Raw genomic sequence first — 57126 nt, 5'->3', positions numbered from 1 at the left:
CCGCGTCCGTCGAGTTCATGCATACCGCGACCCTGCTCCATGACGACGTCGTCGACGAGAGCGAGATGCGCCGCGGCAAGCTGTCGGCCCGCATGCTCTGGGGCAATGAGGCGAGCGTGCTGGTCGGCGACTTCCTGCTCGGCCAGGCCTTCCGCATGATGGTCGAGGTCGGCTCGCTGCGCGCGCTCGACATCCTCTCCGCAGCGGCCGCGACAATCGCCGAGGGCGAGGTGATGCAGCTTGCCGCCGCCAAGAACACGGCGACCACCGAGGACGAATATCTCGCCGTGATCCGCGGCAAGACCGCCGAGCTGTTCGCGGCGGCCTGCGAGGTCGGCCCCGTCATCGCCAACCGCCCAAAGGCCGAGCAGACCGCCTGCCGCTCCGTCGGCATGAATCTCGGCATCGCCTTCCAGCTGGTCGACGACGTGCTCGACTATGGCGGCAAGAGCGCCAAACTCGGCAAGAACACCGGCGACGATTTCCGCGAGGGCAAGATCACTCTGCCCGTCGTGCTCGCGTTCCGCCGCGGCAACGACTCCGAGCGCGCTTTCTGGATCAAGGCGCTGGAGCGCGGCGAGATCGGCGATGCCGATCTCGACCACGCCATCGGCCTGATGAACAAGCACCGCGCGCTCGAGGACACGCTGAGCCGCGCCCAGCACTACGGCGCCATGGCGGTCGATGCGCTGGCGCTGTTCCCGTCCTCGCCGATGAAGAGCGCGCTAGAGCAGGTGGTGGCGTTCTGCCTGGCACGGTCGCATTGAGCGCGGCGAGCTCTATCGATCTGCACTGCTCTTAGCACCGTCGTCCTGAGGCGCGAGGCACGGGACGCAATGCGTCCCATGAGGAGCCTCGAAGGATGTACGGCCCGGATGCAGCCGGGCCGTCGCTCTTCGAGGCTCGCCGAAGAGGGGAGCACCTCAGGGTGACGGTGATGGATATGTGCGCTCGCAATGACGGAGTACGGCGCACAGCCGTCGCTCAACTCCCGTGTCCCGGACGACGCTACAGCGCCGTTTGCGTTGGTGCGCAGAGCCGGGACCTACGCGACATCCAGTGATCAGCAACATGGACCCCGGCTCTGCAGCGCACCGCTGAAAACGCGATGCGCTGCGTCCGGAGCAGGAGCGCGTATAGTTACTTGCATTTCGCAAGTTACTCTCCTACCTTCCCCGCCATGCAGCCCAAATTGCCTTCCATCCAGGAATGTCCGGTCGGCCGCGCCGTCGAGACGGTCGGGGAATGGTGGAGCATCCTGATCCTGCGGGACGCCTTGCAGGGCTCGACGCGGTTCGACGAGTTCGAGCGCAATCTCGGCATCGCGCCGAACATCCTGTCGCGGCGCCTCGCCCATCTCACCAAGACCGGCATGTTCGTCCGCCGCCGCTATCAGGAGCGGCCGCCGCGTTGCGAATATGTGCTGACGGACAAGGCGCGGGATTTCTTTCCCGTGATCGCAACGCTGCTCGCCTGGGGCAACAAGCATCTCGCGCCGAAGGGTGAATCCATCCTGCTGGCCGACAGGAACGATCTTCGGCCACTCGATCCGGTCGTGGTCGACGCCGCCGAGCGACAGCCGATCACGCTCGCCAATGCGGTGGTGGTTGCCGGTCCTGCCGCGAGCCGCCTGATGCGGCGACGGCTCACCTTGCTCAAAGCTATGAACCCGGACCTCGCACCGGCTGGAGACTGACATGCGTCGTATCGTCGTGACTGGAATGGGCGCGGTATCGCCGCTCGGCTGTGGTGTCGAGATATCCTGGCGCCGGCTGCTCGCGGGTCAAAGCGGGCTGCGCCCGCTGCCTCAATGGTCGCAGGCATTGCCCGCGCGCATTGCCGGTCTCGTACCCGACAAAGCCGATGATGCCGACGGCGGCTTCGATCCGGCCGACGCCGCTGCGCCAAAGGATCAGCGCAAGATGGACCGCTTCATCCTGTTCGCGCTGCTCGCCACCGCGGAAGCCGTCGCGCAGGCCAAATGGACGCCACAGGATGCATCTGCACAGGAGCGCACCGCGACGATCATCGGCTCCGGCGTAGGCGGTTTTCCCGCGATGGCGGAGGCCGTGCGCATCACCGAGCAACGCGGCCCGCGCCGGCTGTCGCCGTTCACGATCCCCTCGTTCCTCGCCAACCTCGCCGCCGGCCACGTCTCGATCAAATACGGCTACAAGGGCGCGCTGGGCACGCCGGTCACCGCGTGCGCCGCCGGCGCGCAGGCGATCGGCGATGCCGCACGCATCATCCGCGCGGGCGAAGCCGATGTCGCAATCTGCGGCGGCGCGGAGGCCTGCATCGACATCGTCAGCCTCGGCGGCTTTGCGGCGGCCCGCGCGCTGTCGAGCTCCTTCAACGACGAGCCCATGCGTGCCTCACGCCCGTTCGATCGCGACCGCGACGGTTTCGTCATGGGCGAAGGCTCCGGCATACTGGTGATCGAGGAGCTGGAACATGCGCTGGCGCGCGGCGCCACACCGATCGCCGAGCTTGTGGGATATGGCACCACTGCCGACGCCTATCACATGACGTCGGGGCCGCCCGATGGCGACGGCGCCCGCCGCGCCATGGAGATCGCGCTCCGGCAGGCGAAGCTTGCGCCCGCCGATGTGCAGCATCTCAACGCCCATGCGACCTCAACGCCTGCCGGCGACGAGAGCGAGCTTGGCGCGATCGGCGCGCTGTTCGGCCGCAACAAATCCATCGCGGTCAGTGCGACCAAATCGGCCACCGGCCATCTGCTCGGCGCCGCCGGCGGACTGGAGGCGATCTTCACCGTGCTTGCCCTGCGCGACCAGATCACGCCGCCGACCCTCAATCTCGAAAATCCGGATGCGGGTGCGGAAGGGATCGATATCGTTGCCGGTGCTGCACGTCCCATGCCGATGCAGCACGCGATCTCCAACGGCTTCGGCTTCGGCGGGGTCAACGCCAGCGCGATCTTCCGCCGCATAGGCTAGCGGACCGGGCTTGCAATCGCGCACGGCATCGCTACCAAGGCAGGATGAGCGAAACGAATTTTTGGCTATTCCTCGCTGCCGCCCTCGTCATTGCCGCCATTCCGGGCCCCGGCATCTTCTACGTCGCGGCGCGAACATTGTCGGAGGGGCGCGCCGGCGGCTTTGCCTCGACCGCCGGCACGGCGCTGGGCGGACTGGTTCATGTCATCGCCGGCGGCCTCGGCATCTCCGCGGTCATCCTGGCCAGCGCCGAGTTGTTCGCCGCCGTCAAATTCGTCGGTGCGCTCTATCTGATCTGGCTCGGCATCAAGACATTTCGTGGTGCAAGCCGGATGCTGTCGCTTGAGAGCGAGCCTGTCGGCGACAAGCGCGCATTCCGTGACGGCGTGCTGATCGAGGCGTTCAATCCGAAGACCGCGGCATTCTTCCTCGCCTTCATTCCGCAATTCATCGATCCGGCGGGTACGAGCCCCACGCTGCAGTTCATCCTGCTCGGCGCCATCTCGGTGGCGCTGAACACGCTCGCCGACATCGTCGTGGTGCTGATGGCATCCGCGACCCGCACACAACTGATCGGGCGGCCGCGTCTGATGCGGCGCCTAACGCAGGGGTCTGGCATCTTCATCGCCGGCCTCGGTCTCTCGCTCGCGCTGGCACGGCGGCCGGCAAATGGCTAGCGCCCCGCAAAGCCGCTTCTATGAATCGCACGGCCTGCAACTGCATTATGCCGATTGGAGCAACGCGGGCGCGCCGCCGCTCATCCTGGTGCATGGCGGCCGCGATCATTGCCGGAGCTGGGACGCCATCGCCGGCTCGCTGCAGCCGCACTTCCATGTGATCGCGCCCGATCTGCGCGGCCACGGCGATTCCGACTGGACCAGAGGCGGCAGCTACGCGCTGACCGAATATGTCTACGATCTCGTCCAGCTCGTCCGCAGCATTGCAGCGCCGCGCGTGACGCTGATCGGCCATTCGATGGGCGGCATGGTGAGCCTGATTTTCTCGGGGGCGTTCCCCGAACTGGTCGACAAGCTCGTCGTGCTCGATGGCGTGACGATGCTACCCGATTCACCCAAGCCGCCGACGCATGAACGCATCGGTAAATGGGTCAGCCAGCTCGACAGGCTGCACGACCGAACGGCGCGCCGCTATGCGACGCTCGAGGATGCCGCGGCGCAGATGGTGCTTCACAACAAGCGCCTCACCCGCGACCTCGCGCTGCATCTTGCCACGCATGGCGCGCGACGGAACGAGGACGGCACCTATAGCTGGAAGTTCGATCCCTACCAGCGCGTTTCGGCGCCGCACCGGCTCTGGCCGGACGATCACATCGCGCTGTGGTCGCGCATCACGTGCCCGACGCTGCTGTTGAACGCTGGCGAAAGCTTTCTCGCCGGCGCGCGCTCAGCGGGCCTGGAGCGCTATTTCCAGCAGGCGCGCATCGCAACCATCGCCGGTGCCGGGCACTGGTTGCAACACGACAAGCCGGAAGAAGTGCTGGGTGAGATCAGGCAGTTTCTAGGGCTTGGCGAGCTACCGTAGGGTGAGCAAAGGCGCCCTTGCGCCGTGCCCCCGCCTCTCTCAATCGCAAAAAAATGCGTGGGCACGCTTCCGCCTTCGCTCTTCGAGCTACGGCGGACAAGTCGCTTTGCCCACCCTACGAGACCGTCGCCGGGGAAATACTTAGCTCAGCGTCCCCGCATGCACCCACCAGCCGGGGTGGTCGCGCCGAATCTTCTCTGCGGCGGCATGCGCGTCAGCGGGCGCACCGTATATCGCAAAGCACGTCGCTCCGGAGCCGGACATCCGCGCCAGCTTGACGCCGGTCGAGTCGCGCAAGGCGCTCAGCACGTCGCCGATCACGGGCTCGATGCGCATCGCAGGCGCTTCGAGATCGTTGGCCACCGTTTCGAGAACGTCGACCCAGTCAGCAATGGTGGCGCCCTCTTCCGGCCAGGCCGGAGCTCCGAGGACCGAGGTGGCCCCGACCAGGAGTTCGCCATTGCGCAGGCCAAGGGCCTTGAACACGTCCTTTGTCGCAACCGGCACGCGCGGATTGACCATCACGCAGGGCATGCTCGGCAACGCCAGCGGCAACAGCTGCTCGCCGACGCCAGTCATGTCACAGGCGCGCGAGAGCAGGCATACCGGCACGTCGGCACCGGTTGCCAGCGCGACCTTCTGAAGGCGGGGATCGTCGAGCGGCAAATTGTTGAGACGCGCGAGCAGGCGCAGCGCCGCGGCCGCGTCGGCCGAGCCGCCGCCGATACCGGCCGCGACCGGCAAGACCTTATCGAGCGCGAAGGCACCGAGCTTCAGATTCGGCACCGCGTCCGCCAGCAGCTTGGCGGCCTTGAACACGAGATTGTCTGAGGTCTCGCCGCAGGCCGCCGCGAGCGGCCCTGTGGTGGCGAGCTTGAGCTCACCGCCCGGCTCCAGCGTCAGTCGGTCGGCACAATCGGCAAACGCAACCACGCTTTCGAGATCATGATAGCCGTCGGCACGACGGCCGACCACGCGAAGGCTCAAATTGACCTTCGCGCGCCCTTCTTCAATCAACGCCGGCATCGGCGATACGCCCCCAGAACTTAACGAGATTAGCCGCCCTTGCCGTCGTCTTTCTTCTTGTCCGCCTGCGCGGCGGAAGAATTCGAACTGTCATCCGTCATGCCGTTGGCGATCTTGGCTTCGATCTTCGGCAGATCGTCCGGCTCGGGCTTGAGGTCGCGGGCATGCGCCCACTGGAATTTGGCTTCCAGCGTGCGGCCGACGCGCCAATAGGCATCGCCGAGATGGTCGTTGATGGTGGGATCCTCGGGCTTCAGGTCGATCGCGCGCTCGAGGTTCTTCACCGCCTCTTCGTAGTTGCCGATGCGGTAATAGGCCCAGCCGAGAGAGTCGACGATGTAGCCGTCGTCGGGACGCTGCTCGACGGCACGCTTGATCATCTTCATGCCTTCGTCGAGGTTCACGCCCTGGTCGATCCAGGAATAGCCGAGATAGTTGAGGACATGCGGCTGGTCGGGCTGCAGCTCGAGCGCCTTCTTCATGTCGGCCTCGGCCTTGCCCCACTGCTTGGAGCGCTCCTCACAGATGCCGCGATAATAGTACCAGACGCTGTTGGCCTTGTCGTTGCCTGCAGGCAGCACGTCGATGCCCTGCGAATAGGTCGCACCGCAGTCGCCGAACTTCTTGCGGCCGCGCTCGAGATTGCCGAGCGCCATAATCGCTTCGATGTCCTTGGAGTCCTCCGAGATCACGCCCTTGAGGATCTTGATCGCCTCGTCGCTGCGGTCGGCGGAATCCAGATCAATAGCAAGCTGGATCTGCGCGTTGCGCTTCAACGGCGAGGATGAGGGGACGCGCTCGTAGATCTTGATCGCCATCTGCGGCCGCTTCACCGATTCGTAGAGGTCGGCGAGCGAGAGCAGGGCCAGCGGATGGCTGGGCTGCAGATAGAGCGCAAGCTGGAGATAGACCAGCGCCAGATCCTCACCGCCTCGGCGGGTCAGGGTGGCGCCGATGCCGTAAAGCGCCTCGGCCGCACCGGCCTGCGCAGAATCGACCAGCGAGGGCATCTTCTTGCCGGCCTTGGTCTCGCGCAGACCCTCCACGATCAGCGGATGGCGGGCGAGCTTCTTGTCGAAGGCTTCGTAGACCGCGGTCGCCGAGGCCGCGTCCTTGTTGCGCGACAGCCAGCGCGCATAGGCTTCCGTCACGCGCAGCATGGAATCGTCGAGCTTGTAGGCGCGCTCGAAGCGGACGCCCGCGTCCTTCTCCTTGCCGGCGTTCTCGAGGATCATGCCGGCGTGCAAATCCTTGAACAGCGGGTACCATTCCGGGCCCGCCAGCTTGTCGATGGTCGCAACCGCGCCCTTGGCATCGCCGGCGCCATAGGCGGCCCAGCCGGACAGCAGCGTCGCGACGAGATCGGTGATGGGTCCGCGAATCGACTGGTTGATGTTGCTTTGCGCGCTCGGATATTTCTTCAGCTTCAGATCATGCACACCGACCACCAGGCGCGCGACGCGATTGGTCTTGTCGATGGTAAGGATGCGCTCGGCGAGCTTGACCGCTTCTTCGATGTCGCCGTCGTCGACCGAGGAGATGAAGGCACGGTCGAGCAGCTCGTTGTTCTTGGGGTCGGTCCGCAGCGCGGAGCGGTAGAAAGCGGCGGCGGAGGTCGCATCGCGCTCGACGCTGGCGTGGCGGGCGGCGAGATAGCTGCCGGCGGTGGTGAGCGACTTCAGATCGTTTCGGGTCGGAAACTGCGCCGCCGTGTCGGCCGGGTGGTCCGGCGTCTGCGCCAGCACCGCACCGGGGACCGCCACGATCGCAGAACCGGCAAGGGCGATGGCAGCAGCAGTCCAGCGGGTGAAACGATTTGAAAACATCAGGGCTCGCCTTGAGTTGGTAGTGCCTGGGTTTGAAGCAAAAGGCCGTCTCGCACGCGCGGCCGGCAACATGTGACCCGGAACCGTCGGGTCCGGACAATGCCGCTTTTGGCGCTTCACCGCAAGGATTCGGACCGGGCGATCCCCCTCCGCACGCCCCAAATCGGCCAAGTGACCGCCAAGAGAGCCCCAAGACGACGGTACTATGGCCTTATCGTGGCCGGGAGCCCCGGTGATGCTCCCGGGGGCACCCATGGTGTGCCCGTTCTCACGCGAACGTGCGCCAGGTCACGTTTTGTAACCCGAGGTCCCTTTACATCGCCTCGTAGTTCGGCCCGCCGCCGCCCTCCGGGGGAACCCAGGTGATGTTGCCGTTGGGGTCCTTCACGTCGCAGGTTTTGCAGTGGACACAGTTCTGCGCGTTGATCTGGTAGCGCGGCGCCGCACCCTCCTCGACCCACTCATAGACGCCGGCCGGGCAATAGCGGTTCGATGGACCGGCGAAGATGTCATGCTCGGAGGTCTTCTGCAGGTTCATGTCGGCGACCCGGAGATGGACCGGCTGGTCTTCCTCATGGTTGGTGTTGGACAGGAACACCGAGGACAGCTTGTCGAAGGAGATCTTGCCATCCGGCTTCGGGTAGTTCTTCGGCGCGTGCTGCTCGGCCGGATCGAGCGTCGAGCGATCGGGCTTGGCATGCGACTGCGTGCCGAACAGCGAGGTGCCGAACAGCGTGTTGAACCACATGTCGAAGCCGCCGAGCGCGACGCCGAGCACGGTGCCGAACTTCGACCACAGCGGCTTGACGTTGCGGACCAGGAACAGGTCCTTGCCAACCGACGAGGACCGCCAGGCATTCTCGTAGTCGACGACCTCGTCATTGGCACGATCGGCGGCGAGCGCGGCCGCGACATGCTCGGCCGCCAGCATGCCGGTGCCCATCGCATTGTGCACGCCCTTGATGCGCGGCACGTTGACGAAGCCGGCAGCGCAACCGACCAGCGCGCCACCGGGGAAGGTCAACCTCGGCACCGATTGATAGCCGCCCTCGGTGATGGCACGCGCGCCATAGGCAAGACGCTTGGCACCTTCGAAGGTGCCGCGGATCGACGGATGCGTCTTGAATCGCTGGAACTCATCGAACGGCGACAGATACGGATCGTCGTAGTTGAGATGCACGACGAAGCCGACCGCGACGAGGTTGTCGTCGTAATGATAGAGGAACGATCCGCCGCCAGTCTTCAGATCGAGCGGCCAGCCGAACGAATGCTGGATCATGCCCTTCTGATGCTTGGCGGGATCGATCTGCCAGACTTCCTTGAGGCCGATGCCGAACTTCGACGGCTCGCTCTTGGCATCAAGCGCGAACTTTGCGATCAGCTGCTTGGTCAGGCTGCCCCGCGCGCCCTCGGCGAACAGCGTGTACTTGCCGAGCAGCTCCATGCCGCGGGTGAAGGAGTCCTTGGGCTTGCCGTCGCGGCCGATGCCCATGTCGCCGGTGGCGATGCCCTTCACCGCGCCTTTGTCGTCATAGAGCACTTCCGCGGCGGCAAAGCCCGGATAGATCTCGACGCCGAGCGCCTCGGCCTTGCGCGCCAGCCAGCGGCAGACATTGCCGAGCGAGCCGATATAGCAGTGATGATTGTTCATCAGCGGCGGCATCATGAAGTTCGGCAGCTTGATCGCGCCGCCGGTCGTCATCCAGTAGAAGCGGTCGTCCTTGACCTGCGTCTTCAGCGGACAATCCGCATCCTCACGCCAGTCCGGAATCAGCTTGTCGAGCCCGGCCGGATCGATCACGGCGCCGGAGAGAATGTGCGCACCGACCTCGGAGCCCTTCTCCACCACGACGACGTTGAGATCGGCATTGATCTGCTTCAGCCGGATCGCCGCGGCCAGACCCGAGGGGCCGGCGCCGACGATGACGACGTCGAATTCCATGGATTCGCGCGGGGGAAGTTCTTCGGTGCTCATCTGATCTCAGCCCTTGAGACGGTTCCTTGTCATTTGCGCCCCCTTGTTTCCGATTTTTCCGGGTAGGACAACCACGGAAATGCGTTCCGCTGGGATGCAAGGCGCCTTAAGATGAACTAATAGTCAGACTTTCCCAATGATCACCGAGCCCGCACCCACCGTTCGAGAGCTTCTCGCCTTCTATCTGGAGGCCGGTGTCGATTGCGCGCTCGCGGAGGAACCGGTCGACCGCCTGGCGGAATTAGACGCCCCGCCGCCGGCCCCGCGCGTAGCGGCGGTTCAAGCGCCGCGGCCTGTCGCCGCGCCTGCGGTGATACGCGGCGAGGCCGCACCGGCGCCCGACGTTGCGATCGCCTCGGCGCGCGAGGCCGCGCGCACTGCGCCGACGCTCGAGGCGCTGCGCGAGCTGATGCAAAATTTCGAAGGCTGCGCGCTAAAACACACCGCGACGCGGCTGGTGTTCGCCGATGGCAATCCGCAGGCGCGCATCATGTTCGTCGGCGAAGCGCCGGGCCGCGACGAGGACATCGAAGGACTGCCGTTCGTGGGACGCAGCGGCAAGCTGCTCGATCTGATGATCGGCGCGATCGGGCTCAACCGCACCACCGCCTACATCACCAACGTCATCCCCTGGCGCCCGCCCGGCAATCGCACGCCGACGCCGCAGGAGACGCAGATCTGCCTGCCCTTCATCCAGCGTCATATCGAGTTGGTGAACCCCGACATGCTGGTGACGCTCGGCAATCCCTCGACGCAGACGCTGCTCTCGACGCGCGAAGGCATCATGCGCACGCGCGGGCGCTGGTTTGATTACGACACCGGCCAGCGCACCATCCGCGCGCTGCCGACCTTCCACCCGGCCTATCTGTTGCGCTCGCCGTCGTACAAGCGGCTGGCCTGGCAGGATCTGCGGGCGATTGCGAAGGTGTTGGCGCAAGGCTCGTGAGAGGCAGAACGGCCTATCCCCGTCGTTGCGAGCGCAGCGAGGCAATCCAGAGTCTTTCCGCGGAGACAGTCCGGATTGCTTCGTTGCGCTCGCAATGACGAATGGAGAGAGCGACCTACGCCCCCTTCGGCCGCACGATCGCCCAGCCGATGCGCAACAATCCCTGACGGCCATTGACCAGCCATTCGAAGGCCCGCGGCACTTCGGGCACGATGCCCGGGAAGCGCGCGAGGATTTCGGGCGGCGGGGTGCCGGCGGTGTCGGACGCGCGCCAGACCACGACGCCGCCGCTCTCGCTGAATTTCGCCTGTGACATCCAGGGTGTGCGCCCCGGATCAGCATCGATGAAGAGGTGTGGCCGGCCGGAATGCAGCGTGATCAGGCTTGCAAGCTGCGTCTCGCCGGCGACCGCGCGCAGGCGATGGTTGGTGCGGCGGGCAAAGCTCTCGTCGAAGAAATCCGAGATCGCGTGCGCCGGCATCGAGGTCGCAATCTCGCCGGTGCCGGTCCAGGGCATGAACAATACCGCCAGGACGACGCCGGCGGCAGGGGCGATGACGGCCGCCGCCCATACCGTGCGCAACATCCGCGCGCGGCGCATGGCGATGAGATCGCCCGCCATTACGACCATGGCGAGGCCCGACATGACCAGCACGACGCCGGCACCGCCGACCACAGTCTCGAGCCAAAACAGGCCGGAGATCAGGACCGCACCGAGCGCCGGCGCGAGCGCAAAGAAATAGACGAAGTTGCGTGCGAGCGGCTCGACCGGCGGCCGGTAGATGATCGGCGCCTCCTCACTCTTGCCGGCGAACAGGGGTGTGTTGAGGAAGCTCAGCACCGGGACCGCGATGGCGCCGAACACCAGCCCGCCGAGCAGCCAGACGGCGTGGATCGCACGGGCACTGAGGTCGGCCAGTTGCGGCAAGGCCGGCAGCACAAGAGTTTGGGCGCGCATCAGCCAGACCGCATAGGGCAGCGCCAGCACGGCCACGACGACGAGCGCGAACAACGGATCGAGCGCGCGCAAGGTCCGGCGGCCGCCGGCGGTCGACAGCGCGAAGATGACGAGCAGCGCGAGCAGGAAGATCGCAGCCGGCGTGGTCAGGAGCAGAAGGCCCGCCTCGATCGACCAGGCGAACCAGGCATTACCGCGGCGCTGGCCGATGATCTGCCAGGAATGCAGCAGCAGCAACGCCCAGAGCGGCCGGGCGAGGACCAGGGGGCCGAAGTCGAGCGCGGACGAGGAGAAGGCCAGCACCGTCATGGTCAGGAGCACGGCGAGAACCGCCTGCTGGGTACCCACCACGGCCCGCGACAGATGATAGAGCGTGATGAAGGTCGCGATCTCGCAGAGCTCGGCAAGGACGTAGACGCCGAACACATGGCCGCCTGCCACGCGATAGGCAATGTCCGCGAGCCAGATCGACAGCGGCGGGCCGAGATCAGTGCCGACCCGATATTCGCGGCCATAGGCCAGCAGGGTCGCCAGGCTGCCGGGCGGACTGCGATAGAACAGCAGCGCCACCAGCAGCCACATCGCGGCCTGCAGCAGCACGGCAATCCAGACGATCAACCGCGGCCGGGCGCGAATGAGCTCGATGACCAGGGAGGTAAACCGCATGCAACGCCCGAAAGATGCAGCCAACCCGTCCAGCCGGCCCTATTCGCTCACACCCGTTTTGATAAAGGGCGCCACGCGCCGTGGCAACGGCGGTCTGCTCTAGAGGCCCGCTGAAGCCTCGATTTCAACTGAGGTCTCGACCTCGGTGACGGAGAACAGATCCTGCACCGGCTCGACGGTCCAGGGCATGTGCTTGGCACGGGCAGCGGCGACCGGGGCGAAGAAGCTGCGGTGGTGGACGGTCGGGCCGAGGCGATCGAGCGCGTCGAGATGCTCGGGCACGCCATAGCCCTTGTGCTGCTCGAAGCCGTAGCCGGGGCAATCCTGCGCCAGCGCGCACATCAGCCGGTCGCGCGTCACCTTGGCGACGATGGAGGCGGCCGCGATCGAGAGCACGATGCCGTCGCCGCCGATCACGGCCTCGCAGTCGCAAGACGTATCGAGCCGGTCGCGGCCGTCGACGAAGACGTGCCTGGGCGCCTCGGGCAGCGCGACCACCGCGCGCTTCAGCGCCCAGAGCGAGGCCCGCAAAATGTTGTCGCGGTCGATCCGCGCGGGCGAGGCGACGGCGACCGAGACTTGCGCGGTGGCGCAGATCTTCTCGAACAGTTTTTCGCGCTCTTCGCCGGTCAACCGCTTGGAATCGTCGATGCCGCGCGGGATGCGGTCGGGGTCGAGAATCACGGCGGCGGCCACCACGGGGCCGGCGAGCGGCCCGCGGCCGGCCTCGTCGCAGCCCGCGACCGGCCAGATGCCGCGCTTGATCAGCGCGCGCTCGCGGCGGAAGCTCGCCTTGGCAGGCGCAGCCTTCTTCTCAGCGGCCTTCTCTGGCGCATCTTTGGCCGGCTTCTTGGCGGACTTGTCCCGAATCATGGCCGGGATCGTGCGCAAGCCGGCTCGCCCGCGCAACCGGGAACCCCGCGCAATTCCCGTTATTCAGACGGACCGCTCTACTCCGCCAGATGCACCCGCCGGTCGTCGCCGACCTCGATGCCGGGCGCGACAACGACCTCCCAGGGATGGCCGTCGGGGTCGGCGAAATAGCCGGAATAGCCGCCGTAATCGGTCTCATGTGCGGCCTTCAGCAGCGTGGCGCCCTTACAAAGCGCAAACGCCAGCACGGTATCGACCTCCTCCCGCGAAGCGCAGTTCCAGGCAAGCGTGACACCGCGGAAGGTTGTCGGCCTCGGCTGGTCCGGCAGCCTGGTGTCGTCAGCGAGCTGATCCCAGGGAAACAGGCCAAGCACGGGACCACCGGTATCGAAGAACGCAACGGCTTCACCCGTAACCTTGAGCCGGCGCGAAAAGCCGAGCGCATCGTAGAAGGCGATGCTGGCGCGGATGTCGCGCACACCAAGCGTGATCACCGTGAGCCGCGGTATCGGGGCCGGCAGATCCTTACTCATCACATACCTCGTTCGCTCCGCGCCTCAGAACAGGCTGAGCTGCTCGCCGTTCGGCTTCGGCTTGGCAAAATGATCCGTCGTCAGCTTCGAGCGGCGCTTGTTCAGCCCAAGCCGGTCGCAGGCGATCTCGAAGCGACGGCCGATGGTCCAGGCCATGGGACCGGTTCCTTTCATACGTTCGCCCCATTTCGAATCGTAGTCGCGCCCCCCGCGCATGTCGCGGATCAGGGTGAAGACGTGGCGATACCGGTCCGGATAATTTGCCATCAGCCATTCGCGAAAGAGATCGCGCACCTCCAGCGGCAACCGCAGCAGGACATAGGAGGCTTCCTTGACGCCGGCATGGGCGGCGGCATCGAGGATGCGCTCGATCTCGGAATCGTTCAGCGCGGGGATCACGGGCGCCACCATCACGGTGGTGGGGATGCCGGCGTCAGAGAGCTGCTTCAGCGCCTCCAGCCGTTTTGGCGGCGTCGAGGCCCGCGGCTCCATGGTGCGCGCGAGTTTTGGGTCGAGCGAGGTCACTGATATCGCGACCTTGGCAAGGTTGCGCTTGGCCATGCGCTGGAGAATGTCGATGTCGCGCACGACCAGCGCCGACTTGGTGACGATGCCGACGGGATGGCCGGTGCGCTCCAGCACCTCGAGAATGCCGCGCATGATTTTGCGCTCGCGCTCGATCGGCTGATAGGGATCGGTGTTGGTGCCGATCGCAATCATCCGCGGCTCGTAGCCTGAGGCCGCGAGCTCCTTCTCGAGCAGAACAGGCGCCTCGGGCTTTGCGAACAGCTTTGACTCGAAGTCGAGCCCCGGCGACAGGCCGAGATACGCGTGGGTCGGCCGCGCGAAGCAGTAGACGCAACCATGCTCGCAGCCGCGATAGGGATTGATCGAGCGGTCGAAGCCGATGTCGGGAGAGTCGTTGCGGGTGATCACCTTGCGTGAGGTGTCCACCCCGACCGTCGTCTTGAACGGCGGCAGGTCTTCCAGGCTCTGCCAGCCATCGTCGAAGGCGACGCGCGCCTCGGCTTCAAAGCGGCCGCTGGCGTTGGACTGGGCACCCCGCCCTCGCCTGCGCTGGCGGTCGATGGCGACAGCCAGTTCAGGAAAGTCGGCAGGAATATCTGAGAGCGCACCCGCCGGCTCGGAGGGCGCCGTGACCGGCGGGTGCTTGAGAGCAGAAGAGGCTGGACTCATGCAATCAAGATAACACGCCGAAGGAACAAATCAAGAACAAGAATCGAAAACGCGAAAACAACCCCATGCACAGTAGCGCTGCCCAAACTTCGCGCGCGGCCCTTTGACCTCACGCAACACCGCGTGAGCCCGCTTCCGTTTGATGCCGCGGAAGGATCGATCTCGCCGGAACCCGGTTGGTGACGATCCCGGGTGAAGGTCAGCAGGATTATGACAAATCAACAACAATCGGCCGCTGCAAGCAGCGACCTCGATCTCCTCGATCGTTACTGGCGCGCTGCGAACTATCTCTCCGTCGGGCAAATCTACTTGCTCGACAACCCGCTGTTGCGCGAGCCCTTGCGGCCCGAGCACATCAAGCCGCGTCTGCTCGGCCATTGGGGCACGACGCCGGGACTGAATTTCATCTACGCCCACCTCAACCGCGTCATCCGCGCGCTGGACCTGAGCGTGCTGTATGTCTGCGGTCCCGGCCATGGCGGTCCGGGCATGGTCGCCAACACTTATCTCGAAGGCAGCTACAGCGAGATCTATCCTAACATCCCCCGCGATGCGGACGGATTGCGAAGACTTTTCAGGCAGTTCTCTTTCCCGGGCGGCATCCCGAGCCACGCGGCGCCGGAAACGCCGGGCTCGATCCACGAAGGCGGCGAGCTCGGCTACGCGCTGGTGCACGCCTACGGCGCGGCCTTCGATAATCCTGACCTCATTGTCGCCTGCGTCGTCGGCGACGGCGAGGCGGAGACGGGCCCGCTGGCAGCGTCCTGGCACTCCAACAAGTTCCTCAATCCCACGCATGACGGCGCGGTGCTGCCGATCCTGCATCTCAACGGCTACAAGATTGCCAACCCGACCGTGCTCGGGCGGATGCCTGATAGCGAGATCCGCGATCTGTTCCGCGGGTTCGGCCATGAGCCGCTGTTCGTCGAAGGCGACGATCCAAAATTTATGCACCGGACGATGGCCGATGCGCTCGACGTCGCGATTGCCAGCATCCACTCCATCCAGCAGCACGCCCGCGACGGACGCAAGACGATCGAGCGGCCGCGCTGGCCGATGATCGTGTTGCGCAGCCCGAAGGGGTGGACCGGCCCGAAGGAGGTCGACGGCAAGAAGGTCGAAGGCTTTTGGCGCGCACATCAGGTGCCCGTTGCGAACTGCCGCGAGAACCCGGCGCACTTAGAGATTCTCGAGGACTGGATGCGCAGCTACGAGCCGGACAAGCTGTTCGACAGGAACGGTGCGCTCATTCCCGAGCTTCAGGCGCTCGCGCCGCAAGGCGAAAGACGGATGGGCGCCAACCCGCATGCCAATGGCGGGCTGCTGAAGAAGGAGTTGAAGCTGCCCGACTTCCGCGGTTTTGCCGTCGAGGTGCCCAAGCCCGGCGGCGTGACTGGAGAAGCCACGCGCGAGCTCGGCAAATTCCTGCGCGATGTCATCCGCCTCAACGCCGTGGAGCGCAATTTCCGCATCATGGGTCCTGACGAGACCGCGTCAAACCGGCTCGATGCCGTGTTCGATGCGACCGAACGCGTCTGGATGGAGCCGATCGAATCTTACGACGTGCATCTCGCACAGGACGGCCGCGTGATGGAGGTCTTGAGCGAGCATCTCTGCCAAGGCTGGCTGGAGGGCTATCTGCTCACCGGACGGCATGGCTTCTTCTCCTGCTACGAGGCCTTCATCCACATCGTGGATTCCATGTTCAATCAGCACGCCAAATGGCTGAAGGTGACGCGGCACCTGCCTTGGCGACGGCCGATCGCCTCGCTCAACTATCTCCTGACCTCGCATGTGTGGCGGCAGGACCATAACGGCTTCAGCCATCAGGACCCCGGCTTCGTCGATCTCGTCGCCAACAAGAAGGCCGACATCGTCCGCATCTATTTTCCGCCCGATGCCAACACGCTGCTGTGGATCGCCGATCACTGCCTGCGCACCTATAACCGCATCAACGTCATCGTCGCCGGCAAGCAGCCGGCGCCGCAATGGCTATCGATGCAGGAGGCGGCGACGCATTGCGATGCCGGCATCGGCATCTGGGCCTGGGCCGGAAATGAGGACGCCGGCGGCGAGCCCGACGTGGTGATGGCCTGCGCTGGCGACGTCCCGACGCTGGAGACGCTCGCAGCCGTTGATCTTCTCCGCAAGGCGCTGCCGGACCTGAAGATACGCGTCGTCAACGTCGTCGATCTCATGACGCTGCAACCGAAGGAGCAGCATCCGCACGGCCTGTCCGATCGCGACTTCGACAGCCTGTTCACGACAGACAAGCCCGTGATCTTCGCCTATCACGGCTATCCCTATCTCATCCACCGCCTCACCTATAACCGCACCAACCATGCCGGCCTGCATGTGCGCGGCTTTGCCGAGGAAGGTACCACGACGACGCCGTTCGACATGGTCGTGCTCAACGAGCTCGATCGCTACCATCTCGCGATCGAGGCGATCGAACGCGTGCCGGGTCTTGCAACTAAAGCCGCGCAGGTGAAGCAGCGGTTCCGCGACGCGCTGATCGAGCATTCGCGCTACGTGCGTGAGCACGGCGAGGACATGCCCGTGATCCGCGACTGGGTCTGGCCGGGCAAGGCGGCATGACAGCGTCGGTTCTCGTCCTCAACGCAGGCTCGTCGAGCATCAAGTTCGGTCTGTTCGATATTTCGGCGGGCGAGCCCGCCCTGCTCTGCAAGGGTCTGCTCGACGAGCACGAGGCGAAGCCGCGGCTGGTGGCGAGGAGCCCGTCGGGCGACACTCTGTTCGAGACGCAGCGGGAGGCATCCGATGCGGACGGCGGCCATCTGTTCGCCGAGGTGCTCGCTTTCGTCGAGGACCGTTTCGGTGATCACCGCCTGCGGGCCGTCGGTCACCGCATCGTTCATGGTGGTCCCGAATATTCACGCCCGGTCGAACTGACCGACGAGGTCTTCACCAGGCTCGAGGCACTGACGCCGCTGGCGCCGCTGCATCAGCCGCGGTGTCTCGCACCGGTCCACCCGGTCAGGACGATCAAGCCTGAGCTGACACAGATCGCCTGTTTCGACACCGCATTTCATCACAGTATGGCACCGCCGGCGAACCGCTTCGCGATCCCGAAGCGCTTCGAGGCACGCGGCCTGCGGCGCTACGGCTTCCACGGCCTGTCGTTCGAATATGTTGCGACCCGTTTGGCGGCGATCGCGCCCGAGCTTGCAGCCAGGCGCGTTGTCATCGCCCATCTCGGCAATGGCGCGAGCCTCTGCGCCTTGCGCGACGGCCGAAGCATCGACACCACAATGGGACTGACACCGCTCGACGGTCTGGTCATGGGCACGCGTTGCGGCATGATCGATCCAGGCGTGCTGCTCTATTTGCTACAGCAAGAGAGGATGACGACCGAGGATCTGCAGCATCTGCTTTATCACGAGTCAGGGTTGCTGGGCGTCTCCGGCCTCTCCGCGGACATGCGTACGCTGCTTGCGAGCAGCGAAGCTTCCGCGCGCGAGGCCGTCGATCTCTTCACCTTCCGCGGGGCGCAGGAGATTGCGGTCATGGCCAACACGCTGGGAGGGCTGGACGGCCTGGTGTTCACCGGCGGCATTGGCGAGCATGCGAATGAGATCCGCAGCGCAATCGGCGAGCGCCTCGCCTGGCTCGGCGTGCGCATCGATGCAGCGGCGAATGACGAAGGCCGCGAAAGCATCGGCGCTTCGGACAGCAGCGTTGCCTTGTTCGTCATTCCCACCAATGAAGAGAGCATGATCGCGCGCCACTGCGCCGATCTGCTGCGCAAGCCCGGTCGCTTATGACGGATTCATGAATGATCTAGCGCAACAGCTGTGCCGCCACCGCGCGGCATGATGTCGGGCGTCAAACGTTGCGCGGACGGATCATGAAAACCCAGATCATCGAAGAACTCGGACAGGGCGACATTCTGTTGCCGACCTTGGTGGCAGAAGGCCTCGCCGCCAACGACCGCATCAAGGTGCGCATGAGCGCACTCCAGGCGGCCGCTCAACATGCGCGGGACCCAAACCGGCCCGCGAGCGACCTCGGCATCGAGAGCCGGACCGCGGGCATTGCTCCCGCCGCAATCGCGACGCTGATCGGCGGCGCGCATATGATCGGACGGGACCGGCTTGCAGCCCCTGCTCTCGCGAAGTTGATGAAGGAGATTGAGGACGACGCCGCGACCATGATCCGCGCCGTCAAAGCCGGAACTCCCGACGAAGGCACGAAGGCGGATGCGCGGCTCGAAGCCATCCGCAGCGCCGGCCTGCTCGATCCCGCAAGCGAAATCGAGATCGCCCGTATCGCGCGACTGACCGGCGTGACCGACGCGGCCGGCGACAGCCTGCACCGGCTGGTCATGGACCTGCACAAGCAGCTCAACAAGCTTGCGGCAAGCTGCTCGGAAGAAGCGCTCGACGGCGCCCATGTCTTCGGCCTGCATGGCGAAGACCGCGCCGCGGTTGCGGCCTTCATGACGGGGCTGAACGCAACGCGCGGCCTCAAGTTCAATCATCCCGGCCTCGACACCATGGCGACGCGGGCGGGCGGACGGCTCCTGATCCAGAATGACATCGGCACCACCGATGCGCATGTCGTCGTGATCGCGGTGAAGAAGAATGCGGTCACCGTCACCTACACCGACGTGCACCTGGCGCGCGCGAAATTCTTCATGTCGCTGTTCGACAGGTTCGAAGCAACATGGAGCGGCCTCGATCGACATACGGCTGCTGGTCTTGGTGACGAGAATTCGTTCTATCTCGTCACCGGTCAATACCAGGCGGATCATGCTGCGAAGCGCAACGAATTCCTGTCGGCGATCGGCGCTGCGCTGGTTTTCCTGATCGACTGGAACAAAGCCCGCAAATTGCTGCGGAGCTGGGTCGCGAAGGACGACGCGGCGCGCATCCTGGAATGGGCCGCGCGCAACCTGATCGGCCATCGCGGTTTTCTCGAGCTCGGCGGTAACGAATTGCTGGGCTCGGCGGTCCGGAACGCCGCCCCCTCGCGGATTGGCTTCGGCGAGCGGCTCGACCAGGCGCTGGGCCGCGCCGCCGCGATCGACTTTCTCAAGGCGGCACTGCGCGCCTCGACCGAGGCGCTGCTGGCCGGCCGCTCGGTGAGGACGGTCCGCGACCAGATCGAGGCTGACCTGGTGCGGCACCTCGACCGCGTCGACGGGACGCTGCTCGCGGCCGTGCTGCGCCAGACCGGCTTGGCGCACGATCTCGTCATCGCGATCACACGCCATATCGCGGCGGTCAGAGCTGGGCTGCCTGCCGACGGCAAGTTGCTGGCGGCGCGCTGTGCTGCGATCGAACAGAAAGCTGACCGCATCGCGCTGGAGAGCCGCAAGGAGGTCGACCGCCTCGATGCCCGCCCTGTGATCGGGCAATTGATCGACCGCATCGAGGATGCCATCGACGAGCTGGAGCAGGCAGCCTTTGTCGCCTCGCTGCTCCCCGAGCGGGCCGATCCGACCCTGCTGGCTTCGCTGGCCGAGCTTTGCGTGGTGGCCGCGACAGCGGCCGAAACGGCTTCAAAGGGCATTGCGGCAGCAATGGACGTGCCGGAAGGACGGCGGGTCGATTCCGAGGATGCGCTGGCCGCCGTAACCCGCCTGATCGACGCCGAACATGCGGCGGACACCAGGGAGCGAGCCACCACCACGCTGGTCTTCGGCGGAGGCTTCGACGTTGCGACTTCGCTATCGGTGATCGAGTTGGCGCGGGCCATCGAACGCGCCACCGATCGCTTCGCCGCTTTCGGCCATCTGCTCCGCCGTCACATCATGATTGATCTCGCAGCCTGAGGAAGCCACCATGCATATCGTGCGTATCGGCGCTGAGGCGGCCGAACTGCGGCCCGCCAAGGAGATCGGCGCCAAGGCCGCGAACCTCGCTCGGATGGCAGCGCTTGGCCTGCCGGTACCGCCCGCCTTCGTGCTGCCTGTCAGGCTCTGCGCCGACGTGATTGCCGGCCATGCCCATGCTGTGCAGCACCTGCGTGACGGGCTGAAGGATGGGATCGCGTTCCTGGAGAACGCAACCGGAAAACGCTTCGGCGACCGCCGGCAGCCGCTGCTGGTCTCCGTGCGCTCCGGCGCGGCGCGATCAATGCCGGGCATGCTCGACACCGTGCTTGACGTCGGCTGCACACTGGACGCCGTGCACGGGCTGATCCGCGCGACCGGCCGTCCCCGGCTCGCGTGGGATTGCCGGCGGCGTTTCCTCGAGAGCTTTGGCGAGACAGTGCTCGGGCTCGATCCCGCTCCGTTCGCCGCGCGCATCTCCGAGCTGGTCGACGCCGAAGGCGTGGCCAGCGACCGGGAGCTGGATGGCGAAGCGCTGGAGCGGCTGGCCGCCGCGGAACAAGCGCTGATCGGAGATCACGCCGATGGCTGCCTCGACGATGCGGCGGCCCAGCTCGAGGCGGCGGCACGGGCCGTCTACCAATCCTGGACCAGCGAGCGGGCGCAGACCTACCGCAAGCTCCAGCAGCTCGACGATCTCGAGGGCACCGCCGTCACCATCCAGGCCATGGTATTCGGCAATGGCGGGCTCGCCTCGGGCGCCGGCGTCGCGTTCTCGCGCGATCCGTCGACCGGCGCCTCTCACACCATGATCGATCTCGTGCTTGATGCGCAGGGCGAAGACGTCGTGTCGGGCCGGCGCACGCCGGACCCCGACGACGCGATCGCCCGTGCGTTGCCGGGGATCCGGGCGGAGTTGAGCAATGTGCTGAAGCGGCTCGAGCGCGAATTTGGCGACGTGCAGGATGTCGAGTTCACGGTCGAGGACGGCAAGCTGTGGATGCTGCAGACCCGCTCGGCCAAGCGGACGCCGCGCGCTGCGGTCAGGATCGCGATCGATCTCGTGCATGAAGGATTGATCGCGAAGGACGAGGCGCTGACGCGCCTCGCCGGCATCGACGTTGCGTCGCTGGTCGATATCTCGCTGGTTGGCGCCGGCAAGCCGGCGGCCTCCGGCACCGGCGCCTCCGGCGGAATCGCCGTTGGCCGCGCGTCGTTCGATTCGGAAGGCGCCAAGCGCCTTGCGGCCACGGGCGAGCCGGTCATTCTGCTGCGCCCCGACACGAGAACGGCCGACATCGCGGGATTTGCGGTGGCAGCCGGCATCGTCACCGCGGTCGGCGCGCGGACCTCGCATGCGGCACTGGTGGCTCGGCAGATGGGCAAGCCATGCGTGGTCGGCTGCGGTGAGCTGAAGATCGATCCGGACTCACGGCGCGCCCGGCTTGCCGATGCGACGCTCTCGGAGGGCGACTGGATCACGATCGAGGGCGACGCCGGGCAGATTTATCTCGGGCGCTGCCAAACGTCGGAGACGCGACCGGAGGCCGAGCTCGCCGAGATCGTCGCTTGGCAGTCGCAGAGTTGCGATCAACGGCGGGCAGGTGTGGAGACGTCTCAGTGAAGCCCCGCAAAGATCTGGATGCAGCCGATCACGACCTCGATCACGATCAGCACCACCACCGCGATTTCGAGCCGCAGTGAGCGTTGGGTGTCGATGATGTCGGTGAGCGCGTCGGCGGTGTCCGCGACGACCTTGAGCTTCCGCTCAAGCGTGTCCAGGCGCTCCTTCAGCTCGTACTCGTCTTCGAGACGCGCATAGAGCCGGTCGAGCTGCGGCTTTTCCCAGAGCGCATCGGGCTTTTCGGCGACGGCGACGCGGCCGGCGACGCGCTGCTGCACCAGCAGCGCATTGCCGATCAGTTGCAGGATGCCCTTGCGTCGCCGCGACGTCCGGCCCTTCTCGGCAAGCTCCCGCGCGAACGGCTCGATGACATCGAAGACCGCAGCGACACGCCGCTCGTCGCGCGCCAGCGACGTGCTCTTGGCAAGTGCGTCGGCGATCAGCAGCAGCCGCTCGTCGGAGAATTTCGAGAGGTTGATCGGCCCGCCCGGCTGGATCGCCTCTGCGTTTTCGTCCTTGCAGAGCTGCGCCTGGGCGGTCTCCTCCTCATGCGGGCTCAGCTCGCCGGTCACGCGCGACTTCAGGCTGTCGAGCAGCACCTTCTCCTCCGAAGGGAGGAGGCCGATCAGCACCACGACGCCGTAGCGGAAGATCACAGCGAGGCCGGCATGGACGCGAAAAGCCGCCGGCGTCGAGGAGACGGGAGCACCGATCTCGAGCCCCGACGGATTGATGCGTTCGCCGAGCATCACGGCGCGGATCCGCAAGGTCGGCGCGGGGTCCGGCTTCGGCGATGTTGACAGCGCGCCAACGGGAAGTTGATCGGCGTTCATTGGACACATCTCACTCAGCGCGTCAGCGATTGCAGTTTTTCCCATTAGCAAGGATATCGATGCAGCCAGGCGGAGGAATAAGGCCCTCGCCCGACATCAGCCGAGAAAAACCCCATTGGAGCTCACGCCCCTGCAACTCGCCGAAACATTCGGCAACATGACCACCCTGCGCGCAACACATTCGGCTGCGATGGACCGGCGGTGGTTTACCATCGCACGACCGAACGCCGCCGGAAAGTTGCACTCGGCATCGCCGCGTGTTTATGACAATATCATAACCAGCTACGCTTCTCCCGAAGTGCTGATATCGAAGCCTCAATCATGCTGAGCGTCATCATACCGACTGAAGGCGTCGAGCAGACGGCAGTCGCAACTCTGGCCGCGCTGGTACCCGGCGCCGCGGCGGGCATCATCAAGGAAGTTTTGCTGGTCGACGGCACCCGCAACGGCGTCATCGAGCGCGTTGCCGACGTCGCCGGCTGCCGTTTCATCGGCTACGAAGGAACTTCGCAGGGCGCGGCGCTGGCCGCCGGTGCGCTCCAGGCCCGCTCACCGTGGCTGATGTTCCTGCCGGCCGGCGCGGTGTTGGACACCGGCTGGATCGAGGAGACGACCCAATTCATTCAGGCGGTCGCGGCCAGCGGCCGGGACCGCGCGGCCGTGTTCCGCTACGCGCGCTCGCCTTACGCCGATACGGGATTTCGCGACTTTGTGAGGTCTGTGGCGCGCAAGCTGGTCGGCCCGCTCGGCGATCAGGGGCTTTTGATCGCGCGCGACCATTACGACCGGATCGGGGGCCATCCGCCCCAAGCTCGCCGCTCCGAGGCCCGGCTGCTGCGGCGGCTCGGCCGTTCCTCCCGGACGCTGCTGCGCAGCCGGATCGTCATGGTCGGGTAGGCCACCAAATACTTGCCAAAGTCAAATAATTATTTGACAATGGCAATTATTGAGGTGTCCCATGCCAGTCAACGGTGCTGACGACCAGATCGCAGCGGTTCGCGCCTTCAACCGCTTCTATACCCGCAAGCTCGGTGTGCTCGACCAGCATTTGGGCCAGAGTCCGTTTTCGCTGAGCGAGGCCCGCGTGCTCTATGAGCTCGCGCATCGCGACGCGCTCGCGGCGAAGGAGATCGGCAATGAGCTCGGTCTCGACCCCGGCTATCTCAGCCGTATCGTTCAAAGCTTCGACGAAAAGGGGCTGATCACGCGCACACCCCTGCCCACGGATCGCAGGCAATACCAGCTCAGCCTTACCGCCAAGGGCCGCCAGACATTCGCCAAGCTGAACCTGGGCTCGCAGAACGAGGTCGCCGCGATGCTGGCCCGGCTATCGGCCGGCGATGCAACGCGGCTCACGCAGGCGATGGCGACCATCGAGGCCGTGCTGGAGCAACGCCAGAGCCAGCCCGCGTCGGTCGTGCTGCGCAGCCATCGCGTCGGTGACATGGGCTGGGTCATCTCCAAGCAGGCGGCGGCCTATGCCGCGGACTATGGCTGGGACATCAGCTACGAGGCGCTGGTCGCGGAGATCTGCGCACAGTTCATCAAGAGCTACGACGCCGCGCGCGAGCATTGCTGGATCGCGGAAGTCGGTGGCGAGCCGGTCGGCTCGATCTTCCTGGTCAAGGCCACCGACGAGCTCGCCAAACTCCGCCTGTTGCAGGTGGAGAAGAAGGCACGCGGCCTCGGCGTCGGCCGCGCGCTGGTCGAGCAATGCATTCAGGGCGCGCGCGAACGGGGCTACAAGAGGATGACGCTGTGGACGCAGAGCATCCTGGTCGCCGCACGCGGCATCTACAAGAGCGCCGGCTTCGAGCTGGTCGCAACCAAGCCGCATCACAGTTTTGGGCACGATCTGGTGGGTGAGACGTGGGAGATGGATCTGTAGCTGCGCGATGCGAGATGATTATTCTGGGAAAGGATATCTCTCCGGCGTGTCTGATCTCGTAGGATGCGCAAAGGCGCACTTGCGCCGTGCCCACGATCTTTCTCAATCAACAGAAGTCGTGGGCACGCTGTCGCTTTGCCCACCCTGCGATACCTTGTGGCTTGGCTTGCGAACGGTGCTTGCGCACCGACGCGCATCTACACCGTCGCGCCCTGCGCTTTCGGCCGGCGCAGATGCTCGTCCAGCCGCGGCATGATCTCGACGAAATTGCAGGGGCGCGTGCGGTAGTCGAGTTGCGCCGCCAGGATGCCGTCCCAGCCGTCGCGGCAGGCGCCGGGCGAACCCGGCAGGCAGAAGATGTAGGTGGCTCCGGCAACGCCTGCAGTGGCGCGGCTCTGGATCGTCGACGTGCCGATCTTGGCATGGCTCAGCATGTGGAAGGCGATCGAGAACCCGTCCATGCGCTTCTCGAACAGCGGCTCGATCGCCTCCGGCGTGACGTCGCGCCCGGTGAAGCCGGTGCCGCCGGTGGTGATGACGACGTCGACGCCGGCATCCGCGATCCAGCGGCGGATCACGGTGCGGATGGCCTCGACATCGTCGGTGACGATCTCGCGGGCGGCGAGATGATGGCCGGCCGCCGTGAGGCGATCGACCAGCGTCTGGCCGGATTTGTCGTCCGCAAGCGCGCGCGTGTCGGAGACGGTGAGCACCGCGATGTTGAGCGGGATGAACTGCTTGGATTCGTCGATGGAGGCCACGATTTCGCTCCTGCTTCCCCAATCACCGCCGTCATCCCGGGGCGAACGCACTTGCGTTCGCCCTTGAGGTGCGAACCTTGCGATGCAGCGCATCGCAAGGTGAAGCCTCGAAGGATGGGCCACGGGCTCCGCCATCCTTCGAGGCTCGCCGAAGGGGCGAGCACCTCAGGATGACGCCACTGATATCGTACTATGGCCCGCCGCCGCCGAACGTGTTGCAGGCTTGCAGCGTGCCCTGCTGATAGCCGGTCATGAACCACTGCTTGCGCTGCGCGGCGGAGCCGTGGGTGAAGGAGTCGGGCACCACGCGTCCCGTCGCCTGGCGCTGCAGTGTGTCGTCGCCGATCGCGCTCGCCGTGGTCAGCGCGGCGTCGATATCGCCGGCCTCGAGGAAGTTCGGACGCTTTTTCGCTTCGCGATTGACCCAGATACCGGAGAGGCAATCGGCCTGGAGCTCGACCTTCACCTGGAGCGCGTTCGACTCCGCCTTGCTGCTGGCCTGCTGCTGCAGCCGCGTCACCTTGGGGATGATGCCAAGCAGGTTCTGGATGTGATGGCCGGCCTCATGCGCAATGATGTAGGCGGAGGTGAAATTGCACGCCGATTTGCCGGAGCAACCGCGGAAGCGCGTCTCGACCTCGCGGAAGAAGCCCGTGTCGAGGAAGATGGTGCGGTCCGGCGGGCAGTAGAACGGCCCCATCGCCGACTCGGCCCGGCCACAGCGGCCGCCATTGGTGGCGTTGCGGAACAGCACGACCTTCGGGCCGGTGTAGGACTGGCCGGAGGCCTGGAAGATCTCGGTCCAGCGATCGTCGATCTCGCCGAGGATGCCCGAGATCATGCTGCCCATCTCGTCGGTCGGCGCACCGCGCTTGGCCTGACTGGACGGACGGTCGCTCTGGTAGCTCGGCGCCTGGCCGCCGCCGGTGAGGATCTCGGCGCCGCCGATCAGGATGCGCGGGTCGATGCCGAAGGCATAGCCGACCAGGCCCAGCACGATGATGGTGCCGATGCCGAGGCCGCCGCCGCCCATCGGCAGCCCGAACCCGCCGCCTCCGCCGCCGCCAAATCCTCCTCCACCGTCATCGCGACGATCCTCGATGTCGTCGCTGCGGCGGAAATCATCGTAGCGCATGGCGGGCTTCCCTCAGGTCGGCAATTGTTCGGCGTGGGCACGCGGAAACGCGAAAACCTTAACGCGCCACATAGCTAAAATTTCCATTGCGTTAATCAATATCCCGCTCGGCAATTATTGCCTAGTGCGACAGCGTGCAACGCCAGCAATTTTTTCCGAGGGCCAAGCATTTTTTTCCGAGAGAAACTTGAGAGTCTTTTGCAGATCCAGCCACCCTCGCAACGCGAAGAAACGCGAAACACACTGTAAAACACGGCAAATGCTCGCAGCTTCACGCGCGCGACACGCGATGCGGGGCCTGCTCACGAAAGCGGCGGGTTAAGTCGATTTTTACTTTGCCGCTTCATTGTAACGGTCAGTCGGTTGTTTGGTCCCGCGTCGCCGACAGCGTCGCCTGAGTCAGAGTTCTTGAGTCATGGTAGTGTCGCGTCGCGGGGCGTCTGCAAAGGCGCCCCGCACAAATTTTGAGTCTCCGTCGCACAGCATCATTCTCGGTGATTGCGTCGCCGAGATGTCGAAGCTTCAGGCCGGCTCGGTCGATCTCGTGTTCGCCGATCCGCCCTACAATCTGCAGCTCAAGGGCGATCTCAAGCGCCCCGACGAATCCCATGTCGATGCCGTCAACGACGACTGGGACAAGTTCGATTCATTCTCCGCCTATGACGATTTCACCCGCGCCTGGCTCCTGGCCGCGCGGGCTGCGATGAAGCCGTCGGCGACGATCTGGGTGATCGGCTCCTATCACAACATCTTCCGCGTCGGCGCGATCATGCAGGACCTCGGCTTCTGGCTCCTGAACGACATCGTCTGGCGCAAGACCAACCCGATGCCGAATTTCCGCGGCCGCCGTTTCACCAACGCGCACGAGACCATGATCTGGGCCGCGCGTGACGAAAAGGCCAAGGGCTACACGTTCAACTACGAAGCGCTGAAGGCGGCCAACGAGGACGTGCAGGCACGCTCCGACTGGCTGATCCCGCTCTGCACCGGCGAGGAACGTCTCAAGGGCGCCGACGGCAAGAAAGTGCACCCGACGCAGAAGCCGGAAGGCCTGCTCGCGCGCGTGCTGCTGTCGTCATCCAAGCCTGGCGATCTCGTCATCGATCCCTTCAACGGCACCGGCACCACCGGCGCCGTCGCCAAGCGTCTCGGCCGCTCCTATATCGGCTTCGAGCGCGACAAGACCTATGCCAAGGCCGCCGAAGCGCGCATCGCCGCGATCGAACCGCTGCCGGAAGCGAGCCTCGCTCCTTTCATGACCGCGCGCGAAGCGCCGCGCGTGGCGTTCTCCGAGCTGATCGAGCGCGGCATGATCATGCCGGGCACAAAACTGTTCGATGCCAAGAAGAAGCTGGGTGCACTGGTGCGTGCCGACGGCGCCATCATGTTCGGCGACAAGGTCGGCTCGATCCATCGCATCGGCGCGGTGGCGCAAGGCGCGCAGGCCTGCAACGGCTGGACCTTCTGGCACGTCGAGACCAAGAAGGGCCTCAAGCTGATCGACGAGCTCCGCGCCGAGATCCGCGCCGGCATGGGGGCGGAGTAGCCCAGCACACCCGGCACCTTGAACACCGCCACAGCCAGGACTAGATTCGCTGGATCAGCCCCGTCCTGACCGGCCGGCTCCCATGCGACGACAGTCCGAGACATTGCTACTGGTGCCGCTGCTGCCGATCTTCCTGGTCGGCATGTTTCCGATGTTCCTGATCGCCCTGCTCGGCTTTTTCGGTCTCGCTTTGTTTGGCGTGCTCGTGATCTGCGTCGGGCTCGCGAGCAGCAACGAGGCGCACGACAATTTCAATCACGATGTCATCGTGCATGGCTACGCGCGTGGCTCGGAGCGCAAGGCGCAGGCCTCCGACATGCATCTCGCCAGCCGGCTCGGGTTGCGGTTGGAAGCGGTCGGCGCGGCGATGATCCTTACGGCCGCCATCGGCCTTTGTTACGCCGGTTGATCTGCGCGGCGCGCAGATACCGCCCCGCAAACTCGCCGGTTGCTCTCCCCGGCCATGTTCAGGCACAGAAAGCCGCGAGGCCGCATTCATGCTCCAAATGGGGAAATGGGGAGAGAAACATGCTCAAATTCTATTTCAACGGATCGCCGAACCCGACCAAGGTCGCGCTCTTCCTCGAGGAGGCAGGCCTGGCTTACGAGCCGGTGAAGATCGACACCCGCAAGGGCGAACAGTTCGCGCCGGAATACTTGAAGATCAATCCGAACGGCAAGGTGCCGGCGATCGACGATGGCGGCACCATCGTGTTCGACTCGAACGCCATCCTGCTCTATCTCGCCGAGAAGACCGGACAATTCCTCCCCGCGAACCGCGCCGAACTGCTGTCATGGCTGATGTTCGTGGCAACAGGCGTCGGGCCCTATTCGGGTCAGGCCGTGCATTTCAAGCACTTTGCGCCGAAGGACCAGAACCACGACTACGCCCATAATCGCTACCAGTACGAGACCGATCGCCATTACAAAATCCTCGACGCGCATCTTGCCGGCCGCCGCTACATGGTCGGCGATGCCTATTCGATTCTGGACATGGCAGTGTGGGGCTGGGCGCGGATGGTGCCGTTCAAGCTCGGCGACGATGCCTTTGCGCGCTACCCGAACGTCAAGCGGCTGATCGACGAGATCTCAGGCCGGCCGGCCGCCGCCCGCGCGCTCGCGCTGAAAGACAAGTTCATCTTCAAGGCCGAGATGGACGACGAGGCGCGCGCCAACATGTTCAAGCACATGGCGACGAAAGTGGCCTGACCATATTGCCATGCGATGAAAGGCCACGCGTTCACGCATGGCCTTTTGTTTTTTAGGCGGCGTTCACCGACGCGAGGAACTTTGCGACCTCGGTCTTCAACCGGTTGCTGTCTGACGACAGTGAGCGCGCCGCCGACAGAACTTGCGACGAGGCCGAGCCGGTGTCGGCCGCGCCGCGCTGGACGTCGCCGATATTGGTCGAGACACGCTGGGTTCCGTGCGCGGCCTGCTGGACGTTGCGGGAGATCTCCTGCGTCGCGGCGCCCTGCTCTTCCACGGCAGCGGCAACGGTCGAGGAGATTTCCGACAGCCGCTCGATGGTGCCGCTGATCTCCCTGATGGAGCCGACCGACTCTTCCGTCGCGGCCTGGATGCCGGAGACCTGCTGGGCGATCTCGCCGGTCGCCTTTGCGGTCTGCTCGGCCAGCGCCTTGACCTCGGAGGCGACCACGGCAAAGCCGCGGCCGGCCTCGCCCGCGCGCGCGGCCTCGATGGTGGCGTTGAGCGCCAGCAGATTGGTCTGGCCGGCGATGGTGCTGATCAGCTCGACGACGTCGCCGATGCGGGCAGCCGCCCTGGAGAGCTCGCTGACGCGGGCGTTGGTCTTGCTCGCCTGCTCCACGGCTTCGCCGGCGATGCGGGCCGATTCCTGGACCTGGCGAGCGATCTCGCTCACCGAGGACGACAGCTCTTCGGTCGCCGACGCGACGGCTTGCACGTTGGCCGAGGCTTCCTGTGATGCGGAGGCGACTTCCGTCGACAGATCCTGGGCGCGCGTTGCCGTCGTCGTCAGCGTGCCGGCGGAGGCCTCGAGCTCGCCGGAGGCCGACGACACGGTCTCGACGATTTCGCCGATCGCCTGCTCGAACTGGTCGGCGAGCCGGACCATGTCCTTCTTGCGGTCCTCGGCCTGCCGCGCCTCGCTCTCGGTCTGCTCGTGACGCATGCGCTCGGTGTCGATCATGTTGTCCTTGAACACCTGGATCGCCTTGGCCATGTCGCCGATCTCGTCCGCCTTGCCCCGTGAGGGGATCTCGACCGCGAGATCCCCACCAGCGAGCCGGCCCATCGCGCGCGTCATCGAGGCCAGCGGACCGACGATGCTGCGGGCGATCAGGAAGGCGACGATGACGCTGAACACGACTGCAAGACCGCCTGCGGCCTCCTGAATCCAGGTCGTGCTGGCGATGACGCCTGCGGCGACCGTGCGCGTTCTCTGGGAGTCAGCCGCAAGTTGCGTGTCCGCGACCTTGAGCTTGTCGATGCTTCCGGCGATCAGGGGCGCAATGTTGCTGCGGTAAATCTCCTCGGCCGCGAGGATCGCGGCGGAGGTCGCCTCGAACGCTGCCTGGTAGGACGAAAGCGAGGTCTTGACCGGGGCGAGCGCAGACTTGACCTGCTCCGGCAGGGTGGCCTCCTGGAGCGCCGTGATCCGTTGCTGCGCCCTCTCGGTATTGGCTCTGAAGGTCGAGGATGCCTTGGAGTCGCGCATGGCGAGGAAGCGCCAGCTCGCCAGACGTGCCTGGAGGATCTTGGATTCGAGGTCGGCGACGGGCGCCGTGATCTCGGCATCGTGGGTGCCATGCGCCGCGATGACCAGCTTGCCGGCATTGGCATTCAGTTCCTCGCCACCCGGCAGGAGAGCGGCCTTGCCTTTCGTCGTCTCCTTGACCGCGGCGCCCATGCGCTCGCGCAGCGACTGCAGCTTGCCAATATCGGCAACGAGGCCGTCGTAGATCTTGCGCCGCTCCTCGGAGGCCGTCCCTGCCGAAGCGACTTTCAGCAACTCGATCGTCGCCGCCTCCCGTTCCGCGGCCTCCTTGAAGGCGGGCTCGTTGGCATCATAGATGTAGCGCAGATTGGCCCGCTGCAGCGCCTGGAGATGGACCGATATCTCTCGAATGCGGGCTGTACTGTCCGAGAAGGCAGACATTTTCGCGACCTGGTCCTGGACCGCCCACAGGTTCCAGACGGCAACTACGGTCATGATCAGGCCAACCGCGGCCAGAGCCGTAAACCCGGCGTAAAGACGTCCCCGGATTCTCAAACGAATGCCCCGCATGGTGATGCCGCCCCCAAGAATTCGGGCAGCCGAACGCCCTCATGGCGGCTCCGGCTGCGCGGCATCACCATGAAGCACACTTGTTAATTGTGTCCTTCTTGATCGGACCGAGGCGACGGCGGGGTAAGCGCCCGCCAAGGGTTCGGTACAAGCGGATCAGCCGGCGCGGCTTGCGGGAACTGCTCTCGGTCAGAACCGAGCGCAGCATGTCCGGACCCACGATATCAGGCGGTCGCCTGCTGCAATTTGCCGAGCGCGTTCTCGACCACTTCCAGCGTGTACGGCTTCTGCACCACCGGCGCCGAGGCGAGGTCGACGGGGATCGGCGCACGCTCGCCGTAGCCGGTCGCGAAGATGAAGGGCACGCCGATCTCCTTCAGCCTCAAGGCCACCTTGATGCTGCTCTCACTGCCGAGATTGAGGTCTAGCAGCGCAAAGCTCGGGCGCGTGCGCTCGATCGCGCGCATCGCCTGGTCGACGCTCGCCGCCGTATCGACATGCCGCGCCCCGAGATCGAGCAGGATCACCTCCGCCGCCATGGCGATGATGAGATTGTCCTCGACGATCAGGGCGGTGTCGGAGATGCGGGGACGGGCGGGCTGCTGTTCCTCGATGCGCATGGCGGCTCCTGCGATTGACGGCACCAGCTCGACGAAGTTCGGCGGGATCACGAACCTCGCCTGCACGCCGAGCAGGTCGAAGCGGATTTCGGCTTCGCCCTTGAGGTCGAACGGGACGGAACGCTCGATGATGGTGGTGCCGAAACCGCGGCGCGACGGCGGCTGCACCGGCGGACCGCCGCTCTCCTTCCACTCGATCTCGAGGCTCGAATTCGGGTCGACCCGCCAGATCACCTCGACCTGGCCGGTGGAATCGGCGAGCGCGCCGTATTTGGCGGAGTTCGTCATCATCTCGTGGACGACGAGCGCCAGCGTCGCGAACGCCTTGGGATCGAGCGCAACGTCGGGTCCGTCGATCTTCACGCGATCGGCGCGGGAGCCGAGATAGGCCCCGGCCTCGGATTCCAGCAGCGTCCGCAGCGCCACCGGCGCCCAGTTCAGATTGGTGATCTGGTCGTGTGCGCGCGCGAGCGCCTGGATGCGACCGCCGAGCACGCTGGCGAACTCGTCCACATTTCTTGCGGTGTCCTTGCTCTGCGCCACCAGCGCACGCACCAGGCTCAGGATGTTGCGGACGCGATGATTGAGCTCGGCAATCATCAGCTCCTGCCGCTCCTGCGCGCCGCGGCGCTCGCGCGCCGCAAGGTCGGACAGTTGCAGGATCACTTCGAGCAGCGTGACGCGCAGGCTCTCGGCGATGCGGATGTCGGCCGCCGACCACGGCTTGGACTGGCCCGCGACCGTCTCCTGCCAGAGCTCAAAGCTCTTGCGCGGCGTCAGGCGCGGCCCGTTCGGGCCTTCCTCGTAGACCTTGTCGGGCGCGCCCGCCCAGTTCACCGAACGCACCACCTCGCGCCGGAAAAAAATCAGGCAGTCGCGCGGCGTGCGCGAGATCGGAATGGCGAGGAAGCCGGCGGCGCGGTCACGAAACACCTCGCCGGCCGCATAGAGCTTTGCGATCTCCGCGCTGGCACAGATGCGGCCCGGCGAAGTCCGGTTGATGAAAGCGACGAGGTCCTTGACCTCGTCCTCCGTCGGCGTCTCGCCGTCGAGCGTGATCCTGTTGTCGGACCAGACCGCGACGCCATCGCAGGCGATCATCTTGCGGTAATCGCCGACGAAGTCGACGATCGCACGCCGGCTATGCTCGTGCGTGCCGGCGATCTCGATCAACCCCTCCTGGATCTTCTGGGCGTTGGCCTCGTAGGCCATATCACCCTCGCGCTCGCGCCCTTCCACGATCCAGGAGAACATCTGCCCGAACAGCTCGGACGCCGTCCGCTTCTCGAACGAGATGTAGCGCGGCGAATAATGGTGGCAGGCGAACAGCCCCCACAGCTTGCCGTCGCGCAGGATCGACACAGACATCGAGGCGCTGACGCCCATGTTGCGCAGATATTCGATATGGATCGGCGACACAGCGCGCAGCACGCTCATGGACAGATCGAGCAGCCCCGCATTGTGCGCTGCGGTCGACAGCAATGCGGCCGGCCTGGCGTTGATGTCGGCGATGATGCGCAGCCAGTTGCGCTGATAGAGGATGCGGGCCTGCCTGGGGATGTCGGAGGCCGGGTAATGCAGGCCGAGAAATTTCTCGAGGCCTGCTTCCGCAGCCTCCGCGATCACCTCGCCCGATCCGTCCGGGTGAAATTGATAGACCATGACGCGGTCGAAGCCGGTCAGAACTTTAAGCTGGCGCGCCGCTTCGCGGGCTAGCTCAGCCATGCCGCGGGTCTTGCGGATGCGCTCCAGCATCAGCCGCACCAGCTCGCCCGAATTGACACCCGCCTCGACGACGCTGGGCTCGGCCTCGACGACCACATACGCGCCGGAAAAATGGATCGATAGATCGTAAAGCGGCTTGCCCGGCTGGAGCTCGACGCCGAACACGCGTTCGGTTGAATCAGGGCCGCCGAGCTGATCGACGCGGCTGCGGATGGTCTCGATCGCGGCTGCGGAGAACACTCTTGCGAGCGGCTGCTGCAGCAGATCGGTGACGTCGCCGCCGAGGAAGCTGCCGGCATTCTCCGACGCCATGCAGATCGTGAAGTCCGACAGCAGCGTCAGCAGGAAGCCGAACGGCTGCACGTTGCCGGGAATGTGGATCGGCTCGCGATCGCAATTGGTGAGATTGACCGCCTCGTTCATGCGCGATCCGCCGCCCGCTCGAATGCAGCAAAGGCGCTGCGCGCCGCCGCGATCGCCTCGTCCTCGTCGCAGCCCTCTTGGCTGGCAAGCTTCGCCAGAAAGCTCTGCCACAGTCGCTTGCCGGCGCCGTGGCTGAGATAGGCGGCGGCCTGTCCGATGCGCGGATCAGCCGCATCCGCGACGGCCTTCAGCAGGAATTTTGCACCGAGCCGGGATCCCTCCAGCACGTACATGGTGCCGATCACGCCGCTCCGTGTCAGCGGCTGCACCGACACGGTGGCATGCGCCTCCCGGCCGAGCCGGTCGAGATCCACAGCGATTGCGGCGCTCCGCGCCCGCTCCGGCCAGTCCGGAAAGTATTTGGCGACGCCGGCGTCCACGAGCGCGGCTTCGAGCGGCAGCAGAGCGCCCGCGCTGGCTTGGAGAAAACGTCGATAGCCGGAAAGCACGGTGAGATCGAACGCGGACATCTGCGCGTCGAGTTCGTGATGTGCCGCAGCCGTCGCGTCTCTCAATCGTTCACGGAGTCCGGGAAAGCTTCGCCCTGCCTGTATTGATACGTCCGAAGCCCCAGCCAGCATGAAATTCCCAAACGCGCGCAAAGCCGGCGCGCAATTGCCCCGGAAACGAACGAACGCGGGCGGGACAAAAATGTTCCCGCCCGGTTCCAGCCGTTCGGGCCGGCATTTTTCTAGCCGGTAGCGGCGTTCCGAGCCGATTGCGGGAAAAGCCCGAGCGCCTTCTCGGTCAGCACGGAGTCGCAGTACTCGCGGATCTCCTTGATCTTGCCGCCCTCGAACCGAAACACCAGGCAATAGTCATTGTCGTAGCGCACCCCTTCGGGCGTGACGTTGTCGCCCTTGGCTTCGACCACGACGATGTCGCCATCAGCGATGAAGCGCTCGGCGACCGTGCGCGTGCGGTCGCGCAGGCGCGTGCGCACATAGCCGTGCAGATCGTTGAGGATCGCCTCCCTGCCTGCGAAGGTGCGCGACCAGGAATATTGGCCGGTGACGATCCATTTGGCGTCGTCGGCAAGGCTTGCGGTGAACAGCGATCGGTCGCGGACATCCGGGTCGGGGCTGGCGGCGGCGGCGAAAATGTCCTGCATCAGTTTCTTGTTGGCGCTCGCACTCATGGCGGCATCTCCTTTCATGGCAACACGGAGAACATCAGCGCTTGATGAGAATTCTTCAAATCAATAGCGGATATGATATTTATTCGCCTCATGAATTTGAATTCGCTCGATCTCAATCTACTCACCGCGCTCGACGCCCTGCTGCGCGAGGCGAATGTCAGCCGCGCCGCCATGCGCATCGGGCTGTCACAGCCAGCCACCAGCCATGCTCTTCAGCGGCTGCGCGATATCTTTGGCGACCCGCTGCTGGTGCGAACCGGCGCACGAATGGAGCTGACGCCGCGGGCGCAAGCCCTGCGCGCCCCGCTGGCGCAAGCGCTTGATCAGGTCCGCGGGCTGTTCGTGCCCGAGGAATTCGACGCCGCGCGCAGCGAGCGGTCGTTTCGCCTGATGATGCCTGATCTCGCCGTCGAGCTATTGATGCCGCCTTTGATGGAGAAGGTGACGCGCCTTGCGCCCAACGTCCGCATCGACGTCGTGCCGTGGCGGGGACCGGCGATCTTCCACGCAGAATTCGCCCGCACCATCGACCTCGTGATCTCGATCGGCAACGCCTTCAAGGGGTTTCATCGCCAGTTGCTCTACACCGACAGCGATGCGCTGGCGGTACGGCGCGGCCACCCCATGGGCGCCAAGCTGAAGCGGCGCGAGGCGTTCCTCGCCGCGCGCCATGTCGGCGTGATCATCCGCGGCCAGCCCGAAGACCTGATCGACACCTGGCTGCGCAGCAAAGGCATCGAGCGGCATATTTCGCTGGTGGTCTCGGGCTATCTCGAAGCGCTGCACGTCGCCGCCCGGACCGACCTCGTCGCCTTCGTGCCGCGGCGGCTGATCGCGGCGCTGTCAAAACAGTTCGGCCTTGTCGCGGTCGCGCCACCGCTCGATCCCGGGATCGACGAGCAGTTCATGTTCTATCCGACACGGGCGCAGATGGACCCGGGCTCGATCTGGCTGCGGCGGCTGATGCTGGAGACGGGGCGGGAGTTGGAGAAGGGGAAAGCCGGGTGAGAAGCGGCTTCGTCAAACTCGGTGTCGTCCCGGACAAGCGCGCCCCAAGCACGCGCCGATCCTGGATCCATAACCACAGAACATCGTTTGGCGAAGACTCGTGGTTGCCAGCGCGCGCGGCAACCTCTCCCTGGGGGTATGGGTCCCGTTCTGCGCTGACGCTTGCCCGGGACGACGGCGGAGAGCTGGTTACGCCTTCTGCGCGTCTATCACCTTGCGGATCGCCGGGCGATCCAGCATGCGCTTGAAATGGTCGGCGATCTTCGGCGTGGCGTTGATGTCGACGCTATCGCCTTCGAGCCAGTGCGAGAGGGTGTGGAGATAGGGATCGCAGATCGTGAACTGATCGCCCATCACCCACGGACCTTTGAACATCGTCTTCTCGATCAGCTTGAAGCAGGCGCCCATGGTCTGCGGCACCATCGCCTTCATGTCGGCGAACGAGCTCTCCTGCGTCGCCCAGCGCGCGCCGCGCATCTTGTGGGCGTGATTGATGTGCACGGTCGAGCAGAGGTAGGAATTGAACGACTGCACCTGCGCGAAGTCGAAGGGATCGTCGAGCGGCGCGAGTTTCGCCTTCGGGAAGGTTTGCGCGATATAGGCCAGCATCGCCGGCGTCTCGGTCAGGACGCCGCGGTCGGTCACCAGGGCCGGGACGCGCCCTTTCGGGTTGATGGCGAGATAGGCCGGGCTGTTCTGCTGATTGTCCTTGAAGCTCAGCCGTTCAGCCGTGTAGTCGGCGCCGGCCTCCTCCAGGGTCATGTAAGTGGCGAGCGCGCAGGTGCCGGTGGCGTAGTAGAGTTTGAGCATGTCGGACCTCATGGGAGGGCTGGAAACTAACGGCTGTTGCCCCCGAGGTCTATAGCACGACATCCTCTTCGCAGTTGCCCACATCCGCCCGCCTGTGCCAAGACCGCCCACAATCGGAGGGGGTTTTGTCATGACGGTACTTATCGCCGGCGGCGGCATCGGCGGACTGACGCTTGCGCTCAGCCTGCATCAAATCGGTGTTCCCGTAAAAGTGTTCGAGAGCGTCGCGGAATTGAAGCCGCTCGGCGTCGGCATCAACGTGCTGCCGCATGCGGTGCGCGAGCTGATCGAGCTCGGGCTGCTGGACAGGCTGGACGCCAGCGGCGTGCGGACCCGCGAGCTCGCCTATTTCTCCAAGCACGGCAAGCCGATCTGGAGCGAGCCGCGCGGGCTTGAGGCCGGCTACAAATGGCCGCAGTTCTCGATCCATCGTGGCACGCTGCAGCAGATCCTGCTCGATGCCGCAATCGAGCGGCTCGGCCGCGATAACATTTTGACCAGCCACCACCTGACCGGCTGGACCGAGACGGCCAGCGGCGTGCGTGCCGACTTCATCGACAGGGCGACCGGCAAAGCCGCGGGCACATATGAAGGCGCGATCCTGATCGCCGCCGACGGCATCCATTCCGCCGCGCGCGAAAAGCTCTATCCGAACGAGGGGCCGCCGATCTGGAACGGCCGCATCCTCTGGCGCGGCGTCACGCCGGCAAAAGCCTTCCTCACCGGCCGCACCATGATCATGGCCGGCCACGAGATTCTGAAATTCGTCTGCTATCCGATCTCGAAGGAGCCGGACGCAGCAGGCAACCACCTCATCAACTGGGTCGCCGAGCGGCACATGCCGCCGACCTATCAGTGGCGGCGCGAGGACTATAACCGCACCGCGCGGCTGGAAGAGTTCCTGCCCTGGTTCGAGAGCTGGACATTCGACTGGCTCGACGTGCCCGGCCTGATCAGGAATTGCCCGCACGCCTACGAATATCCGCTGGTGGACCGCGATCCGGTCTCGCAATGGACGTTCGGCAAGGTGACGCTGATGGGCGACGCCGCGCATCCGATGTACCCGATCGGCTCGAACGGCGCCTCGCAGGCGATCCTCGATGCCCGCACCATCACCCGCAACATCCTGGCGCATGGCCCGACCACCGCGGCGCTGCTCGCTTATGAGGCCGAGCGGCGGCCTGCGACCACCGACCTCGTGCTGCTCAACCGCAAGAACGGCCCCGAGCAGGTGATGCAGCTCGTCGAAGAGCGCGCGCCTGATGGTTACAAGGTCGTCACCGACGTGCTGTCGCAGAAGGAGCTGGAGGACATCGCCGCGAACTACAAGCGCGTCGCGGGCTTCCAGGTCGAGGCACTGAACGCCAAGCCGCCAATCGTGAGCAAGGACGCGCGGGCGAGGGTGTAAGCTTCCACTTCGGGCGCGATGCCGATTGATGTGCCCTCGCCCCTTGCGGGAGAGGGCAGTGGAGTACGCGGCTAGACTCTGCCCACCACCCGCGCCGCCTCCAGCAGCCGCTCGCTGGCGCTCGCCGTCGCAAGTACCGTGCCGTCCTCGGCCATCAGCTTGGCCTCGACGAACGCGATGGTCTTGCCGAGCTGCGTCACCCTGGCTTCGCCGATGATCGGCCCAGGCTTTGCGGGGCTGAGAAAATTCACGGTCATGCTGATGGTCGTGGTGTAGAGCCGGCCCTCGCTCATCACGAGGACGGCGGGTCCCATGGTGTCGTCGAGCATGGCCGAGAGCATGCCGCCCTGGATGTAACCGGCCGGGTTGCAGAACTCGGGTCTGCCTTCGAAGACGAGCTTGATCCATCCCTCGTCAGGTTTCGCGTCGAGCAGGCGCCAGCCCAACAGCTCGGCGCAGGGCGGCATTTTGAAGCTATCGAGCGCGGTCTTGACCATGCGAACCCTCCGTTGCCGTCGAGTTGATAGCCCCGGCCTGCTGACAACCTCATGGCAACAAGCGACCGCCGGAGCGCAAAACTTCCGGGGATTTACGGAAAACTGTACGGTTTCAGGTCATTCCGCCTGCGATTAAGCCAACTTCAACCACGCGGTTTCACGACCGATTCAATACGATCCAATTGGGCAATCGGCCGGTAAACGGTTGGAAGTTACCACATGGCATGAGCGACGGTGAAACCGGAGCCTTTCCATGCGAGCCCTCTTGCAACAGGCGGCAAGCCGCCTGCACGCGATCGAAGATCGACTGACCGTACGGACGCAGATCGCTGCAGCCGTTGCCGCGATGTCCATCGTGCTGGTGGGCACGCTCGCTGCCGGCGCCGCCCTCATCAGCTACAGACACACCGCGACCCTGATCGAGAGCAGCGTCGCCGGAATTGCATCCAGCACCTCCGGCCGGCTCGACCGTTTCATGGCGACGCGGCAGCAGGAAATGAAGCTGTTCACCGAGCTTGAGCCGATGCAACGGCTGTGGCAGGGCGATCCGAATAAGCTGCGCAGCGCGCTCGAAGCGCTTCAGCGCAATTTCGAATTTACCTGGATCGGCTTTGCCGACCTCAACGGCGATGTCGTCGCCTCGACCGGCGGCCTGCTGCAAGGCAAGTCCGTGACGGCGCGCCCCTGGTTCAAGCAGGGTCTTGAGAAGGTCGTGGTTGGCGACGTGCACGAGGCCATCCTGCTGTCCTCCCTGCTCACCCAGCGCGCCAACAACGAACCCTATCGCTTCGTCGATATCGCCCTGCCCGTGCGCGATGCCTCCGGCAAGGTGATCGGCGTGCTCGGCGGACATCTGGACTGGTCCTGGGCCAGCAGTTTGATCAAGGACGTCGAAGCCAATGACGGCAACACCGACACCCGGCTCTCGATCCTCAGCAAGAGCGGCATGGTTCTTGTCGGGCCGCAGAAGGAAACCATCCGCTACGACGGCGACGAGCTTGCCGGCATCCTGAAGGCCGGCGACGGCACCTTTCGCGAGAAGGTGGACGGCCAGCAGATGCTGACCGCATTCCATGTCGGCAACGGCTTCCGCGACTATCAGGGACTCAACTGGATCGTCACGGCGAGCCAGCCGGCGAGCGTGGCGCTGAAGGCGGCGATCTCGTCGGCGCAGATGATCTTGGCGATCGGCGCCGTCATCGCCTTGATCGCGCTATCGCTGGCCGTGCTGGTTTCGCGCCGGATCGCGGGCCCGATCATCGCGCTGACGCAGGAAGCCGATCGCATCGGACGCGCCCACGGCCCGACCATGCTGGCGCGACAGAGCGGCTCGGTTGAGGTGGTCCAGCTCTCGCGCGCACTGCGCTCGCTGCTGCGCCGCATCGGTCATGCCGAGGAACGCACCAAGGAAGCCGAATTGCGCGCAAGCGAAAACGCGATGCAGCTTCAGGAGGACATGCTGAAGCTGCGAGAGCTCGCCGACACCGACTTCATGACTGGCCTGATGAACCGCCGCTCCTTCCTCGCGGTTGCCGACGACGCCGTCGCCTTCAGCCGACGCTACAAGCGCAACATGGCGACCTTGATGATCGACATCGATCATTTCAAGAAGATCAACGACAGCCATGGCCATGCCGCCGGCGACGACGCGATCAAGCATGTCGCCGACGTCATCAGCCAGTCGATCCGGACCACTGACAAGGCGGCCCGCTTCGGCGGCGAGGAATTCGTGGTGCTGCTGCGCGAGATCGATCAGGAGGCCGCGGTGCTGCTTGCCGACCGCATCAGGACCTCGATCGAGAGCGCAGTGGTGCGCCACGGCGAGGCCGTCATCCCCCTCACCGTCTCAATCGGACTCGCATTGTTCGACGAGGGAGACCGCGACGTGCAGGACGTGATCGAGCGCGCCGACCAGGGCCTCTATGTCGCCAAGAAGACCGGGCGCAACCGCACCTTCCTGATGCCCGCGACCGAGGACCGCGCGGCGCGCGCCGCCTGAGGCGTCACTCCAGCGCGTGCGCAATCACCTTGCGCATGACATTCGGCAGCGCCTCGTCGGCCAGCGTCGCGATCGGCACCCAGCGCATGCCCGCAGGCGCGCGGGCGCGGGCTTCGGCCTTCGCGGTGTAGACCACAAGTTCCAGCGGAAAATGCGTGAAGACGTGGGTGACCACGCCGACCTTGCGCTGCCAGCGCGACAGCCCCCTCATATCAGGTGCCTGCTGTTTCGCCGCCGCGTCTTCCTGTCCGGAAAGCCAGTCAGAACCCGGCACTTCGGTCATACCGCCGAGCAGGCCCTTTTCGGGCCGGCTGCGTACCAGCAGCTCGTCGCCGCGCGTGACGACGAAGGCGGCACCGCGCCGCAGGGTCCCGCTCTTCTTCGGCGCCTTGCGCGGAAACGTCTCCTGCGTGCCCTGCGCGCGCGCCGCGCAATCCTCGTTCAATGGGCATAGCGAGCAGGCCGGCTTCTTCGGCGTGCAGATCGAGGCGCCCAGATCCATCAGGGCCTGGGCACTGTCGCCGGCGCGTGAGTTGGCCAGGAGAGTCGCCGCCAGTTGCTGGATCAACGACTTGGCCTGCGGCAGCTCCTCCTCGACCGCATACAGACGCGAGACCACGCGCTCGATATTGCCGTCGACCGGCATGGTGTGACGATCGAAGGCGATCGCGGCAATCGCGGCTGCCGTGTAGGGCCCGATGCCTGGAAGCGCTCGCAGCCTCTCCTCCGTATCGGGAAAGACACCGCCGTGCTCGCACGCCACCGCAACTGCGCAGGCATAGAGGTTGCGCGCACGCGAATAATAGCCGAGCCCAGCCCACATCCGCAGCACATCATCAAGAGACGCACTCCCGAGCGCCGCGACATCAGGCCAGCGCGCGACGAATTTCTCGAAATAGGGCCCGACCGCCTTCACCGTGGTCTGCTGCAGCATAATCTCCGACAGCCAGACGCGATAAGGGTCCGATATCTCGCCGGGCGCCGCGCGCCAGGGCAGCCTGCGACGGTGGCGATCGTACCACGCGAGCAGCAGCGTGGGACGCGCCGAACCCGCCGACTGAACTGGTTCCGACTTGGCCTTAAGGGCAGATTTCGGGCTCATGGTCTCACTGTAGCGACCTCACGCCGATGTCTCCACGTCAGGCCCGCGCTCGTCGCGGGCATCCACGTCTTTCTTCGTTGCGAGGAGCCTGCGGGCCGTGAGTTGGGGTGCTATAAGGCCCCATGGCCAAATTCCCTCCCAAACCCGGCCCCATCAGCGCCAAGCCGCTCGGGATCCTGCTCAACGACGTCTTTGCCGAGGCTTATGCCAAGCAGGGATTTGCGTCGCGCGAGCTGGTGACGCGGTGGACGCAGATCGCGGGGCCCGAGATCGCAGCGCATGCCGAGCCCTTGAAGCTGCAATGGCCGCGTCCCGTGGAGGGCCAGCCGCAGGAGCCGGCGACGCTGGTGCTGCGGGTCGAGGGGCCGATGGTGCTGGAAATCCAGCACTCGGCCGACGTGATCCTGGAGCGGGTGAACCGCTTCTTCGGCTGGAGCGCAGTCGGCAAACTCGCCTTCCGCCAAGCCCCCCTGTCGCGGCCCCGGCGCCCGGTGCGGCCCAGCCCGCCGGACCCCAAGCTGGTCGCCAAGGTGGCGGAAGGCCTGGGGGACATCGAAGATGAAGAATTGAAGACGGCGCTGGCGCGGCTTGGGGCCGCCATCAAGCGAAATTGAGCCTCATTCCCTGGCTATTCTGGACCTGGCCCTGCCGCTCGCCATTGCCTCAAACCACGTTTCAAGCTAGCGACAGGCCGCCCGGGAACCTTCATACCGGCCATGATATGAAGACCTGGGGCGAGATCACGCCAATTCGGGAGCCGACCTTGATCATCACCCGCCGCGCCTTCACCACGATGCTGTCGCTGACCGGTCTTGCCGCGATCGCCGGGCTCTCGCCGCTGCGGTTCATCTCCGAGGCAATGGCGCAGGCCGCTGGCGATGTCGCCAAGCCGGTGTCGCTGCCCGACATGGCGCTGGGCCCCAAGGACGCAGCCGTCACCATCACCGAATTTGCCTCGATGACCTGCCCGCATTGCGCGGCCTTCAACGAGCAGGTCTTCCCCAAGATCAAGTCGGAATACATCGACACCGGCAAGGTGCGCTACATCTTCCGCGAGTTCCCGCTCGATATCAAAGCCGCCGCCGGCTCGATGCTGTCGCGCTGCATCGCCAAGGACGACGCCGCGAAATACTTCGCGGTCACCGACATGTTGTTCCGCCAGCAGAGCGACTGGGTGACGAAGAACACCACCGAGACCCTGACCCGGATCGGCAAGCAGGCCGGCCTCACGCAAGCGCAGGTCGAAACCTGCCTGAAGGACCAGGCGTTGCTCGACAAGATCGCCGCCGACCAGAAATACGCCAGCGACGTCCTGAAGGTGGATTCGACGCCGACCTTCTTCATCAACGGCGAGAAGATCAAGGGCGAGGCCTCGTTCGAGGAGTTCGCCAAGAAGATCAACCCGCTGCTGAAGAGCTGATTCGCTCGTCAAGATCCTGATTCGCATCTCGAAAGCCGTATCTTTCCCGGCATAAATCCCTTGGGAAAAGCGGCTTTCGCTGGTTGCCCTCGCGGCGCACCGCGGCCATTGTCCGCCGCATGAGGCGCCTCGCGCGACTCACCCAGAGAGTGACATTGCCTTCCATGGTACTGTCCCGGCAGGGGGATTCGCGCCTGCCAACAGAGATGCGTGCTTATGAAAATCACCCGCCTGCGCCTACACGGATTCAAGTCCTTCGTTGAGCCGACGGACTTCGTCATCGAGCCCGGCCTGACCGGCGTGGTCGGACCCAACGGCTGCGGCAAGTCGAATCTCGTCGAGGCGCTGCGCTGGGCGATGGGTGAAACCTCGTACAAGAGCTTGCGCGCCGCCGACATGGACGCGGTCATCTTCGCAGGCTCCGGCAACCGTCCCGCGCGCAACCACGCCGAAGTGACGATGACGATCGACAATGCCGATCGCACCGCGCCGGCGGCGATGAACGACAGCCAGTTGCTGGAAATCTCCCGCCGCATCGAGCGCGAAGCGGGCTCGGTCTATCGCATCAACGGCCGCGACGTGCGCGCCCGCGACGTGCAGATTTTGTTCGCGGACGCCGCCACCGGCGCGCGCTCGCCGGCCCTCGTCCACCAGGGCAAGATCGGCGAGATCATCCAGGCCAAGCCCGAGCAGCGCCGCCGCGTGCTCGAAGACGCCGCGGGCGTCGCCGGTCTGCACGCCCGCCGCCACGAGGCCGAGCTGCGGCTGAAGGCGGCCGAAACCAACCTCACCCGCGTCGAGGACGTGATCGGCCAGCTCGCAGGTCAGATGGAGGGCCTGAAGAAGCAGGCTCGCCAGGCCGTGCGCTACCGCGAGGTCGCGGCCAAGGTCCGCAAGGCGGAAGCGACGCTGTTCCACCTGCGCTGGATCGGCGCCCATGCCGACGTCAACGAGTCAGGCCAGACCCATGATCTCGCCGTGCGCGAGATGGCCGAGCGCACCCAGCACCAGGCCGAAGCCGCCCGCATCCAGGCGATCCGCGCCGCCGAGATGCCGGCGCTGCGCGATGCCGAAGCGCGCGCCGCCGCCGGCCTCCAGCGCCTGACCAATGCCCGCGAGCTGCTCGACCGCGAGGAAGAGCGCGCCAAGGAGCGCGTCGCCGAGCTCGAGCGCCGGCTCGCCCAGTTCGAAGGCGACATCTCACGCGCCCAGCAGCAGACCATGGACGCCGACGTCGCGCTGCAGCGGCTCGACACCGAAGACGCCGAGCTGAAGGAAGAGATCAAGTCGCGCGTCGAGAAGCGCTCCGGTGTCGACGAGCGCGTCGGCGAGGCCGAGGCGGTGCTGACCGAGACCGAGCAGCAGTTCGCTGAGCTGACCACCGCGCTCGCCGACCTCACCGCCAAGCGCAACCAGCTCGAGGCCAACGTCCGCACCCACCGCGACAAGCTCGCCCGTCTCGACCAGGAGATCGCGAACGTCGCCGCCGAAGAGCAGAAGCTCGCTGCCGAGACCGGCGGCTTCGGCGATCTCGACGAGCTGACCGCAACGGTCGAGACCGCCGAGCAGACTCTGGCCGCTTCGGAAGCCGCAGCTCAAGCGAGCGAAGCTGCGCATGTCGCCGCACGACAGACACTGGAATCCTCGCGCTCCCCGCTGGTCGAAGCCGACAAGCGCGTACAGCGGCTCGATACCGAGGCGCGCACGATCTCGAAAATTGTCAACGGCGAGACCAAGAATCTGTGGCCGCCGATCATCGACGGCATCACCGTCGACAAGGGTTTTGAAAAGGCGATTGGCGCTGCGCTCGGCGACGATCTCGATGCGCCGATCGATCCCTCGGCGCCGATGCGCTGGACCAATGTCGGACACGCCGAAGGCGATCCGGAACTCCCCGAAGGCGTCACCCCGCTCGCCAACCACGTTCAGGCGCCGGCCGAGCTGACGCGCCGCCTTGCTCAGATCGGCGTGGTGCCGCGAGAGCGCGGGGCCGAGCTGGTGTCGCAGCTCAAGACCGGCCAACGCCTGGTCTCGCCCGAGGGCGACGTCTGGCGCTGGGACGGCTTTGTCGCCGCCGCGCACGCCCCGACCGGTGCCGCACGGCGCCTCGCCGAGCGCGCTCGCCTCGTCGACATCGAGAACGAGCTGGAGCAGGCCCGCATCGACGCGCAGATCAAGCGTCAGGCGCTCGAGAATGCCGAATCCGAATTGCAGATGGCGGCCAGCACCGAAGGCGCCAGCCGCGAAGCCATGCGAGCTGCGCAGCGCGAGCTGAACGTCGCGCGCGAGCGCCACGCTGCCGCCGAGCGCGAGATCAGCCGCCACGCCGCGCGCAAGGCGACGCTGTCGGAAGCGCATAGCCGTCTTGCCGCCGACCGCGCCGAGGCCGAGGCCGCCTACGAATATGCCGAGGCCGGCATCAGCGAGCTGCCGTCGAGCGAGGACACCGAGACTCGTCTCGCCGCCGTCCGCAGCGACATCGACGGACATCGCCGCATCGCCGCCCAGGTCCGCGCCGAGGCGCAGGCGCTGGCGCGCGAGGCCGAGCTTGCCGACCGCCGCGTCCAGGCGATCCTGGCCGAGCGCACCGAGTGGGCGAACCGCAAAGAAAGCGCGACCTCCCATATCGACACCATCCAGGCCCGTATTGCCGAGCTCACGATCGAGCGGAGCGAACTCGAAAACGCGCCGGCGGTGTTCGCCGAGAAGCGCAGCGCGCTGATCACCGAGATCGAATACGCCGAGAACGACCGCCGCATGGCCGCCGATGCGCTCGCCACCGCCGAGACCGCGATGGCCGAGACTGACCGCGTCGCCAAGCTGACCCTCGAGGCGCTGTCCAGCTCCCGCGAGGCCACCGCCCGTGCCGAGGAGCGCATGGAAGGCGCGCGGCGCCGGCTCGAGGACATCGAACGCGAGATCCGCGACATGCTCGAAGTCGAGCCGCAGGCCGTCGCTGGTCTAGCCGAGATCGAGCCCGGCGCCGAGCTGCCGCCGCTGCACGACATCGAGGAAGACCTCGAGAAGATGCGCCGCGACCGCGAGCGCCTCGGCGCCGTCAATTTGCGCGCCGAGGAAGAGCTGCGCGAGGTCGAGACCCAGCACACCGGCCTCGTCACCGAGCGCGACGATTTGGTCGAAGCCATCAAGCGGCTGCGCCAGGGCATCCAGAGCCTCAACAAGGAGGCCCGCGAGCGCCTCTTGACCTCGTTCGAGGTCGTCAACAACCACTTCAAGCGCCTGTTCGTCGAGCTGTTCGGCGGCGGTGAAGCCGCGCTGCACCTGATCGAGAGCGACGATCCGCTGGAAGCCGGTCTCGAAATCATCGCCAAGCCCCCCGGCAAGAAGCCGCAGACGCTGTCGCTGCTCTCGGGCGGCGAGCAGGCGCTGACTGCGATGGCGCTGATCTTCGCGGTGTTCTTGACCAACCCCTCGCCGATCTGCGTGCTGGACGAAGTCGACGCGCCGCTCGACGACCACAACGTCGAACGGTACTGCAACCTCTTGCACGAAATGACCGGCTCGACCGACACGCGCTTCATCATCATCACGCACAATCCGATCACGATGGCGCGCATGAACCGTCTGTTCGGCGTCACCATGGCCGAGCGCGGCGTCTCCCAGCTCGTCTCGGTGAGCCTGGCCGAAGCCGTGGACATTCTCGACCAGAACGTGGCGTGAGGCTGCGGTCGTTCCGCACCCGTTGACGTCATCATCCGCGAAAGCGGATGATCCAGTACGCCGTGCCGTCTTGGTCTAGTGGCGCTGCCTCGGAATACTGGATGCCCCGCCTTCGCGGGGCATGACTGCGGATGATGATAGCTCCTACTCTCCCCGCCGAACTCAAGGCCGCGCTCGACGCCAGGCTGCAGGGATTCTCCCGCACCGACGCCGCGCAGCGATCGCAAAAAATCTCGACGACCTATCGCGCCGGCGGCGGCTCAGGCACCATCAAGTCCGAGGCTGACGCGCTCGCCTACGCGCTGGCGCGGATGCCGGCGACTTATGCAGCCGTCGCCGCAAGCCTGAGCGCGCTGGCCGAGATCGCGCCCGACTTCGCCCCGGAAACATTGCTCGACGTCGGCGCAGGCCCGGGCACCGCGAGCTGGGCCGCCGCGGAAGCATTCTCCTCGCTGCAGGATTTTACGCTGCTCGACGCCAACGCCACCTTGAGCCGTCTCGCGCTCGAGCTCGCGCGCGACAGCTCGCGCCTGTCTGATTGCCGCTACCTGCCCGGCGATGCCGCCACCAACCTCGCCGAGGTCTCGCAAGCCGATCTCGTCGTTGCCAGCTACATCATTGGCGAGCTCGGCGAGAGCGACCAGCGCAAGCTCGCCGAGACAATGTGGGCCAGAGCGCGCCACGCGCTGGTCGTGATCGAGCCCGGTACACCCGCCGGCTATGCCCGCATTCTCGCGCTGCGCCAGCAACTGATCAGGCTGGGCGCCTTCGTCGCCGCGCCCTGCCCGCACGAAAAGCCTTGCCCGCTCGTGGCGCCCGACTGGTGCCATTTCAACCAGCGCCTTCCGCGCTCCCAGGCACACCGCCAGATCAAGGGCGCCGAGGTACCGTTCGAGGACGAACGCTTCATCTACGTCGCCTTGACCCGAACGCCGCCCGCAGCCCGCGCCGCCCGCGTGCTGGCGCCACCGGAGGTCAGCAAGGTCGAGATCACGGTCAAGCTCTGCACCGAGGATGGTGTCGCCATCACCAAAGTGCCGCGGCGGGACAAGGCCGCGTATGCGGACGCCCGCCGCTGGCGATGGGGTGATGCTGTCCTGTCCGAAAGTTAACCCCGTTCCCCGCTTTTCCCTTGAACTCGGATAGCTCCCGATCCGACCAAGTCTTACCTTCCCTCCGCGCGGGGCTCTCCCCCGGCTCCATTTTAGTTTAGGCTGTCCGCTCCAATTTCGTTTCAGGAGTTCTCCATGTCGACCGGCTGGATCGTTCTCGGCGTAATCGTCGTTCTCGTGTTCTTGGCCTTCAGCGCCTACAACCGGCTGGTGGCGCTGGGCCAGCGCGTCGGCCAGGCCTTTGCCGATGTCGACGTGCAGCTCAAGCAGCGTCATGACCTGATCCCGAACCTGGTCGAGACGGTGAAGGGCTATGCCTCGCACGAGCGCGGCACGCTCGACGACGTCATCAAGGCGCGCAATTCGGCGATGTCGGCGCAGGGCCCTGCGCAGGTCTCCGCTGCCGAAAACCAGCTCTCCGGCGCGCTCGGCCGGCTGATCGCGCTGTCGGAGGCCTATCCGGACCTCAAGGCCAACGCCAATTTCCAGCAGCTTGCGAGCGAGCTCTCCGACCTTGAGAACAAGATCGCGGCGAGCCGCCGCTTCTTCAACAACGCGGTCCAGGAATACAACACCGGCATCCAGCAGATGCCCGCCGCTTTGTTCGCCGGCATGTTCGGTTTCACCAAGAAGGACTTCTTCGATCTCGGCACCAGCCGCACCGAGGTCGAGGCAGCGCCTCAGGTGAAGTTCTGATCTGAGCCGACAAGCCGGCAGGGCAACGCGTCATGGCCGCGTATGGTCTCTACACGCACATCGCCTCGAACAAGTTTCGTTCGATGCTGCTGCTCGGCGGCCTGTTCGCGCTGGTCTATGTGCTGGTCTTTGCCGGCGCGCTTGTCGCCGAGGTCGTCACCAACGGCAATGAGACCGCCGCCTATTATCTGAACCGGGGCTTCCACGATCTCGTCGTCGCCTTTCCCTTCGCGACGGCTGGGGCGATTGCGTGGATCGTCATCGCCTATTTCTTCCATCAGTCGATGATCGATGCGGTAACCGGCGGGCACGACGTCACCCGCCAGGAGGAGCCGCGGCTCTACAATCTCCTGGAAAATCTCTGCATCTCGCGCGGCATCACCATGCCGAAGCTGAAGATCATGGAAAGCCCGGCGCTGAACGCGTTTGCGACCGGCCTCAATCCGCGGCAATATGCCGTCACCGTCACCACCGGTCTCCTGAAGGCGCTGAACGACCAGGAGATCGAAGCGGTGCTGGGCCACGAACTGACCCACATCAGGAACGGCGACGTGCAGCTGATGGTGGTCGCCGTGATCATCGCCGGCGTGGTCGGCTTTTTCGGCGAATTGTTCTTCCGCTTGTTCACCAATTTGAGCTGGAGTTCCGGTGGCGGATCATGGTCGTCAGGCTCCTCCTCATCGTCCCGCTCGTCCTCCTCGTCGAGCGACAACAAGAATTCCGGCGGCGGCGCGATCATCGTCATCATCATCGCGGTCGTGCTGATCGTGGTGGCCTGGCTGGTCTCGCAAGTGGTCAAGCTCGCGCTGTCGCGCTCGCGCGAATATCTTGCCGATGCCGGCTCGGTCGAATTGACGAAAAACCCTGATGCCATGATCTCGGCTCTGCGCAAGATCGAAGGCCGCGGCGAATTGCCGGGCGCGACCTCGGCGGTGATGGAGCTGTGCCTCGATAATCCGCGCGAAGGCTTTTCCGATCTGTTCGCGACCCACCCCTCGGTACAGTCCCGCGTCGACGCGCTGGTCAAATTCGCCGGCGGCCATGATCCCGGTCCGCTGCCGCCGCCCGGTGAAGAGACGGACCAACCCGAGACCGACGAGCCCGAGGCACAAGCCGATCAGCAAAACGCCCCTCCTCCGGTCCCGCATGGCCCTTGGAATGATGCAGGCAACCCGCCCGGTCCGCCGCCCGTGCCCGCGCCGAGCCCTGCCGGAACCGCTGCCGGTAATCCGCTCGGCCCTCTGGGCAATCCCATAGGTAATCCTTTGGGTCCTTGGGGCCGCCATTAAGCGAGCAATTCGTCACGCCTTGCAGCCGGTTTCACGGCCTTTGGGAAAAACTCCGGGAATTGCCGCTGGGCTGCGCCAGAGATTTGAATTCTCCCTTGTTTCTGCCATGTTCGCGCCCAACAGCAGACTCGGGACCATCCTTGGGACATCGATTTGGGGCCCGGCCGATCGCGACCTCGCGATCGGGGGCTCGCGTTAGGGGACAGCAATGGCAAAGCCGGCAGTGGTTGTGGTGGGCGCGGACAAGGGCGGGGTCGGCAAGACCACGGTATCGCGCACCCTGCTCGATTATTTCTCAGCCAACAACGTGCCGACGCGCGCGTTCGACACGGAGTCGCCGCGGGGAACGCTGAAGCGTTTCCACCCTGATATCACCGAGATCGTCGACATGACGACGACGGCTGATCAGATGAAGATCTTCGATACGCTCAACGCGACAAGCCCGTCCGTCACCGTGATCGACGTCCGCGCCGGCCTGCTGTCGCCGGCGCTGGCCTCGCTGCGCGACATCGGTTTCCTCGACGCCGCCAAGGCCGGCCAGATCACCTTCGCGGTGTTCCACATCCTGGGACCCTCGATCGCCTCGCTGGACGAGATCGCCGAGACGGCGGGCTTCATGACCGGCGCAAAATACTTCCTGGTGAAGAACTTCATTAACGACACCCAATTCTTCCAATGGGACCAGGCGACCTACAATTCCTACTTCCACCGCATCAAGGACGCGACCGAGCTGACCATCCCGAAGCTGAACGAAATGGCCTATGAGCAGGTCGAGGTCTCCTCGGTCCCGTTCCTGAAATTCGTGGCCAACAAGGGCATCCACGACGAGGCTGCGAACTATTCCTTCGTGCTGCGCGGCTATGTCCGGCACTGGCTGGCCAATGTCTGGAGCGAGTTCGACCGGATCCGCCTGACCGACATCGTCGGGTCGAAACCGGTGACCCGCAACAGCGAAAAATAGTTGCGAAGGCGGGCTGATACGGCTGGATTGAGCGGTGAGTTCGCTCAGATAATAGCGTGATGCCCGCGACGCCCCTCTACATCATCTGCTCGCCCCGCCCGCAGGTCGGCAAGACGCTGCTGGCGCGGCTATTGAGCGAATTCCTGCTGCTCAAGAACGGCAATGTCGCGGCCTTCGACGTCAATTTGAAGGAGCCGTCGCTGCTCGACTACCTGCCGAAGGTGACCGAGACAGCCGACGTGATCGACACCTACGGCAAGATGCAGCTGATGGATCGCGTCATCGTCGATGACGGGCTCGCCAAGGTGATCGACCTCGGCTTCCACGCCTTCGACGAATTCTTCAAGATGACCGACGAGATCGGCCTGCTCAAGGAAGCGGCGCGCCGACATGTCGCACCACAGATCCTGTTCGTCGCCGACACCGACCGCGTTTCGGCCCGTGCCCACGAGATGCTGCGCCAGCAGATCCCGCGGATGAACCTGATCACCGTCGACAACGAGTTCGTCATCCGTGGCGAGCTGCCGCCCGCGATGGGAGGCGGCCGGCTGCTCCGCCTTCCCGCGCTGCCCGGCTTCCTCAAGACCTATATCGACCGGCTGAGCTTCTCCTTCACCGGCTATCTGCGCCAGGAGAAGGATTCCTCGACCGAGCTGCATCAGTGGATCCGGCGCAACTATCTCGCCCTCCGAGAGCTTGAGCTCAGCCTGATCCTGCAACGGTCCTGAGAGGCGTCATTCCGGGGCGCGACGAGGTCGCGAACCCGGAATGACGACCACGAGGGCTGAATATTTTATCCGGGTAATATTGACGCCGCGCGTCCTTGCCGCTACTGAGGCTGCACAACAGCATCCCTCAGCAAGGCCCCCCCTGTGACGATCGACCGGAAAGCAGCCATCGCCGCCTACAAGGAGCGGAAGACCGTTGCGGGCATTTTCGTCGTCCGCTGCGCAGCCTCCGGCGAGGCCTGGGTCGGCCAGGCCCCGAACCTCGAGACCATCCAGAACCGCATCTGGTTCACGCTGCGCCAGGGCGGCCACCCCTGCCGCAGCCTTCAGGCTGCCTGGAACGCGCATGGCGAGGCTGGACTGACCTTCGGCGAATGCGAGCGGCTGGAGGATGAGGAGAGCGCTTATGTCCGGAACGCGCTGCTGAAGGAGCGCGCGCTGCATTGGCAGGCGAAGCTGAAGGCAGAAGCGACCTAAACCGCCTCAGCGGCGCCTCAGTGCCCCTCGAACGTCATCAGCGTGCGCACCGGCACGTCCATGGCGCGCAGCTTGGCGGCGCCGCCGAGTTCGGGCAGGTCGATGATGAAGCAGGCCGCGACGACATTGGCGCCGATCTGGCGCAGCAGCTTCACCGCGCCCTCCGCGGTGCCGCCGGTGGCGATGAGATCGTCGACCAGGATGACGCGCTCGCCGGGCTGGATCGCGTCGACATGCATCTCCATCTCGTCGATGCCGTATTCGAGCGAATAGGCGATGCGCACGGTGGTGTGCGGCAGCTTGCCCTTCTTGCGGATCGGCACGAAACCGGCCGAGAGCTGATGCGCGACCGCGCCGCCGATGATGAAGCCGCGCGCTTCCATGCCGGCGACCTTGTCGATCTTGTTGCCGGCCCAGGGATTGACGAGCTCGTCGACCGCGCGGCGGAAGGCGCGCGCATCCGCGAGCAAGGTCGTGATGTCGCGGAACATGATCCCCGGCTTCGGATAGTCGGGGATGGTGCGGACGCTCGCCTTCAAATCGTGGTCAAAGGTCATTGGTGCCTCTCAATTGACCGGCGCATCCAGCCGGAACGCATTCTCAACAATTCGCAAGCCCACCTCGCCACCGAGCGACATCAGCGATTCCGGGTGGAATTGCACGCCGGCGACCGGCAGGGTCTTGTGCTCCAGCGCCATGGCAACGCCGTCCTCGGTGCTGGCGGTGACGCTAAGCACATCAGGCATGCTGTCGCGCTCGACAAAGAGCGAGTGATAGCGGCCAATGACGATCTCGTTCGGCAGATTGCGCATCAGGCGCCCGCCGCGCACCTGCACCCGCGAGGGCCGTCCGTGCGCGGGATGGGTGAGCTGGCCGAGCTCGCCGCCAAAATATTCGCCAATCGCCTGCACGCCGAGGCAGACGCCGAACACCGGCAGCTTGTTCTCCAGCGCCGCGTCGATGGTTTTCTTGATCCCGAAATCCTCCGGGCGGCCTGGCCCTGGCGACAGCACCAGCAAATCCCACCTCTTCTGCTCGAGCATGTCGAGCGCATGCACATAGCGGACCACGGTGACGCTCGCGCCCACCTGACGGAAGTAATCGGCGAGCATATGCACAAAGCTGTCGTCGTGATCGATCAACAGCACGCGCTTGCCCGAACCGGTCGCATCAGGAGCAAAGCTCGACAGCGGCTTCGGCGGATCGCCGCGGAGCGCCTGGAACAGCGCTGCGGCCTTGACCTGGCATTCGCGATCTTCCGCAGCCGGATCGGAATCGAACAGACAGGTGGCGCCGACGCGCACTTCAGCCAGGCCATCCTTCATGCGGATGGTGCGGATGGTGAGGCCGGTGTTGATGCTGCCGTCGAAATTCACCGCGCCGATCGCGCCGGCATACCAGCGCCGCGGCGAGCGCTCATGGTCCTCGACGAACTGCATCGCCCACAGTTTTGGCGCACCTGTCACGGTGACAGCCCAAGCATGGGTGAGAAAGGCATCGAGCGCATCGAAACCGGGGCGCAGCATGCCTTCGACGTGATCGACGGTGTGGAACAGCTTCGAATAGGTCTCGATCTGCCGGCGCGCCAGCACCTTGATCGTGCCGGGCACGCAGACACGCGCCTTGTCGTTGCGATCGACGTCGGTGCACATGTTGAGCTCGAACTCGTCCTTCTCCGAGTTCAGGAGCTGGCGGATCTGCTCGGCATCGCCGATCGCGTCGGTGCCGCGCGCGATCGTCCCTGATATCGGGCAGGTCTCGACGCGGCGTCCGTCGGAGCGCACGAACATTTCCGGCGACGCGGAGACAAGGAATTCGCCATCACCGAGATTCATCAGCGCGCCGTAGGGCGACGGGTTGATGACGCAGAGGCGCTGGAACACTTCGGCCGGCGAGCGCTCGCAGGGCTCGGCAAAGAGCTGGCCCGGCACGGCCTCGAATAGATCGCCGCGGGCAAAGGCGGCACGCGCGGTCTCGACCGTCGCCTGATATTCGCCGGGCGCGTGATCGGCAAAGCCCTGGCGATCCGTCTTCACATACGGACTCTCGGCCGTCTCGCGCGGCAGGCCTTCGGTGAACTTGCCCTTCCAGGCGAAATCGTAGGAGAGCACGACGCCGCGCCCGGTGGCGCGGTCATAGGCCAGCAGGCGATCGGGGACATAAAGCACGATGTCGCGCTGGTCATTCTCGCGCGCACGCTTCTGCACGAGGTCCTCGATCTGGAAGACGAGGTCGTAGGCGAAGGCGCCGAACAGGCCGAGCAGCCCGTCGTCATTGGCGTAGAAAGCGGCGATGATTTCGCGCACCAGCGACATCACGCTGGCGCGCCGCGTGCGCTGGTCTTCCTCGACTGGCGCATCGCCGCGGATGATATGGCCGGCAAGACGCGTCGTGGTCTTCTCGGAGATCACGACGCAGGGCTCGCGCAGGACGTCAGCGAGGAAGGCGATCAACACCTCGCCACGCGTGTTGAGTGCCTCCAGCCTGAAATCGGTGCCGACGGTCTCGAGCTTGAGCGGCGGATCGGAGAAGCCGAGGTCAAAGCTCTCGTAACGGCCCGGCACGGTCGTGCCCGAGGACAGCACCACGCCGCGGCGGCGGTCGAGCAGGTTGATGAGGTCGTCGAGCCGGTTGGCGTGACCGGTAAACTGCTCGGCCACGCGCGTGATCGCAAGACCGCCGCGGGTGACATAATCGCTTCTGGGTGGAAGGGCGAAGACTGTCCTGTTCATGTGGTCCTCTTACGAAACTTGCCGAGGGAACGCCACACAGGACAAACGATCAGGCCGCCGCGCTGTGCTGGCGACCTCTGACGATTTTGGGAGAATAAATCGCACCGGCCACCTCTTAGGAGGTGCGCCACCAACGACGGGATGGGCGGGCTGCGGTGCTCATGGGCCGGATACTCACCATGGCCCGGGGACGGCGTCAAGAGCCGCCGCCTTCGGTCGCCGGCTTTTGGGCTATTGCTCGGCCGGGCCAGGCCGCCAGTCGAATTTGCGCTTCTTCCGGTCCCATTTCAGGACCGCGAAGTTATCGCACTCCATACAGGCCCAGGCCACGATGCTGTTGTCGTCCCCCTTCTGCAGGGCACCGAATTGGTGATCCGTCCGCACGGCATTCACGAACCGGATCTTTGGCTTCCCTTCCGCCGATTGATCCAGGATGAGAATAAACCTGCCCTTTTGACCTGTGCACTCCTCGAAGACGCCGACCAACGCGACCTGCTTGGGCGCCGTACCATCGAAGCGCCCCTCAACGGCGAAGGACATGTTGGCGGCTGCCATCGCATCCGTACCACCCTCGAAGAGCAATTCCCTTGGAATGAGGTCTTTGCGGAATTCAGTGGCCTTGCACCAGTTCTTTCTTATCTCCCTGACGGGAAGACCGCGAACCTCCGTTGTGAACGGATGGAAGTCGGCAAGAACCCACCAGGCGATACTCTTAAGGTCGCCCTCAATGGTCACGAATGCCGGCTCGGCCTGAGCCTGCGCTGCGACTAACCAACAGCACAGAGCAAATATCCACCGCGCGGCGCGGACGAACGTAAATCTATGAAGCATGGCCTCACTCCCGCAAGAACGTGCGATACCAACTCTCCGCACGCCCTGCATGGCGTCGTCCTAGTAGGCTCCGACCTCATATCCGATTGCTCGAAACCCGCTCTCGGGGGCATATCGGAATTCAAACGTGAATTCGGAATTCGTGTCATGCCAAGTCAGTGCGCAGCGACCGTCGGGCAGCGATAGCAGCTTTGCGGTGTGCAGGTGCTTGCGCATGGCAGGCGTGAACAACGTGTCGTAACGCTGCAGAAATTCGGCCTCGCTCTTGACCGGCCCGCTCTGAACGTCGTGCTTGCCTTCCGCCGACCAGTACTCGACGGGGAAGGAGATCAGCTTGACGATGCGCGTCTTGTCGTTCGCGTTCGCGGCGCTCTCGAAATCAGTTCGGAATGTCTGGAATTCCGGCCCGTTGCATGCAGGCTCTTTCGCCCAGCAGGGCGCCGCAAGGCCGGCGACGAACAAGGATGCGATCAGGCAGATTTTCATAGGGATACTCGGCGCCAACGTGTTGGCTCCGACGCGGCAGGGTGTGCGACCACGCCAGAGCGGCCACCGGATTCCCGGCGGCCTGCTCTGTGTCGCTTCAACGCGTGACTGCGTTCACCCCAAATGCTTCCTGAAAAACTCCGTCGCCCGGCCCCAGGCGAGCTCGGCGGCTTCGCGGTCGTGCACGGCCTGGCGCTGCTCGTTGACGAAGGCGTGCTCGGCGTCATAGCGGAACAGCTCCAGCGACTTGCCGGCGGCTTTCATGGCTTTTTCGAAACCACTGACCAGCTCCGGCGTGCACCAATCGTCCTTGTTGGCGAAATGGGCCTGGAGCGGGATCTTGACGTCGGCGGGCTTGGCGGCCTGCTCCGGCGGAATGCCGTAGAACACGACGCCGGCGGCGAGCTCCGGCACATGCACCGCGCCGATGATGGTGACGGCGCCGCCGAGGCAGAAGCCCGTCAGCCCGACCTTGGCGCCGTTGCGCGACAGATATTGCGTGGCACCGCGCACCGTCTGCGTGGTGGCGTCCATGAAATCGAGCGAGTTCATCTCTTTGCCGGCCGCGTCCGTGTCGTGATACGGCACAACCTTGCCCTTGTAGAGATCGGGCGCGAGCGCATCGA

The 57126-nt window shown here is 65.2% G+C and carries 49 protein-coding genes (2 of these 49 running past the window's edge); 27 read left to right on the top strand and 22 right to left on the bottom strand.

Going from position 1 to position 57126, the window contains the following annotated elements:
• The 5 genes from L6637_RS09160 to L6637_RS09140 form a co-directional block, all read left to right on the top strand.
• A protein-coding gene (locus tag L6637_RS09160) for a polyprenyl synthetase family protein (protein WP_237870216.1) crosses the window boundary here: on the top strand, positions 1-767 show its 3' portion. It extends 241 nt beyond the left edge of the window; only the last 767 of its 1008 coding nucleotides appear in the window; its start codon lies off the left edge, out of view; the stop codon is at positions 765-767.
• Positions 768-1180: 413 nt separating this feature from the next.
• On the top strand, positions 1181-1696 hold the full coding sequence (locus tag L6637_RS09155) for a winged helix-turn-helix transcriptional regulator (protein ID WP_237866762.1): 516 nt from the start codon (positions 1181-1183) through the stop codon (positions 1694-1696).
• A 1-nt stretch (position 1697) separates the two neighbouring features.
• On the top strand, positions 1698-2960 hold the full coding sequence (gene fabF / locus L6637_RS09150) for a beta-ketoacyl-ACP synthase II (protein ID WP_237870214.1): 1263 nt from the start codon (positions 1698-1700) through the stop codon (positions 2958-2960).
• Between the two features lie 44 nt (positions 2961-3004).
• A complete protein-coding gene (locus tag L6637_RS09145; RefSeq protein ID WP_237866759.1) occupies positions 3005-3637 on the top strand; it encodes a LysE family translocator in 633 nt (210 codons plus the stop codon).
• Entirely contained in the window at positions 3630-4502 is an 873-nt protein-coding gene (locus L6637_RS09140; RefSeq protein WP_237866757.1) for an alpha/beta fold hydrolase, read from the top strand. Before L6637_RS09145 ends, L6637_RS09140 begins: the two co-directional genes overlap by 8 nt.
• 141 nt (positions 4503-4643) lie before the next feature.
• On the opposite strand, the gene L6637_RS09135 is transcribed toward L6637_RS09140, so the two are convergent.
• The 3 genes from L6637_RS09135 to L6637_RS09125 form a co-directional block, all read right to left on the bottom strand.
• Positions 4644-5528: a 4-(cytidine 5'-diphospho)-2-C-methyl-D-erythritol kinase gene (locus L6637_RS09135; RefSeq protein ID WP_237866756.1), complete on the bottom strand. Its 885-nt coding sequence runs from the start codon at positions 5526-5528 to the stop codon at positions 4644-4646.
• 29 nt (positions 5529-5557) lie between these two features.
• Entirely contained in the window at positions 5558-7354 is a 1797-nt protein-coding gene (locus L6637_RS09130) for a tetratricopeptide repeat protein (RefSeq protein ID WP_237866755.1), read from the bottom strand.
• A 313-nt stretch (positions 7355-7667) separates the two neighbouring features.
• Complete coding sequence (locus tag L6637_RS09125) at positions 7668-9329, bottom strand: electron transfer flavoprotein-ubiquinone oxidoreductase (RefSeq protein WP_237870212.1); 1662 nt, start codon at positions 9327-9329, stop codon at positions 7668-7670.
• Positions 9330-9465: 136 nt separating this feature from the next.
• Here L6637_RS09125 and L6637_RS09120 point away from each other — a divergent pair, with 136 nt between their 5' ends.
• On the top strand, positions 9466-10275 hold the full coding sequence (locus L6637_RS09120) for a uracil-DNA glycosylase (protein ID WP_237870210.1): 810 nt from the start codon (positions 9466-9468) through the stop codon (positions 10273-10275).
• Positions 10276-10390: 115 nt separating this feature from the next.
• On the opposite strand, the gene L6637_RS09115 is transcribed toward L6637_RS09120, so the two are convergent.
• The 4 genes from L6637_RS09115 to L6637_RS09100 form a co-directional block, all read right to left on the bottom strand.
• Positions 10391-11899, bottom strand: coding sequence for a glycosyltransferase family 39 protein (locus L6637_RS09115; RefSeq protein WP_237870208.1), 1509 nt, complete (start codon positions 11897-11899; stop codon positions 10391-10393).
• 99 nt (positions 11900-11998) lie between these two features.
• Entirely contained in the window at positions 11999-12772 is a 774-nt protein-coding gene (locus tag L6637_RS09110) for a ribonuclease HII (protein WP_237866750.1), read from the bottom strand.
• Between the two features lie 77 nt (positions 12773-12849).
• Positions 12850-13305, bottom strand: a complete 456-nt coding sequence (locus L6637_RS09105; RefSeq protein ID WP_237866747.1) for a VOC family protein — start codon at positions 13303-13305, stop codon at positions 12850-12852.
• Positions 13306-13329: 24 nt separating this feature from the next.
• The gene (locus tag L6637_RS09100) at positions 13330-14502 is read right to left on the bottom strand and encodes a PA0069 family radical SAM protein (protein ID WP_237866745.1); all 1173 of its coding nucleotides are present in this window, start codon (positions 14500-14502) and stop codon (positions 13330-13332) included.
• Positions 14503-14712: 210 nt separating this feature from the next.
• Between L6637_RS09100 and L6637_RS09095 the strand changes: the two genes are divergently transcribed.
• The 4 genes from L6637_RS09095 to L6637_RS09080 all read left to right on the top strand — a co-directional run bounded on the left by L6637_RS09095 (position 14713) and on the right by L6637_RS09080 (position 21923).
• Positions 14713-17100 carry a phosphoketolase family protein gene (locus L6637_RS09095; protein ID WP_237866742.1) on the top strand — a complete coding sequence of 796 codons (2388 nt, stop codon included), beginning with the start codon at positions 14713-14715 and terminating at the stop codon, positions 17098-17100.
• Entirely contained in the window at positions 17097-18287 is a 1191-nt protein-coding gene (locus L6637_RS09090; RefSeq protein WP_237866739.1) for an acetate/propionate family kinase, read from the top strand. Before L6637_RS09095 ends, L6637_RS09090 begins: the two co-directional genes overlap by 4 nt.
• A gap of 83 nt (positions 18288-18370) precedes the next feature.
• Positions 18371-20299 carry a hypothetical protein gene (locus L6637_RS09085; RefSeq protein ID WP_237870206.1) on the top strand — a complete coding sequence of 643 codons (1929 nt, stop codon included), beginning with the start codon at positions 18371-18373 and terminating at the stop codon, positions 20297-20299.
• 10 nt (positions 20300-20309) lie between these two features.
• The gene (locus L6637_RS09080; RefSeq protein WP_237870204.1) at positions 20310-21923 is read left to right on the top strand and encodes a PEP/pyruvate-binding domain-containing protein; all 1614 of its coding nucleotides are present in this window, start codon (positions 20310-20312) and stop codon (positions 21921-21923) included.
• Here L6637_RS09080 and L6637_RS09075 read toward each other — a convergent pair.
• On the bottom strand, positions 21917-22756 hold the full coding sequence (locus L6637_RS09075; protein ID WP_237870202.1) for an RMD1 family protein: 840 nt from the start codon (positions 22754-22756) through the stop codon (positions 21917-21919). The two genes, L6637_RS09080 and L6637_RS09075, sit on opposite strands and share 7 nt — an antisense overlap.
• Positions 22757-23077: 321 nt before the next feature.
• Here L6637_RS09075 and L6637_RS09070 point away from each other — a divergent pair, with 321 nt between their 5' ends.
• The gene (locus L6637_RS09070) at positions 23078-23653 is read left to right on the top strand and encodes a glycosyltransferase family protein (RefSeq protein ID WP_237870200.1); all 576 of its coding nucleotides are present in this window, start codon (positions 23078-23080) and stop codon (positions 23651-23653) included.
• Between the two features lie 61 nt (positions 23654-23714).
• Positions 23715-24644 carry a bifunctional helix-turn-helix transcriptional regulator/GNAT family N-acetyltransferase gene (locus L6637_RS09065; RefSeq protein ID WP_237870198.1) on the top strand — a complete coding sequence of 310 codons (930 nt, stop codon included), beginning with the start codon at positions 23715-23717 and terminating at the stop codon, positions 24642-24644.
• Positions 24645-24841: 197 nt separating this feature from the next.
• Here L6637_RS09065 and moaB read toward each other — a convergent pair whose 3' ends face one another.
• Together moaB and ypfJ are read right to left on the bottom strand one after the other, a co-directional pair.
• Entirely contained in the window at positions 24842-25405 is a 564-nt protein-coding gene (moaB, locus tag L6637_RS09060) for a molybdenum cofactor biosynthesis protein B (RefSeq protein WP_237866730.1), read from the bottom strand.
• Between the two features lie 190 nt (positions 25406-25595).
• Positions 25596-26540, bottom strand: coding sequence for a KPN_02809 family neutral zinc metallopeptidase (gene ypfJ / locus L6637_RS09055; protein WP_237866729.1), 945 nt, complete (start codon positions 26538-26540; stop codon positions 25596-25598).
• A gap of 415 nt (positions 26541-26955) precedes the next feature.
• On the opposite strand from ypfJ, the gene L6637_RS09050 reads away from it, so the two are divergent.
• The 3 genes from L6637_RS09050 to L6637_RS09040 all read left to right on the top strand — a co-directional run bounded on the left by L6637_RS09050 (position 26956) and on the right by L6637_RS09040 (position 29295).
• Positions 26956-28086 (top strand): site-specific DNA-methyltransferase, encoded by a 1131-nt coding sequence (locus tag L6637_RS09050; protein ID WP_271606938.1) that lies wholly within the window; start codon positions 26956-26958, stop codon positions 28084-28086.
• A gap of 82 nt (positions 28087-28168) precedes the next feature.
• The gene (locus L6637_RS09045; RefSeq protein ID WP_237866727.1) at positions 28169-28495 is read left to right on the top strand and encodes a hypothetical protein; all 327 of its coding nucleotides are present in this window, start codon (positions 28169-28171) and stop codon (positions 28493-28495) included.
• Positions 28496-28614: 119 nt separating this feature from the next.
• Positions 28615-29295, top strand: a complete 681-nt coding sequence (locus L6637_RS09040) for a glutathione S-transferase family protein (RefSeq protein ID WP_237870196.1) — start codon at positions 28615-28617, stop codon at positions 29293-29295.
• 52 nt (positions 29296-29347) lie between these two features.
• On the opposite strand, the gene L6637_RS09035 is transcribed toward L6637_RS09040, so the two are convergent.
• The 4 genes from L6637_RS09035 to L6637_RS09020 all read right to left on the bottom strand — a co-directional run bounded on the left by L6637_RS09035 (position 29348) and on the right by L6637_RS09020 (position 35263).
• A complete protein-coding gene (locus tag L6637_RS09035; RefSeq protein ID WP_237870194.1) occupies positions 29348-31357 on the bottom strand; it encodes a methyl-accepting chemotaxis protein in 2010 nt (669 codons plus the stop codon).
• Between the two features lie 224 nt (positions 31358-31581).
• The gene (locus tag L6637_RS09030) at positions 31582-34125 is read right to left on the bottom strand and encodes an HWE histidine kinase domain-containing protein (protein ID WP_237870191.1); all 2544 of its coding nucleotides are present in this window, start codon (positions 34123-34125) and stop codon (positions 31582-31584) included.
• Complete coding sequence (locus tag L6637_RS09025) at positions 34122-34706, bottom strand: biliverdin-producing heme oxygenase (protein ID WP_237870189.1); 585 nt, start codon at positions 34704-34706, stop codon at positions 34122-34124. The genes L6637_RS09030 and L6637_RS09025 overlap by 4 nt, the downstream gene beginning before the upstream one ends.
• Before the next feature lie 110 nt (positions 34707-34816).
• Positions 34817-35263, bottom strand: coding sequence for a nuclear transport factor 2 family protein (locus L6637_RS09020; protein WP_237870186.1), 447 nt, complete (start codon positions 35261-35263; stop codon positions 34817-34819).
• Positions 35264-35353: 90 nt separating this feature from the next.
• Between L6637_RS09020 and L6637_RS09015 the strand changes: the two genes are divergently transcribed.
• Positions 35354-36271, top strand: coding sequence for a LysR family transcriptional regulator (locus L6637_RS09015; protein WP_237870184.1), 918 nt, complete (start codon positions 35354-35356; stop codon positions 36269-36271).
• Between the two features lie 189 nt (positions 36272-36460).
• Here the strand turns inward: L6637_RS09015 and L6637_RS09010 are convergent, their stop codons facing one another.
• On the bottom strand, positions 36461-37081 hold the full coding sequence (locus tag L6637_RS09010; RefSeq protein WP_237870182.1) for a glutathione S-transferase family protein: 621 nt from the start codon (positions 37079-37081) through the stop codon (positions 36461-36463).
• A 130-nt stretch (positions 37082-37211) separates the two neighbouring features.
• On the opposite strand from L6637_RS09010, the gene L6637_RS09005 reads away from it, so the two are divergent.
• Complete coding sequence (locus L6637_RS09005) at positions 37212-38489, top strand: flavin-dependent oxidoreductase (RefSeq protein WP_237870180.1); 1278 nt, start codon at positions 37212-37214, stop codon at positions 38487-38489.
• Between the two features lie 71 nt (positions 38490-38560).
• On the opposite strand, the gene L6637_RS09000 is transcribed toward L6637_RS09005, so the two are convergent.
• Positions 38561-38986, bottom strand: coding sequence for a PaaI family thioesterase (locus tag L6637_RS09000; protein ID WP_237870178.1), 426 nt, complete (start codon positions 38984-38986; stop codon positions 38561-38563).
• 253 nt (positions 38987-39239) lie between these two features.
• Here L6637_RS09000 and L6637_RS08995 point away from each other — a divergent pair, with 253 nt between their 5' ends.
• Complete coding sequence (locus L6637_RS08995; RefSeq protein ID WP_237870176.1) at positions 39240-40985, top strand: sensor domain-containing diguanylate cyclase; 1746 nt, start codon at positions 39240-39242, stop codon at positions 40983-40985.
• A 4-nt stretch (positions 40986-40989) separates the two neighbouring features.
• Here L6637_RS08995 and mutY read toward each other — a convergent pair whose 3' ends face one another.
• Complete coding sequence (mutY, locus tag L6637_RS08990; protein WP_237870174.1) at positions 40990-42087, bottom strand: A/G-specific adenine glycosylase; 1098 nt, start codon at positions 42085-42087, stop codon at positions 40990-40992.
• A gap of 122 nt (positions 42088-42209) precedes the next feature.
• Here mutY and L6637_RS08985 point away from each other — a divergent pair, with 122 nt between their 5' ends.
• The 9 genes from L6637_RS08985 (at position 42210) to L6637_RS08945 (ending at position 52451) form a co-directional block, all read left to right on the top strand.
• On the top strand, positions 42210-42701 hold the full coding sequence (locus L6637_RS08985) for a DUF721 domain-containing protein (RefSeq protein WP_237870172.1): 492 nt from the start codon (positions 42210-42212) through the stop codon (positions 42699-42701).
• 149 nt (positions 42702-42850) lie between these two features.
• Entirely contained in the window at positions 42851-43507 is a 657-nt protein-coding gene (locus tag L6637_RS08980; RefSeq protein ID WP_237870694.1) for a DsbA family protein, read from the top strand.
• A gap of 216 nt (positions 43508-43723) precedes the next feature.
• Positions 43724-47188, top strand: a complete 3465-nt coding sequence (gene smc / locus L6637_RS08975) for a chromosome segregation protein SMC (protein WP_237870170.1) — start codon at positions 43724-43726, stop codon at positions 47186-47188.
• 131 nt (positions 47189-47319) lie between these two features.
• Positions 47320-48300, top strand: a complete 981-nt coding sequence (locus L6637_RS08970; RefSeq protein WP_237870168.1) for a small ribosomal subunit Rsm22 family protein — start codon at positions 47320-47322, stop codon at positions 48298-48300.
• A 135-nt stretch (positions 48301-48435) separates the two neighbouring features.
• A complete protein-coding gene (locus tag L6637_RS08965) occupies positions 48436-48996 on the top strand; it encodes a LemA family protein (RefSeq protein WP_237870166.1) in 561 nt (186 codons plus the stop codon).
• A 32-nt stretch (positions 48997-49028) separates the two neighbouring features.
• Complete coding sequence (locus L6637_RS08960; protein WP_237870164.1) at positions 49029-50285, top strand: M48 family metallopeptidase; 1257 nt, start codon at positions 49029-49031, stop codon at positions 50283-50285.
• Positions 50286-50493: 208 nt separating this feature from the next.
• Positions 50494-51246 carry a P-loop NTPase family protein gene (locus tag L6637_RS08955; RefSeq protein WP_237866696.1) on the top strand — a complete coding sequence of 251 codons (753 nt, stop codon included), beginning with the start codon at positions 50494-50496 and terminating at the stop codon, positions 51244-51246.
• A gap of 59 nt (positions 51247-51305) precedes the next feature.
• Entirely contained in the window at positions 51306-51974 is a 669-nt protein-coding gene (locus tag L6637_RS08950; protein WP_237870162.1) for a hypothetical protein, read from the top strand.
• A 144-nt stretch (positions 51975-52118) separates the two neighbouring features.
• Positions 52119-52451, top strand: coding sequence for a GIY-YIG nuclease family protein (locus L6637_RS08945; protein ID WP_237870160.1), 333 nt, complete (start codon positions 52119-52121; stop codon positions 52449-52451).
• 17 nt (positions 52452-52468) lie between these two features.
• On the opposite strand, the gene L6637_RS08940 is transcribed toward L6637_RS08945, so the two are convergent.
• The 5 genes from L6637_RS08940 to L6637_RS08920 form a co-directional block, all read right to left on the bottom strand.
• Entirely contained in the window at positions 52469-53008 is a 540-nt protein-coding gene (locus L6637_RS08940; RefSeq protein WP_011085277.1) for an adenine phosphoribosyltransferase, read from the bottom strand.
• A gap of 9 nt (positions 53009-53017) precedes the next feature.
• Entirely contained in the window at positions 53018-55183 is a 2166-nt protein-coding gene (locus tag L6637_RS08935) for an anthranilate synthase component I (RefSeq protein WP_237870158.1), read from the bottom strand.
• A 231-nt stretch (positions 55184-55414) separates the two neighbouring features.
• The gene (locus tag L6637_RS08930) at positions 55415-56014 is read right to left on the bottom strand and encodes a hypothetical protein (protein WP_237870156.1); all 600 of its coding nucleotides are present in this window, start codon (positions 56012-56014) and stop codon (positions 55415-55417) included.
• A gap of 60 nt (positions 56015-56074) precedes the next feature.
• Positions 56075-56500 carry a hypothetical protein gene (locus L6637_RS08925; protein WP_237866688.1) on the bottom strand — a complete coding sequence of 142 codons (426 nt, stop codon included), beginning with the start codon at positions 56498-56500 and terminating at the stop codon, positions 56075-56077.
• 114 nt (positions 56501-56614) lie between these two features.
• A protein-coding gene (locus L6637_RS08920) for a dienelactone hydrolase family protein (RefSeq protein WP_237866686.1) crosses the window boundary here: on the bottom strand, positions 56615-57126 show its 3' portion. 163 nt of this gene lie beyond the right edge of the window; only the last 512 of its 675 coding nucleotides appear in the window; its start codon lies beyond the right edge, outside the window; its stop codon occupies positions 56615-56617.

The sequence above is a fragment of the Bradyrhizobium zhengyangense genome (assembly GCF_022012435.1).
GTDB lineage: Bacteria > Pseudomonadota > Alphaproteobacteria > Rhizobiales > Xanthobacteraceae > Bradyrhizobium > Bradyrhizobium zhengyangense.
This window is presented reverse-complemented; position numbering and strand designations above follow the sequence as displayed.

What these genes read in the sequence shown, in the direction of transcription:
- L6637_RS09155 (WP_237866762.1), top strand. Translation starts at nt 1,181, where the DNA reads ATGCAGCCCAAATTGCCTTCCATCCAGGAATGTCCGGTCGGCCGCGCC.
- fabF (WP_237870214.1), top strand. Translation starts at nt 1,698, where the DNA reads ATGCGTCGTATCGTCGTGACTGGAATGGGCGCGGTATCGCCGCTCGGC.
- L6637_RS09145 (WP_237866759.1), top strand. Translation starts at nt 3,005, where the DNA reads ATGAGCGAAACGAATTTTTGGCTATTCCTCGCTGCCGCCCTCGTCATT.
- L6637_RS09140 (WP_237866757.1), top strand. Translation starts at nt 3,630, where the DNA reads ATGGCTAGCGCCCCGCAAAGCCGCTTCTATGAATCGCACGGCCTGCAA.
- L6637_RS09135 (WP_237866756.1), bottom strand. Translation starts at nt 5,528, where the DNA reads ATGCCGGCGTTGATTGAAGAAGGGCGCGCGAAGGTCAATTTGAGCCTT.
- L6637_RS09130 (WP_237866755.1), bottom strand. Translation starts at nt 7,354, where the DNA reads ATGTTTTCAAATCGTTTCACCCGCTGGACTGCTGCTGCCATCGCCCTT.
- L6637_RS09125 (WP_237870212.1), bottom strand. Translation starts at nt 9,329, where the DNA reads ATGAGCACCGAAGAACTTCCCCCGCGCGAATCCATGGAATTCGACGTC.
- L6637_RS09120 (WP_237870210.1), top strand. Translation starts at nt 9,466, where the DNA reads ATGATCACCGAGCCCGCACCCACCGTTCGAGAGCTTCTCGCCTTCTAT.
- L6637_RS09115 (WP_237870208.1), bottom strand. Translation starts at nt 11,899, where the DNA reads ATGCGGTTTACCTCCCTGGTCATCGAGCTCATTCGCGCCCGGCCGCGG.
- L6637_RS09110 (WP_237866750.1), bottom strand. Translation starts at nt 12,772, where the DNA reads ATGATTCGGGACAAGTCCGCCAAGAAGCCGGCCAAAGATGCGCCAGAG.
- L6637_RS09105 (WP_237866747.1), bottom strand. Translation starts at nt 13,305, where the DNA reads ATGAGTAAGGATCTGCCGGCCCCGATACCGCGGCTCACGGTGATCACG.
- L6637_RS09100 (WP_237866745.1), bottom strand. Translation starts at nt 14,502, where the DNA reads ATGAGTCCAGCCTCTTCTGCTCTCAAGCACCCGCCGGTCACGGCGCCC.
- L6637_RS09095 (WP_237866742.1), top strand. Translation starts at nt 14,713, where the DNA reads ATGACAAATCAACAACAATCGGCCGCTGCAAGCAGCGACCTCGATCTC.
- L6637_RS09090 (WP_237866739.1), top strand. Translation starts at nt 17,097, where the DNA reads ATGACAGCGTCGGTTCTCGTCCTCAACGCAGGCTCGTCGAGCATCAAG.
- L6637_RS09085 (WP_237870206.1), top strand. Translation starts at nt 18,371, where the DNA reads ATGAAAACCCAGATCATCGAAGAACTCGGACAGGGCGACATTCTGTTG.
- L6637_RS09080 (WP_237870204.1), top strand. Translation starts at nt 20,310, where the DNA reads ATGCATATCGTGCGTATCGGCGCTGAGGCGGCCGAACTGCGGCCCGCC.
- L6637_RS09075 (WP_237870202.1), bottom strand. Translation starts at nt 22,756, where the DNA reads ATGAACGCCGATCAACTTCCCGTTGGCGCGCTGTCAACATCGCCGAAG.
- L6637_RS09070 (WP_237870200.1), top strand. Translation starts at nt 23,078, where the DNA reads ATGCTGAGCGTCATCATACCGACTGAAGGCGTCGAGCAGACGGCAGTC.
- L6637_RS09065 (WP_237870198.1), top strand. Translation starts at nt 23,715, where the DNA reads ATGCCAGTCAACGGTGCTGACGACCAGATCGCAGCGGTTCGCGCCTTC.
- ypfJ (WP_237866729.1), bottom strand. Translation starts at nt 26,540, where the DNA reads ATGCGCTACGATGATTTCCGCCGCAGCGACGACATCGAGGATCGTCGC.
- L6637_RS09050 (WP_271606938.1), top strand. Translation starts at nt 26,956, where the DNA reads ATGGTAGTGTCGCGTCGCGGGGCGTCTGCAAAGGCGCCCCGCACAAAT.
- L6637_RS09045 (WP_237866727.1), top strand. Translation starts at nt 28,169, where the DNA reads ATGCGACGACAGTCCGAGACATTGCTACTGGTGCCGCTGCTGCCGATC.
- L6637_RS09040 (WP_237870196.1), top strand. Translation starts at nt 28,615, where the DNA reads ATGCTCAAATTCTATTTCAACGGATCGCCGAACCCGACCAAGGTCGCG.
- L6637_RS09035 (WP_237870194.1), bottom strand. Translation starts at nt 31,357, where the DNA reads ATGCGGGGCATTCGTTTGAGAATCCGGGGACGTCTTTACGCCGGGTTT.
- L6637_RS09030 (WP_237870191.1), bottom strand. Translation starts at nt 34,125, where the DNA reads ATGAACGAGGCGGTCAATCTCACCAATTGCGATCGCGAGCCGATCCAC.
- L6637_RS09025 (WP_237870189.1), bottom strand. Translation starts at nt 34,706, where the DNA reads ATGCTGGCTGGGGCTTCGGACGTATCAATACAGGCAGGGCGAAGCTTT.
- L6637_RS09020 (WP_237870186.1), bottom strand. Translation starts at nt 35,263, where the DNA reads ATGAGTGCGAGCGCCAACAAGAAACTGATGCAGGACATTTTCGCCGCC.
- L6637_RS09015 (WP_237870184.1), top strand. Translation starts at nt 35,354, where the DNA reads ATGAATTTGAATTCGCTCGATCTCAATCTACTCACCGCGCTCGACGCC.
- L6637_RS09010 (WP_237870182.1), bottom strand. Translation starts at nt 37,081, where the DNA reads ATGCTCAAACTCTACTACGCCACCGGCACCTGCGCGCTCGCCACTTAC.
- L6637_RS09005 (WP_237870180.1), top strand. Translation starts at nt 37,212, where the DNA reads ATGACGGTACTTATCGCCGGCGGCGGCATCGGCGGACTGACGCTTGCG.
- L6637_RS09000 (WP_237870178.1), bottom strand. Translation starts at nt 38,986, where the DNA reads ATGGTCAAGACCGCGCTCGATAGCTTCAAAATGCCGCCCTGCGCCGAG.
- L6637_RS08995 (WP_237870176.1), top strand. Translation starts at nt 39,240, where the DNA reads ATGCGAGCCCTCTTGCAACAGGCGGCAAGCCGCCTGCACGCGATCGAA.
- mutY (WP_237870174.1), bottom strand. Translation starts at nt 42,087, where the DNA reads ATGAGCCCGAAATCTGCCCTTAAGGCCAAGTCGGAACCAGTTCAGTCG.
- L6637_RS08985 (WP_237870172.1), top strand. Translation starts at nt 42,210, where the DNA reads ATGGCCAAATTCCCTCCCAAACCCGGCCCCATCAGCGCCAAGCCGCTC.
- smc (WP_237870170.1), top strand. Translation starts at nt 43,724, where the DNA reads ATGAAAATCACCCGCCTGCGCCTACACGGATTCAAGTCCTTCGTTGAG.
- L6637_RS08970 (WP_237870168.1), top strand. Translation starts at nt 47,320, where the DNA reads ATGATGATAGCTCCTACTCTCCCCGCCGAACTCAAGGCCGCGCTCGAC.
- L6637_RS08965 (WP_237870166.1), top strand. Translation starts at nt 48,436, where the DNA reads ATGTCGACCGGCTGGATCGTTCTCGGCGTAATCGTCGTTCTCGTGTTC.
- L6637_RS08960 (WP_237870164.1), top strand. Translation starts at nt 49,029, where the DNA reads ATGGCCGCGTATGGTCTCTACACGCACATCGCCTCGAACAAGTTTCGT.
- L6637_RS08955 (WP_237866696.1), top strand. Translation starts at nt 50,494, where the DNA reads ATGGCAAAGCCGGCAGTGGTTGTGGTGGGCGCGGACAAGGGCGGGGTC.
- L6637_RS08950 (WP_237870162.1), top strand. Translation starts at nt 51,306, where the DNA reads ATGCCCGCGACGCCCCTCTACATCATCTGCTCGCCCCGCCCGCAGGTC.
- L6637_RS08940 (WP_011085277.1), bottom strand. Translation starts at nt 53,008, where the DNA reads ATGACCTTTGACCACGATTTGAAGGCGAGCGTCCGCACCATCCCCGAC.
- L6637_RS08935 (WP_237870158.1), bottom strand. Translation starts at nt 55,183, where the DNA reads ATGAACAGGACAGTCTTCGCCCTTCCACCCAGAAGCGATTATGTCACC.
- L6637_RS08930 (WP_237870156.1), bottom strand. Translation starts at nt 56,014, where the DNA reads ATGCTTCATAGATTTACGTTCGTCCGCGCCGCGCGGTGGATATTTGCT.
- L6637_RS08925 (WP_237866688.1), bottom strand. Translation starts at nt 56,500, where the DNA reads ATGAAAATCTGCCTGATCGCATCCTTGTTCGTCGCCGGCCTTGCGGCG.